Origin of the sequence: Streptomyces sp. NPDC058240 (assembly GCF_042882135.1) — a bacterium.
GTDB lineage: Bacteria > Actinomycetota > Actinomycetes > Streptomycetales > Streptomycetaceae > Streptomyces.
The window spans coordinates 57154-113592 of sequence record NZ_JBHVWT010000014.1 but is presented as its reverse complement, the minus strand read 5'-3'; the positions used below and the strand labels follow the sequence as shown (position 1 = coordinate 113592).

Sequence of the window (56439 nt, the reverse complement as noted above, 5' to 3'; positions counted from 1 at the left end):
CCTCGCCGGCCGCCTTCACCGCGGCGAGGTCGACGACGCCGCTCATGGACATGTTCCTAGGCTGCATACGTACATCCTCCCCCCTTGGTGCGCCGATCCGGAAAGCGATACGGGTACCGCGCCCGTCCGCCGCTCCCGCCGGTGTGCGGGGTGCACGGACAGACACGGCCCGAGGGCCCCTGAAAGACCCGGTTCGACCCCGGGTCCCCACCCGGCGCCTGTGGCTGTCAATCGGTTGCGGCGTCACGACGGCATGACCGTCGTCCTTACGCTACGACGCGTAGCGTAACTGCCAGGCGCCCTTCGCGCACAGGTGCGACCGGTGATCTCTCTCACGGCGATCGGGACCGGTCCGTTCTACTTACTGACCGGTATGGTCACGGCATGCTGAGCCACAGCCACCCCAAACCCCCTCGAACGGGACGCCCGCGCAGTGCCGCGGCCGATGAAGCGATCCTGGAGGCGACCAGGGCCTCCCTGGTCGACCTCGGCTGGTCGAAACTGACGATGGGCGCTGTGGCGACGCGGGCCGGGGTCGCCAAGACGACCCTGTACCGGCGGTGGGCGGGCAAGAACGAGCTGGTCGTGGACGCCGTCGCGGTCCTCTTCGACGAGCTGGAACTGCCGGATCTGGGCAGCCTGTCGGCCGATGTGCAGGCGGTGGTACTGCAGTTCGCCACGCTGCTGGAGCGGCCGGAGACCCAGACGGCGCTGATGGCGGTGGTCGCGGAGTCCACCCGGGACGATTCGCTTCGGCTGCGGATCCGGTCGGCCATCGTGGACCGGCAGAAGCGCCTGGTCGTCCTCGGCCGGGAACGCGCCCAGGCCCGCGGCGAGCTGTCGTACGAGGACGATGCCGAGACGGCGGCCCACAACGCGGACCTGATCTTCGATGTGATCGCTGGTGCCGTGGTGCACCGGACGTTGGTGAGCGCCGAGCCGGTGGACGCCGAGTGGGCGCGCAGCTTCACCTCTCTGCTGCTGCTCGGGCTGGCCGGGGCTCAGACCTGATAGCGCCCCGGCGCGAAGAGGTGGAGGTGCTTCTCCACCCAGGCGGAGGTCCGCTCCAGGCCCTCCTCCAGAGGGACTTCGGGCCGCCAGCCCGCCCACTCGCGGGCCCGGGTGTTGTCGGACAGCAGCCGCTGGACCTCGCTGCCGGAGGGCCGCAGCCGCGCCGGGTCCACCACCACCTCCGCGTCCCGACCGGACGCGGTGATCAGGGCTTTCGCCAGGTCCCCGACCGAAATCTCCCGGCCGGTGCCGAGGTTGACGCTCTCGCCCAGGGCCCGGTCACAGCCGGCCAGTGCCAGAAATCCGGCCGCGGTGTCGGTGACGTACGTGAAGTCCCGGGTGGGGGTCAGCGAGCCGAGGCGGATCTCCCGTGCGCCCGCGTGCAGTTGGGCCAGGATCGTGGGAATCACCGCTCGGGCGGACTGGCGCGGGCCGTAGGTGTTGAACGGGCGGACGACGGTCACCGGAAGCTCGAAGGCGTGCCAGTGCGAGAGCGCCATCATGTCGGCGCCGATCTTCGAGGCGGAGTATGGCGACTGCGGCTGGAGCGGGTGACTCTCGCTGATCGGGGCGGTCAGCGCGCTCCCGTACACCTCGCTGGTGGAGGTGTGCAGCAGGCGGCGCACCGAGTGGCGGCGGCACGCCTCGGCGATGTTCTCGGTGCCGACGACATTCGTGCGGACGTACGCGGCCGGCGCGTCGTAGCTGTACGGGATGCCGATGAGCGCGGCGAGGTGGAAGACCGTGTCGCAGCCCGCGACCGCGTCCATCACACGGCCCGCGTCACCGATGTCCCCGGCGATCATCTCGACGGGGCTGTGCGGGTCGTCGAGGTAGCGGGCGAGGTGCCCCTTCTCGGCGTACGGCTTGTAGTGGACGAACGCGCGGACGCGCGCGCCGCGTTCGACGAGCAGGTCCACGAGGGTGGAGCCGATGAAGCCCTCGGCGCCGGTGACGAGGACCGTGCGGCCCTTCCAGTCGATGCTGCGGCCGTTGCGGTCGGTGCTCATGCGGTGAATTCCTTTGCGGTGGGCAGGGTTACGGGGCGGTGGCGAGGCGGATGACGGTGGCAGCGAGCAGGTCGGCGGCCCGCGCATGGTTGCCGGGGTCGGCGGCGCGGCCCATCGCGGCGAGCCTGCCGGGGTCGGTGAGCAACGGCTCGACGACAGCGGCGAGCCGGTCGGCGGTGGTTTCGGCGTCCGGCACGAGGTGTGCGGCACCCGCCTCGGACAGCACCCGGGCGTTGTGGGTCTGGTGGTCGCCGGGGGCGTGCGGGTACGGCACGAGGACGGCGGGCACCCCGGTGGTCGCGAGTTCGGCGATCGTGGCGGACCCGGCCCGGCAGACCACCAGATCGGCCACGGCGTAGGCGAGGTCCATCCGGTCCAGGTAGGGGACGGCCTGCGCAACCGGGCCCGCGCCCGCGTCGGCGAGCCGCTGTCGGGTCTCCGCGAGCGCCGCCGGACCCGTCTTGATCAGGAGGTGGACGTCCCGGCGGTCGCGCCAGCGGGCGGCGAGGCCGACCGCGGCCGCGGTGAGCCGGGCCGCGCCGAGGCTGCCGCCGTTGAAGAGGACGACGCGGGCTCCGGCGGGTATTCCGAAGGCGCCCCGGGCCTCGTCGCGGAGCGCGGAACGGTCCAGGGCGGCCAGCGAGGCGGCGATCGGCATACCGACGGTCCGGGCCCGCTCTCCGCCCACCAGGTGCGGGCGGCTGCCGTCGAAGGCGACCGTGAGGTGTTCGGTGAGCCGGGCAGCGAACTGGTTGGCGCGGCCGGGGACGGCGTTGGACTCGTGGATGACGCTGGGCAGCCCGGCCATCCGGGCCCCGAGGACGGCGGGGGCGCTCGGGTAGCCGCCCATGCCGACGACGACCTGGGCCCGCTGGGTGCGCAGGATGGACCGGCACTGGGCGCCGGAGCGCAGGAGGGCGGCCGGGAGCAGGAAGCGCTTGGCTCCCAGCGCGGGGTCGAAGGGGATCATGTCGACGGTGTGCAGCCGGTATCCGGCCGCCGGGATCAGGGTCGTCTCCAGGCCCCGCTCGGTCCCGACGAAGGAGATGACCGCGTCCGGGTCGGCGCGGCGCAGGGCCTCGGCGAGCGCGAGCCCGGGGTAGATGTGGCCGCCGGTGCCGCCCGCACCGATCACGACGGAGAGTGGTGTGCGCATGGCCGCCACTCTCGGGAAGCGGCTTAAGAAGGTTCTAAGAGTCCGCTTTGGCATTCTTCGGGGTATGAACAGGATTCTGGTGGCCGACGACGAGCCGGAAGTTCGGGCCGCCGTCGAGGACGGGCTGAGCGTGGAGGGGTACGAGGTACGAGGGGTCGGCGACGGCCTGGCCGCGCTCTCGGCGGTGGCGTCCTGGCAGCCCGACGCGCTCGTCCTGGACGTGATGATGCCGGTCCTGGACGGGCTCGCGGTGTGCCGTCGGCTGCGCGCGGTGGAGGACAGGACCCCGGTCCTGGTCCTCACCGCCCTGGCCTCCGTCAGCGAGCGCGTCGACGGCCTGGACGCGGGCGCCGACGACTATCTGGTGAAGCCGTTCGCGCTGGACGAACTGGTGGCCCGGGTCAGAGCGCTGCTGCGGCGGGCCGCCCCGCCCGCGGCGGACGGGGCGGAACTGTCCTTCGCGGACCTGACACTGGATCCGGTGGCCCGCACGGGGCGACGAGCCGGCCGCCCGCTGGAGTTCAGCCGCACCGAGGCCGCCCTGCTGGAACTGCTCCTGCGCCACCCGGGCCAGGTGCTCCCCCGCGCGATGATCCTGGAGCGCGTCTGGGGGCAGGACTTCGGGCCGGACTCCAACTCGCTGGCGGTGTACGTGGGTTACCTGCGCCGCAAACTGGAGGTGGGCGGCGAACCGCGGCTCGTCCACACAGTGCACGGTCTCGGCTACCGACTTGACGTGGCATGAGCGGGGTGCGTCGGCTGGGCGCCCGGTGGCGGCGTCGGCGCCCGGTGCGTACGCGGCTGGCGCTGGCGGCCTCTGCGGCGGTGGCACTGGTCGCGGTCGGGGTGTGCACGGCCGCCTTCTTCGTGATCCGCTACGAGCTGCTGCACCAGCTGGACCTGAATCTGACGCAGTCCGCGACGCGGGTGATCCAGGAGAACCGGGGCGGCGGCCCGCAGGTACTGGCCGGCGAGTGCAGGTACCTCTCCGCGCCCGCTTGCGCGCAGGTGGTCCCGGCCGCCCCGGCGGCGGACCCGGGCGAGGCGTATCCGCTGCCGGTCTCCGCTCCGGTACGAGAGGTGGCGGCGGGCGACCGGGCCCCGTACTTCAGCAACGTCACCCGCTTCGGGCGGCCCCTGCGGATGCTCACGACTCGCTTCGGTGACGGGCGGGCGCTCCAGGTGGCGCTGCGCTCGGACCCGGTGGAGAAGGGCGTCCGGCAGGCTGCCGTACTGCTGGCGGCGGTCGGCGGGGCGGGCGTCCTGCTGGCGGCGGCACTCGGTTACGGGGTCTCCCGCACCGGCCTGGCACCCGTGGCCCGGCTGACCTCGACCGCCGAGCGGATCGCGGCCACCCGGGACCCGCGCCACCGCATCGAGCTGCCGCCGGGGCCGCCGGGTCGCCAGGACGAAGTGACCCGGCTGGCGGCCAGCTTCAATACGATGCTCGGGGAGCTGGAGCAGTCGGTGACCGCCCAGCGCCGACTGGTCGCGGACGCCTCGCACGAGCTGCGGACCCCGCTGACCGCGCTGCGCACCAACGCGGAGCTGCTGGCCCGGGCCGACCGGCTGACGCCCGCGCAACGCGACCGGGCGGCGAAGGCGCTGGGCCGGCAGATCCGCGAGGTGGCCGGCCTGGTGAACGACCTGATCGAGCTGGCCAGGGACGAGGAGCCGCTGCCGCTGCTGGAGGAGGTACACATCGCGGACCTGGCCAGGCATGCGGTGACCACGGCCCGTGCACACTGGCCGGAGACCCGCTTCCTGCTGGAGATCGCGCCCCCGGCGGCGGAGGTGACCCGGCCCGGCGTGCCCGCCCGCCTGAGTCGGCTGCTGACCAATCTGCTGGACAACGCGGCCAAGTTCAGCCCGCCGGACGCCCCGGTGGAGATCGGTCTGACCGCGTTCGGGGAGGTGACGGTCCGCGACCACGGTCCCGGGATCTCGGCGGCGGACCTCCCGTACGTCTTCGACCGCTTCTACCGCGCTGACGCGGCCCGTGCGCTGCCGGGCTCGGGGCTGGGGCTGGCCATGGCCCGGCAGATCGCCCGGGCTCATGGCGCGGACCTGACGGCACGGGCGGCGCCGGGCGGCGGAGCGCTGTTCACGCTGACGTTCGAGGGCGGGGACCCGCCGGGCGGCGGGGCCCTCCCCCTCGCCCGTCAGAAGCCGGGCGGCTCCGTGTAGGTGCCCCACTCGTCGCGCAGGACCCCGCAGATCTCACCGAGCGTCGCCTCGGCCCGCACCGCGTCGAGCATCGGCGCGATCATGTTGGAGCCGTCGCGGGCGGCGGCCAGCATCGCGCCCAGCGCCGACTTCACCCGGGCGTCGTCGCGGGCGTCCTTGCGGCTGCCGAGCGCCCGGACCTGCTCGCGCTCGACCTCGTGGCTGACCCGCAGGATCTCCAGGTCGCCGGTGACCGAGCCGTGGTGGACGTTGACGCCGACGACCCGCTTGTCGCCCTTCTCCAGCGACTGCTGGTAACGGAAGGCCGACTCGGCGATCTCGCCGGTGAACCAGCCGTCCTCGATGCCCCGCAGGATGCCGGAGGTAATGGGCCCGATGGGGTGCTGCCCGTCCGGGTGGGCCCGGGTTCCGCGCTCCTTGATCTGGTCGAAGATCTTCTCGGCGTCGGCCTCGATCCGGTCGGTGAGCTGCTCGACGTACCAGGAACCGCCCAGCGGGTCGGCCACGTTGGCGACGCCGGTCTCCTCCATCAGCACCTGCTGGGTGCGCAGGGCGATCTCGGCGGCCTGCTCGGAGGGGAGCGCGAGGGTCTCGTCGAGGGCGTTGGTGTGCAGCGAGTTGGTGCCGCCGAGGACCGCGGAGAGCGCCTCGACGGCCGTCCGCACGACGTTGTTGTACGGCTGCTGGGCGGTGAGCGAGACACCGGCGGTCTGGGTGTGGAAGCGGAGCCACTGCGCCTTGTCGGTCTTCGCGCCATAGGTCCCCTTCATCCAGCGGGCCCAGATCCGGCGGGCCGCGCGGAACTTGGCGATCTCCTCGAAGAAGTCGAGGTGCGCGTCGAAGAAGAAGGAGAGACCGGGCGCGAAGGTGTCGACATCGAGGCCGCGGGAGAGGCCGAGCTCCACGTAACCGAAGCCGTCGGCGAGGGTGTACGCGAGCTCCTGCGCGGCCGTCGCCCCGGCTTCGCGGATGTGGTAGCCGGAGACGGAGAGCGGCTTGTAGGCGGGGATGTCGCGGGCGCAGTGCTCCATCAGGTCGCCGATGAGGCGCAGATGGGGCTCGGGCTGGAAGAGCCACTCCTTCTGCGCGATGTACTCCTTGAAGATGTCGGTCTGGAGCGTGCCGTTGAGCACGCCCGGGTCGACGCCCTGGCGCTCGGCCGCGACCAGGTACATGCAGAAGACCGGGACGGCGGGTCCGCTGATCGTCATGGACGTCGTGACGTCGCCGAGCGGGATGTCCTTGAAGAGGACCTCCATGTCGGCGGCGGAGTCGATGGCCACACCGCAGTGCCCGACCTCGCCGAGCGAACGGGGGTCGTCGGAGTCGCGGCCCATCAGCGTCGGCATGTCGAAGGCGACGCTGAGCCCGCCGCCGCCCGCGGCGAGGATCATCTTGTAGCGCTCGTTGGTCTGCTCGGCGTTGCCGAAGCCGGCGAACTGGCGGATGGTCCAGGTCCGGCCGCGGTAGCCGGTGGGGTAGAGCCCCCGGGTGAAGGGGTACTCGCCGGGCCAGCCGATCCGCTCGAAGCCCTCGTACGTGTCCCCGGGACGGGGGCCGTACGCGGGCTCCACGGGATCCCCGGAGAGTGTGGTGAAGTCCGCGTCACGCTTGCGGGCCTTGTCGTAACGGGCCTGCCAGCGGAGGCGGCCTTCCTCGATCGCGTCAGCGTCCATACCATCGAATTTACTAGGACGTCCTAGTAAATGTCGATGGTAAACCGCCCGGTGCTTCGCACGGGGCGGTTCGGGCGGCGCGGACCGGGGTCCGGCCGGTTCAGGCCTTGGCGGTCGCGGGGGAACCGTCGACGATCAACGGCTCGACCTCGCGGACGACCTTGCGCTCGACGAAGAACGCGGCCGTCGGGATGGTGCCGGAGACCAGTACCCAGAGCAGCTTGCCCATCGGCCACTTCGCCTTGGAGCCGAGGTCGAAGGCGAAGATCAGGTAGATGATGTAGAGCACACCGTGGATCTGGGAGACGACGAGCGTCAGGCCCTCGCCCTTCTCGAAGCCGTACTTGAAGACCATGCAGGTGCAGAGCACCAGCAACATGACGGCGGTGACGTAGGCCATCACCCGGTACCGGGTCAGCACACTGCGTTTCATGGCATCGAGCGTAACCGGACGGCCGGGGCGATCTTGCAGCGGGCCGGGCTCTCGAAAAGCCGTTCTACGGCTCCGCCCGCGCCTCTTCTCTACGTCTCTTCGAAGTCCTGGGCGGAGATCCGCAGCGGGCGCAGCATGGCGAAGATCTCCGCGCACTCCTCGGCGTCGTACACGCCGAGCCCGAACTCCATGCCGACCAGGTCCTTGGTCGCCGCCTCGACGACCTCGCGGCCCTTCTCCGTGATGGAGGCGAGGGTGCCGCGGCCGTCGTTGGGGTTGGGGCGCTTGGCGACCAGGCCGGAGCGCACCAGCCGGTCCACGGTGTTGGTGACGGAGGTGGGGTGGACCATGAGCCGCTCGCCGATCTTGGACATCGGCAGCTCACCGGCCTTGGAGAAGGTGAGCAGCACCAGTGCCTCGTACCGCGCGAAGGTCAGTCCGTACGGCTTGACGACCGCGTCGACCTCGGCGAGCAGGATCTGCTGGGCGCGCATGATCGAGGTGATCGCCCCCATCGAGGGCACGGGGCCCCAGCGCTGCTGCCAGAGTTCGTCGGCGCGGGCGATGGGATCGAAGGGGAGACTGAGCGGCTTCGGCACGGCACCGACCTTACCCACTGGTCATATGCTGGTCAGCCCCGTCTCGAACTTCGGTCCGAATCCGACCGTTGGGCGCGGTTCTCCTGACTTCCAGGACGAGCAGCAGCACGCAGAGGGCGCCGACCGCACCGGCTCCGGCGACCACCTGATGCACGGGGAGGAATTCGGCCGCGAGCCCGGCGAGGGCCATGCCGATCCCCTGGAGCGTCATCAGGCCGGCGGTGAGCAGGGTCATGGCCCTGCCGCGCAGCGACTCCGGAACGGCTTCGACGAACCATTGGTCGAGGCCGATGACGTACGCCCCGCCCGCCCCGGCGAGCACCAGGGCGAGCGCGGTCGCGACCGTGCCGGGGCGGAATCCGTACACCACCAGGGGCAGCAGTCCCGCGGTGGCGGCCGGCAGCACGACCAGGGCGCGCAGCCGGGGGCTCAGCGCGGCGCCGACGTACAGCTCGGCGGCGATCTGGCCGACGGGCATCGCGCACATCAGCAACCCGAGCACGACGGGGCCGGCCCCGATCTCGTCGGCGTACGGAGCCGCCAGCGCCTCCGGTGCGACGACGAACAGCGGGGGCACCCAGAAGAGCAGCATCAGCGCGCGGATCCTGCGGTTCCCGAGCAGGCCGCGGGCTCCGGCGAGCGACTCCCGCAGCAGGGCGCCCCGGTCGTCCCCACCGGACCTGGCGGGGCGGTCCCGGGTGCCGAAGCGGAGCAGGGCCGCCGAGCAGAGGAAGGTCACCGCGGTGATCGTGATCGCACCGCGTGGCGACAGCGCGGCGAGCAGCACCCCGCCCACTCCGAAGCCGGCGAGCAGCGCACTCTGCGAGACGATCCGCAGCAGCGAGCGGCCGAGGATGTAGCGCTCGCCCTCGCCCAGGATGTCGGTGAGGGCGGCCATCCGCGTCCCGGTGAAGACCGGCGAGACGGCGGCGATCAGGCAGCGCAGCGCGAGCAGTCCGCCGACCGGGGTGCCCGGCAGCACCATCACGATGACGCAGCCGGCGCAGATCAGATCGCAGGTGACGAGGACCCGGCGGGCGGGGTACCGGTCGGCGACCCCGGCGAAGAGGGTGCCTCCGACGAGGTACGGGAGAAGGCCGAGCGCGAAGGTGAGGGCGCTGAGCAGGGGCGAGCCGGTGAGTCCGTACACCAGGACGGTGAGTGCGAACTCGCTGACGACGACGCCGAGGAGGGAGAGCAGATGCGCGGCGAAGACCGCCCGGAACTCCCGTACGGCGAAGACGGCACGGTAGCCGCCGGATGTACCGGCGTCAGTCGTGTCGGGGGCTGTCGTGTCGGGGGCGGGAGGGACCGCGGGGTTTCCGGTGTCTGACGGCATGGTCGCAGCCTGGGGGCCCGGCGGCGGCCCTCCGTAGACTTTCGGCCCACGCCGAAAGTTACGGGGGAGGTCCGCGCGTGCCGTTCCATCTGCACCTCGACGAGGGCGATCTGTTGCGCTGCCGGTTCGCGCTGTCACCGCTCGGCGAGACCCAGGCGGCCGTGCGCGTCCTGGCCCAGCCCGAGCGGCACGGGTACCACCTGCCGTGGCTCCGGCTGATCCGCGACGCGGCCGACGGCCTCGAACTCGGGCCGCTGTGGCTGCTGATGGCACGGCACGGGCACAACCCCGACTTCTTCAGCCCGCCGCCGCCCGGTCCGGTCACCACCTTCGAGGAGGAGATCGCGGGGGTGCGGTCCGTCGATCCGGAGGTCGCCCGCCAGGACATCGCGCTGTCGCTGGCGAACCGGCCGGAGCTGCTGCACTCCCCCGCCGGGCAGGCGATGCTCGCCGATCCCGTCCAGACCGTCCGGGACCTGGCCGACCTGCTGGAACAGGCCTGGCGGGTGCTGATCGAGCCGCACTGGCCCCGGCTGCGCGCCCTGCTGGAGGCGGACATCGCCTACCACTCCCGACGGCTCGCCGCGGTCGGCTTCGAGCGGCTGCTGGGTGAGCTGAGCCCGCAGCTGAGCTGGTCGGAGTCGACGCTCACCATCGTCGGGACGCACGGCAGGCACACCCGGGTGCTGGGCGGGCAGGGGCTGGTCCTGATCCCCAGTGTCTTCTGCTGGCCGGACACGGTCAGCGGCTTCGAGCCGCCGTGGCAGCCCGCGATCGTCTACCCGGCGCGGGGCATCGGCGGCCTGTGGACGGAGCCCGCCGACCGCACCCCGCAGGCGCTCGCCCGGCTGCTGGGGCGCGGCCGGGCCGACGTCCTGTGCGCGCTCGACGAACCGGCCGGCCCGAGCGCGCTCGCGCACCGCCTGGGCCTCGCGGTGTCCTCCGTGTCGGAGCACCTGTCGGTGCTGCGTGCGGCGGGACTGCTGACTTCTCGGCGCTACGGACATCAGGTGCTGTACGAGCGGACTCCGCTCGGGATCGCCCTGGCGGTACCGGAGCGCGGCGGGCGGGAATGAGACGAGCCCCCGGCCGGGGGCCGGGAGCTCGTCACGGGGGCACTGCGCGGCGGGGCGTCAGTCCGCGAGGTACCGCTCGACCGTCTCGACTTTCGAGGTCAGTCCGTCGGTGACGCCGGGGCGGATGTCGGCCTTCAGTACGAGGGAGACGCGTCCGGCGCGGGCCTCGACGGCGGCGACGGCCCGCTTGACGACGTCCATGACCTCGTCCCACTCGCCCTCGATAGGTATACCTGGAGTACCTGAGATTGCCCGACCTAAGGGGCACGCCTCACGTGTTCCGGGGACACCAGCCACTCAGTACCCCCGCCCACAGGCCACAGGAACGCCATAGGACGCTTACGGCGCAGCGCCGGTAACTCGGCGGGGTCCTCGTAATCCGGGATCACGTCGCGCAGGATGCCGACACGCCCCGCAGTGTCCTCCACCGGAGCGCCAATATCCGCCCGCGCGATCACCCGTGCCCCTCCGGATGCCGCCTCATGTAGACGTTGCAGTCGGACACCGTGGTCATGTCTCCCCCGGTACGCGCACGGTCCCGCACGTTCGCGAGTTCGGTACAGCCCGGACACCCCTCCACCGGGGTCGGCTCCAACTCCATACGTAACGGCAGTTCGACCGGCATGGTCTGGTAACGCGTCGGTTCGGTTGTCATGCCAAGCGACGCTAGAGACCACCTCAACCAGCGGCAATGGCAGTTCTCTTCAAGATCAACAGGAAGTGCCACGGGGTGTCACATGGGCAGTCCCACCGTGTCAGCGAGGGAGCGCATTTCCTCCGTGAGCGTCCGCCGCTTAGCCACGATGTGGCCGAGGATGTCACGGGCGTAACGCTGGTTCGGCAGCCACTGAGGGGCAGCCTCGCGGACGCTGGTCAAGGTGTCGATGGCTTGCCCGTACTGCCGCGTCCTGGCATACGCGTTGGCCACGTCGAGAAGGTGACGGTTGCGGTTGTTCGACGTGGGGCGGAATCCTCCCGTTGGGATCTTCGCGGCAAGCTTGAGAACCGCATCCGGACGGTCCAGGACCATGGCGTTCTCGGTCCGCTTGAGCGTCACTGTGACGGGGCCGAACGCCCGCAGGAAGTCATCACTCGGGGCGAATTCCCGTCCCAGGGCTACAGCGGCGGAGTGGGCAAGTCTCAGCGCGTCCTCAGCCTCTTCCGTGCGGTTGTCCCGTACAGCGGCAGCCGACAGGCGCAGCAACAGCCACCCCCACGCGCTGAGTTCATCCGGGGTGGCTCGTGAGAGCCGAGGTTCCGTGTCGTCGGCCCACTGGGTGGCCAATTCCCGCGCCTCGTTGAGCTTGCCCTGTCGCAGCAGCAGCCAGCACATCGTGCTGACCGTGGACGCGCCCTGTAGACGGTCAGCAGAGCCATTCAGCGCGGTCCCCAGACACCACTCGGCAGCTTCGAACTGCCGGGTCTGTGTGAGAAGCCAACCGGTGAGCTGCAACAGCCGCACACGGACGGCGCGCCCCTGGGGGGTGAGCTGAGCCACCGTGTCGGCATCCCGCAGCAGTGGGGGCAGCACCGTCCGCAACTCCGTGAACCGGTCTCCGGAGAACAGGGGCACGGCGGCACTGAGCGCGTCACGCACCCCTTCCACGGTCGGCAGTTCTTCCAGTTCGACCGTGTCTCTCAACGGGGCCGCAAGCGCCTCTCTGACGGCTGCCCACTGGTCAAGGGTGGTTGCGCTCGCTCCGTCTTCCGCCGACTCCGCCACAAGGCGCATGGTGGGCACTCCGAGCGACGCAGCGAGCCGACGCACGGTCTCCAGACGCGCATCCTGTCGCTCGCCCTGTTCGAGCTTGCGGATGAGCGATACAGACACGCCAGACTCGCGTGCTAGTCCCTGTTGGGTCATCCCTCGACGTTTGCGAACGTCTCTGAGCTGGTCACCCAAGTTGGCAGGCATAAGCCGAGAGTACGCCCCCGCACACGCCGCCATAGAGGCTCGGCCGATGGGTGCCGTCGCGATCACGGTTACCTCCGGGCCGAACAGCGGAAGGACCGTCCACCCCATCGGTGAACGGTCCCCCTGGGGTTGAAATCGGATCACTCCGTGTCGGCAAGCGCCCGGTACAACGTCGCCCGGGACACACCCACCGCCTTGGCGACCGCCGTGACGCTCTCACCCTTCGCACGGCGCGCCTTGGCGGCGGCAAGCTTGTCTGCATCCATCACGACCGGACGGCCACCCGTACGCCCCTGCGCCTTGGCAGCGTCGAGACCCGCACGAGTCCGCTCCTGAATCAACGACCGCTCGAACTCCGCCATGGCGCCCACGACTTGAAGCATGAGGCGCCCGTCCGGGGAGTTCGGATCGATGCTCGCCAACGCCCCCGTGAGCACCTTGAACCCAATGCCCCGCGCGGCAAGTGCGTCCACCATGTTCACCAGGTCGATCAGCGACCGCGCGAACCGGTCCAGCTTCCAGACACACAGAGTGTCCCCGGGGCGGACGTAGTCGAGAACGGCCGTCAACTCCGGGCGCTCCGTGTTCTTCCCGCTCGCCTTATCGGTGAAGACCCGGGCGCAACCCGCTTCCTTGAGCGCGTCGAGCTGCAACTGTGCTTCCTGGTCGTCCCCTGAGACTCTGGCGTATCCGATGAGGTGTCCCGTGTTCGTGTCCATGACGAGACAGTCTCATAACCCGTCTCAGAACGACAGAGGTTTGCGGCATGTTTTGAGACGGGTTTTGAACGCCGATCCGGACCCCTGGGAGCGTTCGACGGACCGTCTCATAAACCATCGTTTGATGGACGCCTCATCGGTCGTCACGCTGTGCCACAACCGCGCACACACCCTCTCAACCGCCAGACCCGTACCGGCCGAGAGGAGCAGACACCTAACGATCACCCGGGTCGCACCGGCGGGGTCACCCACCTCCCCCTCACCCACCCGTGTACAAACTGACAAACTGACCCCCTATTTCACTTTCTTCTAACACGCGTTAGAGAGAGATGGAAATAGGGGGTCAGTTTGTCAGTTTGGACCGCCACGGTGACACACGGTGACGGATGGGGAGGATTCACTACCCGACGTAGCGACTGCCCCTCTCCGCAAAAAAGCCTCCAGTTGCCATGCGAGAGTTTTCCCTCCCTGCCGGTCAGGATTGGCGAGGGGCGGGGGTACCCGCCTGGGGGCACCCCGCCCCGTCGGCCGTCCCATCGTCGGCGCTACCACCCATCCGAGGGTGACAGTGAGACCGTCACGATGACGAGATGACGGAACAGACCCCAGATCTCTTTTTCTCTTATTTTTCTAGGTGCAACCAAAAAAGTAGGGAGAATCGTCATTCCGTCATCGCTCCGCCGCTGAGAGAGCAGTGAGCCGGCAACGCCCCAGGGAGCGCGAACGGCCCGCCACTGGGGGTAATCCCAGCAACGGGCCGCGAACGGCGCTCAGTCAGGCTTACAAGCCCTCCTGCCGCGCGATGTCGCCCAAGAGGTCCTGCCGGATCTCCTCATGCTCTTCCGCCGACACGACGCGCCGACGGGGCGACTCCTCAGCCTCATCCGCCGCAATAGCCGCGCGTTCTACCGCCTCAGGATCGGCCGGACCCCACGTGATTTCAAGGCGCTCTGCCCGTTGCTTCGGGTGCAGCGTCACCGTGAGGTGCATTGCTTCAAGCAACCGGCTCTTACCTGCATCATCCAGCACTGCCCACGCTTCGCCCATGGTGCGACCAGTCGGCGTGGCCACTTCGCGAACTTCGGGGTCATGTGCGGCCAGGAGTGCGGCATAGGCGGCTTCGAGCTTCGCGCTCATCTCTTCGTACGTGCCCATCATCAGCGGTCCGGCCGTCGCCATCTGGGCACCGATGCGCGCCGCTTGCTCCTGGGCTTCGATCATCTCCGCCGAAAGGTCGTTGCCGCCTTCAAGGTGAACGTTGACTTCGTTGAAGCGTCCCCACACCTTGAGGAATTCGGCCTCAACCCGCTGGTCAAGGGTCTCTGCGTAGATGGTGACGTGACCAGCCTTGCACCTGTAGAGCCGCACCCCCTTGTCGCTGGTGCCTCCGTTCAACCGACCGTCACAACGGTGACAGAACGCCATTCCAGCGCATAGGGGCGCCGCCTGACGAGGAGCGCGGTCAGCGCCGGTCGCAAGGTCGAGCATCCGTTGGCGAGCAGCCATGAGTTCAGCGGCAGACAGGATCGGTTCGGCGAACTCGACCGGGGTCACCCCGTCAGAGGCCACGACCAATTCCCCCTTATGGGCGCGCTGCCCCCGGAACGTCGGCGACTTGAGCATCCGTCGCCATTGGGGTTCGCTCAAGCTAGTCGCGCGCGCTGTCCCGGCAACAGTGCCCCCGTCGATCAACTCCCCTACGGCTGCCCGAACTTGAGCAGCTTGGGCGTCGTCGATCTCAAGGTATGCGGCACCGTCTCGGCGGACCGTCTTGTACCCGAACGGTGCACGTCCGGCCCCCCAGCGCCCCAAGCTGCGCCGGGTTTCGTGCCCTTCGCTGATTCGGGCGGAGATCATCCCCCGTTCCCACTCAGCGAGCGAAGCAAGAACGGTGGCGACCATGCGACCGGTCGGCGTCAGCGTATTCACCGTGTTGTCGGTCGTGGCAAGCCGTATGCCCGCCGCCTCAGCCCACGCCACGAGACGAAGGAACTCCGCAACCGATCGGGCGAAGCGATCCAGCTTCCACGTGATCACCACGTCAGGTCGGGCCACCATGAGCGCACGGAGCCCGGGGCGTTCCTCTATGGACTTCGCGCCGCTGACGTTGTTGTCCACGTACTCGACGGCGTCAGCGGGGTCATGGTCGTTGGCGGTCAGCCATCGGCGGCAGGCAGCGCGCTGGGTGTCGAGCGAGGCGCTGTCGTCGGCCTCACGGGACAACCGTAGGTAGATCGCTACTGAGGTCATGTACTCAAAGGTACGCGCGATCACCCTCGATGGAGGTGAACATGGCGTCCGTGCGGTTGGGCAGGCCGGACTCGCGGACGACCCGGACGGCGTCGGCGACGTGCTCGCCGACGTCCTCGCCGACTCCCAGCGGGCTGACCGAGAACGCGACGATCATGCGCTGACCACGCCTTCGCGGCGGGCGCGGGCGGCGATGACGCCGTCGGCCTCGTAGCGCTTGAGCAGCTTGTCGCCGTACAGGCCGCCGAAGGGCAGCAGCGCGAGCAGGAAGAAGAACGCGACGCGCTTCAGCGGCCACTTGGTCTTGGACCAGACGTCGAGCAGCAGGACGGCGTAGATCACGAAGAGCACGCCGTGCAGGATGCCGAGCGGCATCATCAGGAAGTCGATGTCGGAGACCCGGCTGAGGATCGAGCCGAAGATGATCAGCGCCGGGAAGGAGAGCGCCTCGGGAATCGAGATGAGGCGCAGCCGGTGCAGGGCGGTAGCGGTCTTGATGTCCACGGGGGCACCTTCGGTGGGAGGACGGTGACAGCTTGTGAATACAGGCACAAGCTCGACCCATTGTGGCATCGGCGCGGCCGGCGCTCGGCGCCGGGGGCCGTGTCGGCCGGGTGAAGGACGCGTCCGCGCCGGCAAGGCATACGTCCCGGTTGCGTACGGGTCCGGTACCGGATGCGTATCAGGGGCCGTTCTGGGGTCCGGATCCTCCTCCGGGCCCTGTCCCGGCCGGGGGGCCTGCCGCTAACGTCGCCCCGTGGCAATGTTCCGACTCCAAGGCAGCAGAACGCTCGCCGTCGACCTGGCCGGCGACGCCGTCAAGGCGAAGAACGGCTCGATGGTCGCCTACGACGGCCGGATGACGTTCAAGAAGATGACCGGCGGCGGTGACGGGCTGCGCGGCATGGTGACCCGACGCCTGACCGGCGAGCAGATGACCGTGATGGAGGTGACCGGCCAGGGCACCTGTTACTTCGCGGACCGCGCGAGCGAGATCAACCTCGTCTCGCTGCACGGGGACAAGCTCTACGTCGAGGCGAGCAATCTGCTGTGCACCGACGCGGGGCTGCGCACCGGCACCACCTTCACCGGCCTGCGCGGCGGGGCGAGCGGCAACGGCCTGTTCACCACCACCGTCGAGGGCACCGGCCAGGTGGCGATCATGTCGGACGGCTCGGCGGTGGCGCTGCGGGTCTCGGCCCAGTACCCGCTGTTCGTCGACCCGGGCGCCTACATCGCCCACCAGGGCAATCTGCAGCAGCACTTCCAGTCCGGCGTGAACTTCCGGACGCTGATCGGCGAGGGTTCCGGGGAGTCCTTCCAGATCCGGTTCGAGGGCGAGGGCGTCGTCTACGTCCAGCCGAGCGAGCGGAACACCATCGGGGGCGATGTCTGATGCCGTTCCGTGAGATCAACTCGAAGATGGTCGAGGCGACCGTGGTTCCCGGCCAGAGGATGTACAGCCAGCGGGGCGCGATGCTCGCCTACCGCGGCGAGGTGTCGTTCACGCCGAACATCCAGGGCGGCCAGGGCGGCGTGATGTCGATGATCGGCCGGCGGGTGGCCAATGAGGCGACCCCGCTGATGACGGTCGAGGGCAGCGGAACGGTGATGTTCGGCCACGGCGGCCATCACATCCAGGTGATCAACATGACCGGCGACACCCTGTACGTGGAGGCCGACCGGCTGCTCGCCTTCGACGGGACGCTCCAGCAGGGCACGATGTTCATGGGCTCGCAGGGCGGCGTGATGGGCATGGTGCGCGGCCAGGTGACCGGGCAGGGCCTGTTCACCACCACGCTCAAGGGCCATGGCGCGGTCGCGGTGATGGCTCACGGCGGGGTGATCGAGCTGCCGATCACCCCCGGCCGCGATGTGCATGTGGACCCGCAGGCGTATGTCGCGCACCACGGCGACGTACGGAACAAGCTCTCGACCGCGCTCGGCTGGCGCGACATGGTGGGGCGCGGCTCCGGCGAGGCGTTCCAGCTGGAGCTGAGTGGCAGTGGCGCGGTGTACGTCCAGGCCTCGGAGGAGAAGCTGTGAGCACGCCCGTGGTCTTCGACCCGATGACGCTGCCGTCGGACGACAACGTCAACTCGTACACCTTCTGCGTGGAGCTCAAGGGGAGCCAGTGGTTCCTGCAGAAGGGCAAGATGATCGCCTACTACGGGCGGATCGATTTCAACGGCATCGGCCACGGCCGCTTCGAGCGGCTGATCCGTACGAGCTTCCACTCGCCGCTGCACGCGAGCGACTGGGTGGTGGCCGAGGGCAGCGGCAAGATGCTGCTCGCGGACCGGGCCTTCGATGTGAATTCGTACGACCTGGACGAGGGGAATCTGACGATCCGGTCGGGCAATCTCCTCGCGTACCAGCCGTCGCTGGCACTCAAGCAGTCGATCGTGCCGGGCTTTCTGACCCTGATCGGTACGGGGAAGTTCGTGGCCGCCTCCAACGGTCCGGTGGTCTTCATGGAGCCGCCGCTGCGGGTCGACCCGCAGGCCCTGGTGGGCTGGGCGGACTGCCCCTCGCCGTGCCACCACTACGACCACGGCTATATGACGGGCGTACTGGGCGGGCTGCGGTCGCTGACGGGCCTCGGGGGCACCTCGGGAGAGGAACACCAGTTCGAGTTCGTGGGCGCGGGTACGGTGCTGCTCCAGTCGACCGAGATCCTGATGGCCGAGCAGCCGACGGGTGCGGTGCCGGGTCAGGCCGGGGTCCCGGGCGGCGCGGGTCAACCTGGCGCCTCACCCCGTATGCCCGGTCAGCTCGGGGACCTCCAGCGTCGCTTCGGTTTGTGAACGGTACTCTGCGGAGTGTGACGTCGAACGTCCGCACCCCGCACCCGGACCCGTCTCCGGACGGGTGCCGACCGTCACGCCTCCCCACTTCGTCCGGCTTTCAACTTCTTAGGTAGAATCCATATATGGAGACCGAGACGGCCACCCGCTGGCTGAACGACGCGGAGCAGTGCGCCTGGCGCACCCACCTGGACGTCAGCAGGCTGCTGATGCACCAGCTGGAGAAGGATCTCCAGCCGTTCGGCCTGACCAACAACGACTACGAGATCCTGGTCAACCTCTCGGAGTCGGACGACCAGCGCATGCGGATGAGCGACCTCGCCGCCGCGACGCTGCAGTCCAAGAGCAGGCTCTCGCACCAGATCACCCGCATGGAGAACGCCGGCCTGGTCCGCAGGGAGAACTGCGAGTCCGACCGGCGCGGTCTGTACGCGGTCCTCACCGAGGACGGCGCGGAGACGATGCGCAAGGTGGCGCCGCACCACGTGGCGTCGGTCCGCAAGCACTTCATGGACCTGCTGACGCCTGAGGCGCTGGCGAACCTGCACGCGGCGCTGACCCCGGTCGCGGAACACCTGCGGGGACGACGCGGCAAGGTGTGACCCCCGGCGGGGCGGCGTTCAGCGGGCTCCGGGCAGCCAGAGCTCGAACCGGGCGCCGCCCTCCCGCGCACCGTCCACCGTCAGCCGCCCTCCGTGCCGGGCGGCGACGTCCCGGGCAATGGCCAGGCCCAGGCCCGCGCCGCCGTCGTCCCGGGTGCGGGCGTCGTCGAGGCGTACGAAACGTTCGAAGATCCGCTCACGCTCCTCCGGCGGCACTCCCGCCCCGTCGTCGGTGACGGCGACGACCACGCCGCCCCGTTCCGCCGCACGCACCGAGACCGTCACGGTGCTCCGCGCATGACGCTCCGCGTTGTCCAGCAGATTGCCGATCACCCGCGCCAACTGCCCACGCGAACCGGTCACTTCGAACTGCCCGGAGTCCGGCCCGGAGTCCGGCACCGACACCGTCACCGCGATCCGGTCGCCCGTGCCCTGCGAGACCTCCTCGCGGACCAGCGCGCCCAGGTCCAGCGCCGTACGGCCCGGCCGCTCCCCCGCGTCGAGCCTGGCCAGCAGCAGGAGATCGGCGGCCAGCGCCTGGAGCCGTACGGTGTCGGCGACCGCGCCCGGCACGTCCAGCAGCTCCGGATGGGCCGCCCCCACCTCCAGCTGGGTGCGCAGGGAGGCGATCGGGCTGCGCAGTTCGTGCGAGGCGTCCGCGACGAAGCGCCGCTGACGGTCGACGGAGGCCTCCAGAGCGGTGAGCGTCTCATTGGTCGTACGGGCCAGCCGGGCGATCTCGTCGCGCGAGCCGGGCTCCGGCACCCGCCGGCTCAGGTCCTCGGACGCGGTGATCGCGGCCATCTCGCGCCGGATGCCCTCGACCGGGCGCAGCGCCCGCCGGGTCACCAGCCACGTCACCGCGGCGACGACGAGCAGCAGCGCCGGCAGCCCGATCAGCATCGCACCGCGCACGGTGCCCACCGCCTCCTGCTCGGCGGCCAGCGGGGCGCCCGCGTGGACGGTCAGGGTCACCCCGGCGGAAGTCGTCGCCTTCACGGACGCGAAACGGTAGTCGGCCGTCTCGCCGTCGACATCGGCGGTGCCGTTGCCGAAGTCCGGTTCGTCTGAGTCGACTTCACCGCGGCCGGGGGCGGGGGCGGCGTGCCGGTCGTCGTCATCGCTTCCGTCGTCGCCCCCGTTGTCGTCGTCGCTCCCACCGCCGGACCCCCCGGCGGTCGGCGACGGGACCGGCGTGACCCGGTCCGTACCGGTGCCGGAGATCGCCCGGAGATCCTTGGAGACGGCGACCACGCGCCCGTCCTCGTCGGTCACCTGGACCGGATGGTCCTCCTCGTCGCGCATCTCCAGCCGGTCGTACGGCACATCGAGGGCCAGCTGCCCGGCCACTTCCCGGGCCACCACCTCGGCCTGCAAGCCCGCCTGGTCGGTGAGGTTGGCGCGCAGGACGAGGAGTACGGAGAGCCCGGCGCCGATCAGCGCGAGGGCGACCACCACCGTGGCACCCAGGGCGGCCCTGGCCCGTACCGACCTCACAGCGCCTCCAGCCGGTACCCGGCGCCGCGCACCGTGCGGATGGCGGCCGCGCCGAGCTTGCGCCGCAGCGCGCTCACGTACACCTCGACGATGTTCGGGTCGCCGTCGTAGGCGAAGTCCCAGACGTGTTCCAGGATGTCCGCCTTGCTCACCACCTGTCCGGCCCGCAGCGCGAGCTGTTCCAGTACCGCGAACTCCTTTGTGGTGAGGGTGATTTCGGCTTCGCCGAGGTGGACGCGGCGGGCGGCGGTGTCCATGCGCAGGGCGCCGACGGTGACCACCGGGGAACCGGAGCCGCCTCCTCGGCGCCGCAGCAGCGCCCGGATCCTGGCCACCAGCACGACGTACGAGAAGGGCTTGGTCAGGTAGTCGTCGGCCCCGGTGTCGAGGCCCTCCGCCTCGTCGTACTCCCCGTCCTTCGCCGTCAGCATCAGGATCGGTGTCTCGTGTCCGGCGGCGCGCAGGGCGGCGCAGACGCGGTAGCCGTTCATCCCGGGCAGCATGATGTCGAGGACGACGAGGTCGTACGCGCCCTCGGCGGCCCGGTGCAGCCCTTCGAGACCGTCGTGCACCACGTCTACGGCGAAGCCCTCGGCGGTGAGCCCCGCGGCCAGGGCCGTCGCGAGCCGCTTCTCGTCCTCCACGATCAACAGGCGCATACGCACAGGGTCGCAAACCGAACCTGAAGACGGCTTCAGGTGGCTTCAGGCTGCGTTCAGCATCACCCCGGCAATGTGGTCCTCGTCGAAACCGGCCACCCGATCGGGGAGGAACCCACATGAAGCGCAAGATCGTCATCGCCGCAGTCACCGCGGCCGTGCTGGTCGGCGGCGGAGCCGCCACGGCAGTCGCCTTCGCGGACGACGACAGCCACGACCGCGAGACCCGGTCCAGCGCGCCGAGCGGTGGCACCGCCCGCGCCGACGTGGCGGACGCCATCACGGCCGCCGTCAAGGCCGTCCCGGGCACGGTCACGGAGGCCGAGCTGGACGACGAGGACGGCGGGCTCGTCTGGGAGCTCGACGTGTACGGCTCCGACAAGGTGTGGCACGACGTGACGGTGGACGCGGGCAACGGCAAGGTGCTCGGCAAGCACGTCTCCGACGATGACGACGACCGCGACCGGCACGCGCCCCGGTCGGCCCCGGTGTCGCTGGACGCCGCGGTCGACGCCGCGCTGAAGACGAACCCCGGGACCGTGACGTCGATCGACCTGGACGACCACGACGGCCGGAGCGGCGGAGCGCTGCGCTGGGAGGTCGATGTCCGGGGCAAGGACGGCAAGCAGCACGAGCTGGACGTGGACGCGAAGTCGGGCAAGGTCACGGTGGACCGGTCGGACGACGGTCACGGGGACGACGACCGGGACGAGGACTGACGGAGTCGCCGTCGCGGTCCTGCCTCAGGGGATGTATCCGGAGACGACCGTGCCGTCGTCGAAGGTGAGGAATACGACATCACCGGCGGCCAGCAGATGCGGCGGGTCCTTGGGCGGGTAGGGGACGCCGGTGTAGCCGGTGATGTTCGTCGGCTCCCCGTCCGCCCGTCGGTACGTGCTCACCCCCACGTCCAGGGCCGAGAGGATCTGGTCTCCCGCCACCGACGGCTCGCCGCCCTCGTCCGACCGGTCGCCCGACCACTTCGACCGGCCGTCGCCCGCGTCGAAGGCGTAGGGGTGGTCGCCGTCGTTGACCACCACGGTCCCGTCGTCGGTCAGCGCCACCGGGTACCGGACCGTGATGTCCTCGGCGATGATCCGGTGCTCCTGCGGCCGGGTGACGTCGTTCATGACGGCGACCCCCGTCCCGGTCGCCCGGCAGACCAGCAAGCGGCCCTTGAGCGCCGGATCCCGGCAGGGGAAGTCGTTCGCGGGGAGTTGCTCCTTCACGGTGCCCGTCGCCCCGTCGACGATCCGGGTGCTTCCCTCGACCACGACCAGCCGCCCATCGTCGGCGACCAGGGCGGGCCGTGTGCCGGCGTAGGGCTTGTTCCACAGCTCGCCCCGGTCGCCCGTGAGCCGGCGGGCAGCCAGCCTGCCGGTGCCGGAGGTGGCGTCGCGGGTGGCGTAGTAGAGGGTGTCGCCGTCCTGGACGGCACCCGATCCGGTGTCTCCGGCGGGCAGTTGCGCGCGCCACTGCTCCGCGCCGTCCTTGATCCGGTAGCCGACCATCGCATGGCCGACGAACGCGTACACGGTCCCCTTCGTGAAGCCGGCGACGAGAGCCGCCGTGGCACCCTGTGCCCCCTTCGGCGTCTGCCAGCGCTGCTTGCCGTCGGCCGCGTCGAGTGCGGTGACCCCCTTCGTTCCGCCGCACAGCAGGGTCGACTCGGCAAGGCTGCAACCGCCCACGGCCCCCTCGACCGTGGACTGCCAGGCCTTCCATCCCGCGGGCCGGGCGGACAGATCGGTTGCGGCCTTGCCGAAGTCCCCGGTCCGGCCGCTGTCGGCCCGGGGAACCGCCCGCACACCGGCGGCCCCACCGGCGTTCGCTGGTCCGGCTCCGGGCCCCGTGGATCCGGAGCCGGCCCCGGTACCGCCGCCCCGGGGGCCGACATCCGGCCACAACAGGTAGCCCAGCAGCAGGCAGACCGTGACCGCCACGGCCGCCAGGGTCACCTGAAGCTTCCGGCGAGGCAGGCCCACCGACGTGCCCGCCCCGGAAACGGCGGCGGCGGCGAGCGGCGGGCCGGCCGGCAGCGGCGGCACGACGGGCGCGGGGGCCGGCTCGGCCGGGGCGGCGCCGGCACACTCCCGGGCTGCCCGCTCGTACGCGGCCTGCTGCGCCCTTACCCCCGGAGTCCAGGGGAACGGGACCGACGGCTGCTCCCGGAGCAGCAGAGCGGCCAGCTCCCGCGGGGCGGGGCGCTGTTCGGGCCGCGGATCGAGGCATCGGACGATCACCTCGCGCAACCGTGTCGGCACGCCGGAGAGTTCGGCCTCCCCGCGGGCGATCCGGAAGATCACCGCTGCCATGTCGGAGTCGTCGAACGGACCACGTCCCGCTGCCGCGAAGGCCAGCACCGAAGCCAGGCAGAACACGTCGGAGGCGGGCACGAGTGCCCGCGAGCCATTGACGTGCTCGGGTGAGATGTAGCCGGGGCTGCCGACCACGACACCGGTACGGGTCAACTGCGTGGCGTCGAAGGCCTGGGCGATGCCGAAGTCGATCACTTTGGGCCCGTCGGGGCCGAGAAGCACATTGCCCGGCTTGAGGTCGCGGTGCAGCACACGTACGGCGTGCATGTCGGCGAGCCCCCGGGCCAGGCCGGCACCCAGGGTCCGCACCACGGGTTCGGGCAGTGGCCCGTCGCGGGCCACCGCCTCGGCCAGCGAGGGGCCCGGGACGTACTCGGTGGCGAGCCAGGGCGTCCGGCCCGTCGCGTCGCCTCCGACGAGCGTCGCGGTGCGGGGACTGCGCACGGCGGCCGCCGCTTCGATCTCCCGCCGGAACCGGACGCGGAACCCGTCGTCCAGGTCGAGATCGGCTCGGACGGTCTTCAGCGCGACGAGTCCGCCGGCCGGCTCCCCGGCCGGCCGGGCCAGATACACCTCGCCCATGCCGCCCGCGCCGAGCAGTCCGAGGATCCGGTAGGGGCCGATCCGTGTCCGGGTGTTGGGGGCCAGGCGTTCGATCATGACGCGGACGGACCGGGCAGCGGGACGGAGAGCACCCTGCCGCCGTGGTAAATGACGTAGACGGCTCCGCCGACCGGAAGGACCTCCGGCGGCAGCACCTCGCCGGACATGACGACGCCCCACTGGAGCGTGTCGTACTCCTTGCGCAGTTCGGGCCCCGGAGCGCCCTTGAGCGCGGTTCTGCGCAGCGGACCGGGCTTGGATCCGTTGTGCAGGGCGACGCTGTACAGACTGGTGCTGTCCGCCCACACCAGGGTGTCCGCGACGATCATCGGGAGCGAGGCCGCGTTGATGCGGCTGCTGAACGATCTCCGGTCCAGCGGGTAGCTGGCGAGGGTCCTGCCGTCGTCCGGACGGACCAGGACGATCTCCGGGTCGCTGTCGTCCTCCTCCCAGGGAAGCGCGCTACGGACCAGGACGACCACATGGTCGTCGACGGCGACGAGTCTGCCGTTGTCGGTGAGTTCGTCCGGTACCGGAACCTCGCCGGCGGGTTCGAGCGAGGGGGTGCCGAGCCGGTGGACGGCCATGCGCTCGCCGTCGGCGGAGTACGTGTACACGGAGCAGTAGACGTGCGGGGCGCGGATCAGCGCGTCGTGGCACTGGGAGGTCTGCTCGTCCTTCGCCCGGCCGAGCTCCGTGCCGACGTCGGCACGCAGGGCACGCAGCCCGCCCTGGCCGAGCAGGTAGAGCACCCCGTCCCTGGTGGCCAGCGGCCAGAAGTCGTACTCCTCGACCTTGGCGATGTCCTCGCCCACCAGCGGCTTGCGCCACCTCTCCTTGCCGGTCGCCAGGTCGAACGCGGCGATCCGGGCACCGTGCGAGCTGGGGCCGATGTCCGCGAAGACCATTCCGTCGGCGACCAGCGGCGCACTCTCGAAACCGTGGGCGGACCCTGCACGGGACTCCCAACGGGTCTTCCCGGTACGGGAGTCGAGCGAGACGAGCCGGCCTCCGGTGGCGAGCAGGACCTGATCGCCGTAGACCGCGGGCCGGGTCGATCCGGACGGCGTGAAGACCTGTCCCGTGGGGCTGACCCGGGCGCCGGTCTCATCGGCGTCCAGCCGGGCCGAGTAGTCCCACAGTTTCTTCCCGTCGGCCGGTGAGAGCGCCTCGTACGAGCCGGCCGTGGTGCGGCAGACCAGGACGTCCCGGCCCGCCGCGCAGCCGAACGGCTGCCCGGTCATCCTGCTCTGCCAGCTGCGCCACCCGGCCGGACGGACGTCACGGCCGTACGGGACGGTACCGGAGCCCTCCCGGCCGCCCTGGGTGTCGATACCGGCGAGCACCGTGGCCGGCGCCTTCGGATCGCCGTCGCCGCCCTTGTCGCCCCCACGCAGGGCCAGGAGGCCGCCGGTCACGGCTCCGAGCAGGGCGAGCGCGGCCAGGGCCGCGACGAGGTTCCGGCGCCGCCGGGAGCGGCGCCGGGGTTCCGCGAGGCCGGGGCCCTGGGTGGGGGCGATGTGCACGCCCGGCGCAAAGTCCGTTCCCTGTGTGGGCAGTTGATGGGGCGCCGCCCGGCTCCCCGTGGCCGCCTCGGTGGGCGTGTAGCCCGGCAGCAGCGGCCCGTCCAGCGCGCTGACCCGGGCCAGCTCCCGTCCGTACTCCGCGATCTGCCCGGCCACCGGGGCGGACCACTCGGCGGCGGCGCCGGGCGTGAGCCGTTCGGCCAGTCCGGCGGCCGTGGGGCGGGCGGCGGGGTCGGCGGTCAGGCAGTCCTCCAGGACCGCGCGCAGCACCTCGGGCACGTCGTCCAGGTCGGCCTCGACGTACTTGACCCGGTAGAGCACGGCGGCGACCGGTCCGTCACCGAAGGGATCGCGGCCGGTGGCGGCGAAGCAGAGCACCGAGGCGAGGCAGAAGATGTCGGAGGCCGGGACGACGCGTCCGCTGCCCGCCACGTGTTCGGGGGACATGAAGGCGGGGCTGCCGACCATCCGGCTGGTGGTGGTGAGCGGTGTGGCGCCGGCGTCCCGGGCGATACCGAAGTCGATGAGGCGCGGCCCGTCGGCGGCGAGCATCACGTTGCCGGGTTTCACGTCGCGGTGGACGATCCCCGCCGCGTGGACGGCCGCCAGGGCGTGGGCGATTCCGGCGCCCAGCATCCGGACCTCGGCCTCGGCCATCGCACCGGCGCCGCGGACGGCGGCGGAGAGCGTCGGTCCGGCCACGTACGCGGTGGCGAGCCAGGGCACCTCGGCGTCCGCGTCCCCGTCGAGCAGCGGGGCGAGGTGGGGGCCGGTGACGGACCGGGCGACGGTGATCTCGCGGCGGAAGCGGTTGCGGAAGCCGGGGTCCTGCGCCACGTCGCGGCGGACCGTCTTGACGGCCACGGCGTCGCTCCCGTCGCCCCGGTCGCCCAGGAAGACCTCGCCCATGCCACCCGCGCCCAGCCGGGCCCGTATCGCGTACGGGCCGATCCGCCGGGGCGAGTCCTGCCGCAGCGGACCCAGCATGTGTCACTTCCCCCCTCGTGCGCATGACACGTGACCGGCGGCAATCCTGTCACGGACGGGGCGGCAGCAGGGCCCGAAGACGCCAATGGCACACTCCCGCCCGGTGACTGACGTGATATCAGTCATGAGCGGCGGGGCGCGCCACGGCCGGGGCCCGTTCCCGGTGCGGCCCGCAGACCGCACGCGGACCGGTTCCCTCCCCGTTTCCGGACGCGGCCCGCACGCCGCACCGGAAACGGGGGAAGGGCGGGTCAGCCCTCGCCGGTGAGCCCCGCCACCAGCTCGTCCGCCGCCGCATACGGGTCGAGGCTGCCCGCCACGATGCGTTCGGCGAGCGCGCCGAGGTGGCGGTCGCCGTGCAGATCACCGATGCGCTCGCGCAGCCGCGTCACAGCGATGGTCTCGACCTCGCGGGAGGCGCGGGCCGCGCGCCGCTCGGCGAGCACTCCGTGCTCCTCCATCCACGCCCGGTGCTTCTCCAGCGCCTCGACGACCTCGTCGATGCCCTCGCCCCGGGCGGCGACCGTCTTCACGATCGGCGGCCGCCAGTCGCCGGGGCCCCGTGATTCGCCGAGGCCCAGCATGTGGTTGAGCTCGCGCGCGGTGGCGTCCGCGCCGTCCCGGTCGGCCTTGTTGACGACGTACACATCGCCGATCTCCAGGATTCCGGCCTTTGCCGCCTGGATGCCGTCCCCCATGCCGGGTGCCAGCAGGACGACGGAGGTGTCGGCCTGGGAGGCGATCTCCACCTCCGACTGGCCGACGCCGACCGTCTCCACCAGGATCACCTCGCAGCCCGCCGCGTCCAGCACCCGGATCGCCTGCGGTGCCGACCAGGCGAGGCCGCCCAGGTGGCCGCGGGTGGCCATGGAGCGGATGTAGACGCCCGGGTCGGAGGCATGCTCCGACATCCGGACCCGGTCGCCGAGGAGCGCCCCGCCGGAGAACGGCGAGGACGGGTCGACGGCCAGGACGCCGACCCGCTTGCCGGCCCGCCGGTACGCCGAGACGAGCGCCGACGTCGATGTCGACTTGCCGACACCGGGCGAGCCGGTCAGGCCGACGACGTACGCGTTGCCCGTCAGCGGCGCCAGGGCCGCCATCACCTCGCGCAGCTGCGGCGACGCCCCCTCCACCAGGGAGATGAGCCGGGCCACGGCCCGCGGCCGGCCCGCACGTGCCTGCTCGACCAGGGTGGGGACGTCCACCATCACCGCTCCGTTCACTCGCTGCGTGCTCTACGTGTACCGCGTACCACTGGCCCGGAACGTACTACTTGCCCGGGACGCGGACGATCAGCGCGTCGCCCTGACCGCCGCCACCGCACAGCGCCGCCGCGCCGGTGCCGCCGCCGCGCCGCTTCAGCTCCAGCGCCAGGTGCAGCACCACACGGGCGCCGGACATGCCGATCGGGTGGCCCAGCGCGATGGCGCCGCCGTTGACGTTCACCTTCTCCGAAGTGACGCCGAGGTCCTTCATCGACTGGACGGCGACCGCGGCGAAGGCCTCGTTGATCTCGATGAGGTCGAGGTCCGCCACCTCCAGGCCCTCCTTCTTGAGGGCGTGCAGGATCGCGTTGGAGGGCTGCGACTGGAGCGAGTTGTCCGGACCCGCCACATTGCCGTGGGCGCCGATCTCGGCGATCCAGTCCAGGCCCAGCTCCTCGGCCTTGGCCTTGCTCATGACGACGACCGCGGCAGCGCCGTCGGAGATCTGCGAGGAGGTGCCCGCGGTGATCGTGCCGTCCTTGGCGAACGCCGGACGCAGCTTGGCGAGGGACTCCGCGGTCGTCTCCGGGCGGATGCCCTCGTCCTTGGCGAAGAGGACCGGGTCGCCCTTGCGCTGCGGGATCTCGACCGGGGTGATCTCGGCCTCGAAGATGCCGTTCTTCTGGGCCGCGGCGGCGCGCTGGTGCGAGAGGGCGCCGATCTCGTCCTGGTCGGCGCGGCTCAGCCCGAGGCGGGAGTTGTGCTTCTCGGTGGACTCGCCCATCGGGATGTTCTCGTAGGCGTCGGTCAGACCGTCGTACGCCATGGAGTCGAGCATCTCGATGGCGCCGTACTTGTGACCCTCGCGGGACTTCGGGAGCAGGTGCGGGGCGTTCGTCATGGACTCCTGACCGCCGGCGACGACGACGTCGAACTCACCGGCGCGGATCAGCTGGTCGGCGAGCGCGATCGCGTCGAGCCCGGACAGACACACCTTGTTCACGGTGAGCGCGGGAACGCTCATCGGGATGCCGGCCTTGACCGCGGCCTGGCGGGCCGGGATCTGGCCCGCACCGGCCTGCAGCACCTGGCCCATGATCACGTACTCGACCTGGTCGCCGCCGATGCCGGCCCGGTCCAGCGCGGCCTTGATGGCGAAGCCGCCGAGGTCGGCCCCGGAGAAGCTCTTCAGCGAGCCGAGGAGGCGGCCCATGGGCGTACGCGCGCCCGCGACGATCACTGAGGTGGTACCGGTCGTTCCAGACATGAGGGGCGCCCCTTGGGATGAGGAGTGAACGAGGGTTTACTTGAATGTACTGAGCGGTACCTCGCCCGTCATCCGGCAGCGGGTGTGACGGCGCGCACGTTGCGTAACCATCCGTGTGGCGCTGCACTGGTTCCATGCTGACGCGAATCGATCACATCGGGATCGCCTGTTTCGACCTCGACAAGACCGTCGAGTTCTACCGTTCGACCTACGGGTTCGAGGTGTTCCATTCCGAGATCAACGAGGAGCAGGGCGTACGGGAGGCCATGCTCAAGATCAACGATACGTCCGACGGCGGCGCTTCCTACCTCCAGCTCCTGGAGCCGACCCGGGAGGACTCGGCCGTGGGCAAGTGGCTGGCGAAGAACGGGGAGGGTGTCCACCACATCGCCTTCGGCACCGCGGATGTCGACGCCGATTCCGCGGACATCCGGGAGAAGGGGGTCAGGGTGTTGTACGAGGAGCCCAGGACCGGTTCGATGGGGTCCCGGATCACCTTCCTGCACCCCAAGGACTGCCATGGAGTCCTCACCGAACTGGTCACGTCCGCAGCGGAGCACTGACCTCCGGATACCTGGCCCGGTAGAGTGGGCTGTTCCGGGCCGGGGCCGGGTCGGGGCCGCGCCGCGTCCCCAGCCGTTGATCTGTCACCATTCCCCGGGGGACCGTTCACCGGCGAACGGTACTCGTTGGAGAGTTGCGACCAGGGGACGGATGGGACCGCGCAGTGCGGGGCTACGAACGCCAGGAGAGCCACCGAGCTGACGACGACCATCTCTCGCGGTTCGAAGCCGAGATGGACCGGCTGAAGACCGACCGGGAGAAGGCCGTCCAGCACGCCGAGGACCTCGGTTACCAGGTCGAGGTCTTGCGCGCCAAGCTGCACGAGGCTCGGCGCAATCTCGCGACCCGTCCCGCGTACGACAGCGCGGACATCGGCTACCAGGCCGAGCAGTTGCTCCGTAACGCCCAGGTCCAGGCGGAACAGCTGCGGACCGACGCCGAGCGGGAGCTCCGTGACGCCCGCGCGCAGACGCAGCGGATCCTCCAGGAGCACGCCGAGCACCAGGCGCGGCTCCAGGCCGAGCTGCACAACGAGGCGGTGCAGCGGCGCCAGCGGCTCGACCAGGAGCTGGCGGAGCGCCGCCAGACCGTCGAGTCCCATGTCAACGAGAACGTCGCCTGGGCAGAGCAGCTCAGGGCCAGGACGGAGTCCCAGGCCCGCCGGCTGCTGGAGGAGTCGCGGGCCGAGGCCGAGCAGTCCCTGACGGCCGCGCGCGCCGAGGCGAACCGGGTTGCGGAGGAGACCCGGCAGCGGCTCGGTTCCGAGGCGGAGTCGGCACGGGCCGAGGCCGAGGCGATCCTGCTGCGCGCCCGCAAGGACGCCGAGCGGCTGCTGGACGCCGCCTCCAGCCAGGCGCAGGAGGCCACCAGCCACGCCGAGCAGCTGCGTACGTCGACGTCGGCCGAGACCGAGCAGACCCGCCAGCAGACCGCCGAGCTGAACCGGGCCGCCGAGCAGCGCATGCAGGAGGCCGAGACCCGGCTGCGCGAGGCCCGGCTGGAGGCCGAGAAGGTCACCGGCGAGGCGAAGGAGGCCGCGGTCAAGCGGCTGGCCGCCGCCGAGTCGCAGAACGAGCAGCGCACCCGTACGGCCAAGTCGGAGATCGCCCGGCTGGTCGGCGAGGCGACCAAGGACGCCGAGACGCTCAAGGCGGAGGCCGAGCAGGCGCTCGCCGACGCGCGGGCCGAGGCGGACCGGCTGAAGTCCGAGGCCTCCGAGAAGGCCCGCACGGCCGCCGCCGAGGACACCGCGGCCCAGCTCGCCAAGGCCGCCAGGAGCGCCGAGGAGGTGCTGACCAAGGCGTCCGAGGACGCGAAGTCCACCACCAGGGCAGCGGGCGAGGAGGCCGACCGGATCCGCCGCGAGGCGGAGGCCGAGGCGGACCGGCTGCGCGGCGAGGCCGCCGAGCAGGCCGATCAGCTCAAGGGCGCGGCCAAGGACGACACCAAGGAGTACCGGGCCAAGACGGTCGAGCTCCAGGAGGAGGCGCGCCGGCTGCGCGGCGAGGCCGAGCAGCTGCGCTCCGAGGCGGTCGCCGAGGGCGAGCGGATCCGTGGCGAGGCCCGCCGCGAGGCCGTCCAGCAGATCGAGGAGGGCGCGAAGACCGCCGAGGAGCTGCTGGCCAAGGCGAGGGCGGACGCGGAGGAGCTGCGCTCCACCGCGAGCACCGAGAGCGAGCGGGTCCGCACCGAGGCGACCGAGCGCGCCGGCACGCTGCGCAAGCAGGCCGAGGAGGCCCTGGAGCGCGCCCGTGCCGAGGCCGAGCAGCTGCGTACCGACTCCGAGGAGCAGGCGGGCTCGACCACCACCGCGGCCGAGCGGGCGGCGGCGGAGCTGCGTGAGGAGACCGAGCGCGCGGTCGCGGCCCGGCAGGCGGAGGCGGCCGAGGAGCTGACCCGGCTGCACACCGAGGCGGAGACCCGGGTCGCCACCGCCGAGCAGGCGCTCACGGACGCGCGCGCCGAGGCGGAGCGCATCCGGCGCGAGACGAACGAGGAGTCCGAGCGGCTGCGGACGGAGGCCGCCGAGCGGATCCGGACGCTGCGGGAGCAGGCGGAGACCGAGGCGGAGCGGCTGCGCGACGAGGCCGCGGCGGATGCGTCGCAGTCGCGTGCGGAGGGCGAGTCCGTCGCCGTACGGCTGCGGTCCGAGGCCGCCGCCGAGGCCGAGCGGCTCAAGTCCGAGGCGCAGGAGAGCGCCGACCGGGTGCGGTCCGAGGCCGCCGCCGCGGCGGAGCGGGTCGGCACGGAGGCCGCCGAGGCGCTGGCCGCCGCCCAGGAGGAGGCGAACCGGCGCCGCCGGGAGTCCGAGGAGACCCTCGACGCCGCACGCACCGAGGCGAACCAGGAGCGCGAGCGGGCCCGCGAGCAGAGCGAGGAGCTGCTCGCCTCCGCCCGCAAGCGGGTCGAGCAGGCACAGGCCGAGGCGCAGCGGCTGGTCGAGGAGGCCGACAGCCGGGCGGCCGAACTGGTCTCCGCGGCCGAGCAGACCGCCCAGCAGGTACGGGATTCGGTCAGCGGGCTGCAGGAGCAGGCCGAGGCGGAGATCGCCGGGCTGCGCTCGACCGCCGAGCATGTCGCGGAGCGGACGAAGTCCGAGGCGCAGGAGGAGGCGGACCGGGTCCGCACCGACGCGCACGCCGAGCGGGAGCGGGCCGGCGAGGACGCGGCCCGGATCCGCCGGGAGGCGAGGGAGGAGTCCGAGGCCGCGAAGGCGATGGCCGAGCGGACCGTCGCCGACGCGATCAGCGAGTCGGAGCGGCTGCGGGCGGATACCGCCGAGTACAGCCAGCGGATGCGTACCGATGCCTCCGACGCGCTGGCCTCGGCCGAGCAGGACGCCTCGCGCAGCCGCGCCGAGGCTCGCGAGGACGCCAACCGGATGCGTTCCGACGCCGCGACCCAGGCCGACCGGCTGGTGGGCGAGGCGACGAGCGAGGCCGAGCGGATCGGTACGGAGTCGACGCAGCAGGCCACCCGGCTCGTCGACGAGGCGACGCAGCAGGCCACCGCGCTGGTCGACGAGGCGAAGCAGCAGGCGGCCCGGCTGTCGGGCGAGGCCGTGGACGAGGCCGAGCGGCTGCGTGCGGAGGCGGCGGCCACCGTCGGTTCGGCGCAGGAGTACGCGGCCCGCACCCGCGAGGAGTCGGAGCGGGTGCGCGCCGACGCGGAGTCGGCGGCCGAGCAGATGCGCGCGGAGGCCCGCCAGGAGGCGGACCGGCTGCTCGACGAGGCGCGGGAGGCCGCGGCGAAGCGCCGGGCCGATGCCGCCGAGCAGGCCGATCAGCTGGTCAACAAGGCCCAGGAGGAGGCGCTGCGCGCCGCCACCGAGGCCGAGGAGCAGGCCGACACGATGGTCGGCGCGGCCCGCAAGGAAGCCGTGCGGATCACCTCGGAGGCGACGGTCGAGGGCAACTCCCTGGTGGAGCGGGCCCGTACGGACGCGGACGAGCTGCTGGTCGGCGCGCGCCGGGACGCCACGGCGATCCGGGAGCGGGCCGAGGAGCTGAGGACGCGGATCGAGGGCGAGATCGAGGAGCTGCACGACCGGGCCCGGCGGGAGACCTCCGAGCAGATGAAGACGGCGGGCGAGCGCGTCGACAACCTGATGAAGGCCGCGACGGAGCAGCGCGACGAGGCGGCGGCCAAGGCCAAGGAGCTGCTGGCGGACGCCAATTCGGAGGCGAGCAAGGTCCGGATCGCCGCGGTGAAGCGGGCCGAGTCGCTGCTGAAGGAGGCCGAGCAGAAGAAGGCCACGCTGGTCCGCGAGGCCGAGAAGCTGCGGTCCGACGCCGAGGCCGAGGCGAAGCGCACGGTCGAGGAGGGCAAGCGCGAGCTCGATCTGCTGGTGCGCCGGCGCGCGGACATCAACACCGAGATCTCCCGAGTCCAGGACGTGCTGGAGGCGTTGGAGTCCTTCGAGACGCCCACGGGCGGCGGCAAGGGCGCGGGCGGCTCCTCCGGTGGCGTCAAGACCGGGGCCTCGGCGGGCACTCGATCGAGTGGCAAGTCGTCCGAGGGGTAGTCGCGTTGTCAGGTCCCGTGCTCCGACAGGAACGTTCAACCCTCCGAGTGGCAAGAGTTGCGGGGGTCAGCCACTCAAAAGAGGTGTCATTCTCCAGATCAAAAGGGCATCCGCTCGGTGACACGCCGTCCGGGCCCCTAGGATTCCCTCTATCACCTCACCGGTCTCATTCGACAGGAACCCCATGAGCGACCCTTCCTCCCCCTTCGGCTTCGAGCTCGTGCGACGTGGATACGACCGCGGTCAGGTGGATGACCGCATTACCAAGCTCGTCGCCGACCGTGATAGTGCCCTGACCCGCATCACGTCTCTGGAAAAGCGCATCGAGGAGCTCCACCTCGAAACGCAGAACGCTCAGGCCCAGGTGAGCGACGCGGAGCCGTCGTACGCCGGCCTCGGCGCGCGGGTGGAGAAGATCCTCCGCCTGGCCGAGGAGGAGGCGAAGGACCTGCGTGAGGAGGCCCGTCGCGCCGCCGAGCAGCACCGTGAGCTCGCCGAGTCGGCCGCCCAGCAGGTGCGCAACGACGCCGAGACGTTCGCCGCCGAGCGCAAGGCGAAGGCCGAGGACGAGGGCGTCCGGATCGTCGAGAAGGCCAAGGGTGAGGCCGGCTCGCTGCGTACGGAGGCCCAGAAGGACGCCGCGCAGAAGCGCGAGGAGGCGGATGCCCTCTTCGAGGAGACCCGCGCCAAGGCCGCCCAGGCCGCCGCGGACTTCGAGACCAACCTGGCCAAGCGCCGCGACCAGTCGGAGCGCGACCTCGCGTCCCGTCAGGCCAAGGCCGAGAAGCGCCTCGCCGAGATCGAGCACCGCGCCGAGCAGCTCCGCCTGGAGGCCGAGAAGCTCCGCACGGACGCCGAGCGCCGGGCCCGCCAGACGGTGGAGACCGCGCAGCGCCAGTCCGAGGACATCGTGGCCGACGCGAACGCCAAGGCCGACCGGATCCGCAGCGAGTCGGAGCGCGAGCTGGCGGCTCTCACCAACCGCCGCGACTCGATCAACGCCCAGCTGACCAACGTCCGCGAGATGCTGGCCACGCTGACCGGTGCCGCGGTCGCCGCGGCGGGCACCCCCGCCGACGACGAGCCGGTCACCCGTGGCGTCCCGGCCCAGCAGGGCCGCTGACCCCGAGTACCGCAGCTGCACCCCAGGAGGACACTGACGATCTTCAGCACCCTCCTTGCGCGCCCGGTTCCGCCCCTGTGGTGGCGCCGGGCGCGCGGCCGTTCTAGCGTGAACGCATGATCGAGCTCGATGGCCTCACCAAGCGCTTTGGCAACAAGGTTGCCGTCGACCGGCTTTCCTGCCAGGTCAGACCCGGAATGGTGACGGGTTTTCTGGGGCCCAACGGGGCGGGCAAGTCCACGACGATGCGGATGATGCTCGATCTCGACAACCCGACCAGCGGTTCGGTGCGCATCGACGGCAAGCACTACCGCGACCTGGAAGAACCCCTCAAGTACATCGGGGCGCTGCTGGACGCCAAGTCGATGCACGGCGGACGCAGCGCGTACAACAATCTGCTCTGTCTCGCGCAGAGCAATCGCATCCCGGAGAGCCGGGTCGCGGAGGTTCTGGACACCGTCGGCCTGACCGCGGTGGCGAAGAAGAAGTCGAAGGGCTTCTCCCTCGGCATGGGCCAGCGGCTCGGGATCGCGGCGGCGCTGCTCGGCGACCCGAAGGTGCTGCTCTTCGACGAACCCGTCAACGGTCTGGACCCCGAGGGCATCCACTGGATCCGCAATCTGATGAAGGCGCTCGCCACGGAAGGCCGGACGATCTTCGTCTCCAGCCATCTGATGAGCGAAATGGCCCTCACCGCGGACCACTTGATCGTGATCGGCCAGGGCAGGCTGCTCGCCGACACCTCGATGGCCGATTTCATCCACCAGAACTCCCGCAGTTACGTACGGCTGCGCTCGCCGCAGCAGGAGAGGCTGCGCGATGTGCTGCACGAGGCGGGCCTGATCGTGGTCGAGACGGGCGGCGGCACGCTGGAGATCGACGGCGCCACGACCGAGGCGCTGGGCGAGCTCGCCGCGCAGCACCAGATCGTGCTGCATGAGCTGAGTGCCCAGCGGGCCTCGCTGGAGGACGCGTTCATGCAGATGACGGCGGACTCCGTGGAGTACCACGCACACTCGGACCACGCCGCGGCGCCACCGCCCGCGGGCCCGCAGTGGGGCGATCAATGGAACCAGCGGACCGGTGGCGGCACCGGCATGGAGGTGTGACGACGATGGCATCGGTACCCGCGGTCCTGACCTCCGAGTGGACCAAGATCCGTACGGTCTCCTCGACCGTCTGGACGCTGATCTCCGCGTTCGTCGTCACCGTCGCGATGAGCGCGGCGCTCTGCGCCCTGATGAACGCCCAGTTCGACGACCTCCCGGTGGCGCAACGGGCCACCTTCGACCCGACCCTCATCAGCTTCTCCGGCATGGTCCTCGGCCAGCTGGCCATGGTCGTCTTCGGGGTGCTGGTGGTCGGTACGGAGTACAGCTCCGGCATGATCCGCACCTCACTGGCGGCCGTGCCCCAGCGCGGTTCGTTCCTGTTCAGCAAGGTCACGGTGGCCGGTGTGCTGGCCCTGGTGGTCGGCATCGCGACCAGCTTCGTCTCGTTCTTCCTCGGACAGGCCCTGCTCGGCGACCACCACACGGACATCGGTGCGGACAACGTCCTGCGCGCGGTCGTCGGCGGTGGCATCTACATGGGCCTGATCGGGATCTTCTCGATGGGTGTGGCCACGATGCTGCGCAGCTCGATGCTGTCGCTCGGCATCCTGATGCCGTTCTTCTTCCTGGTCTCCCAGATCCTGTCGGCGGTCCCGGGTGCGAAGAAGGTCGCCCGCTACTTCCCCGACCAGGCCGGGTCCAAGATCATGCAGGTGGTTCCCGACGCCATGAACAGCAACCCGGCTCCGTACGGGCCGTGGGGCGGGCTCGGAATCCTGCTCGCCTGGGTGGCGGCCGCGCTGATCGGCGGCTATCTCGTACTCAAGAAGCGGGACGCGTGACCGTTCGCCCGGTCGGGGGAGCGACGCGCGCCCGCAACGGCTTGGCCGGAACCGTCGGAGCCTGGATATCCTCCTAAGTCTTACGGGGGTGTGCGGCCGCTCGGCCTGGGCCCCGACGACAGCTGTGAGTCGATGGGGCTGAAGCATGATCGAGGCAGTCGGCCTGACAAAGCGCTACGGCGCGAAGACGGCCGTGTACAACCTTTCCTTCCAGGTGCGGCCGGGCACCGTCACCGGATTCCTGGGTCCCAACGGGTCGGGCAAGTCCACCACCATGCGCATGATCCTGGGCCTGGATCAGCCGACTTCCGGCCATGTGACGATCGGCGGCCACCCCTTCCGCAGTCTGCCGAACGCCCCGCGCCAGGTGGGCGCGCTGCTGGACGCGAAGGCGGTGCACGGCGGGCGCAGCGCCCGTAACCACCTCCTCTCGCTCGCCCAGCTCGCCGGTATCCCGGCCGCCCGGGTCGACGAGGTGCTCGGCGTCGTCGGCCTCCAGGACGTCGCGCGGCGGCGGTCCAAGGGTTTCTCGCTCGGCATGGGCCAGCGGCTCGGGATCGCCGCGGCACTGCTCGGCGACCCTCAGGTGCTGCTCTTCGACGAACCCGTCAACGGTCTGGACCCCGAGGGCATCCTCTGGGTCCGCAATCTGATGAAGATGCTGGCGTCCGAGGGCCGTACGGTCTTCGTCTCCAGCCATCTGATGAGCGAGATGGCGCTCACCGCCGACCATCTGATCGTGATCGGCCGGGGTCAGCTGCTCGCCGACATGAACGTCAAGGACTTCATCTCGGCCAACTCGGCCGACTTCGCCCGGGTACGGGTCGCCGACGGCCTCGCGGAGCGGCGCGAGAAGCTGACCGCCTCGCTCACCGAGGCGGGCGGACAGGTCATGTCCGAGCCGGACGGGGCCCTGCGGATCACCGGGCTGCCGCTGCCGCGGATCAGCGATGTGGCACACGAGTCGGACGTCCGGCTGTGGGAGCTCTCACCGCACCAGGCCTCGCTGGAGGAGGCGTACATGCGGATGACCCAGGGCGTCGTGGACTACCGCTCGACGGCGGACCAGAAGGCAGGTCTCCAGCAGCCGGCGGACCACGGGTACGCGCAGCCGGGGTACGGGCAGCCACCGGTCCCGGAGGCGCCCCAGCAGAACTGGTACGTCCCACCGCCGCCCGGACAGAACCCGTACGCGGCGGCCCCGGCCGAGCCCGCCGCGGCCCCCGCAGACCTGACCAAGCGCGACACCAGCGAGGACGCCCGATGACAACGCCGCCGACCCCGCAGGCGCCGTCCCAACGGCAGGCCCCGGCCCCGCAGCACAGCCCCCAGGCCGCACCGGCCGGCCCGTACACCTCGCCGATCCCGGTGCGCCGGGCCACCCTCGGCGACGCGATCGCCTCCGAGTGGACCAAGATCCGCTCGGTGCGCTCCACGATGTGGACGCTCGGCGTCATGATCGTGCTGCTGCTCGGGATCGGGCTGCTGGCCGCGGTCGCGGTCGACACCTCCGATACCGACCTCGGCTCGACGCCGGTGCTCAGCCTCGGCTTCTTCGGGGTGCTGCTGGGCTCGATCTGTGTGATCACGCTCGGTGTGATGACCATCGCGTCGGAGTACGGCACGGGCATGATCCGTACGACGCTGACCGCCTGCCCCAGCCGCGCCCGGGTGCTGTGCGCGAAGGCGATCGTCTTCTTCCTGCTCACCTTCGTGATCACGACCGTGACGACCGCGGTGGTCGCGGTGATGCAGACGGCGTTCATCGACAGCACGGCGCCCAGCGGCGGCGAATGGCTGCGCGCGACGGTCGGTGTCGGCCTCTACATCGCGACGCTGGGACTGCTCTCCCTCGCGGTCGGCGCTCTCATCCGGCACTCCGCCGGTGCGATCACGATCATGATCGGAGTGGTGCTGCTGCCGCTCGTGCTGGCCATGTTCATGTTCGCGGAGTCGCTCTCCGACCTGCGGTTGGCGTTCTTCCAGTACTCGATCCCCAACCAGCTCAGCGCGTTCTACTCCACCTCGGTCGCCGATTCGGGACCGTCCGGCTGGGACCCCCTGTGGATCATGCTCGGCGTCACGGCCGTGGCCCTGCTCGCTGCGTTCGGCGCTCTGAACCGCCGGGACGTCTGACCCGTCCCCGCCCGGAGGGGCTCAGTAGCGAGGCGCGTTCCTGGACCGCTGCACCTGTGTGGTGCGGCGGTCCTTCGCGTTCCAGCACGCCTTGTGCCAGTGCCTGCGGTCGTCGATCCCGCCGTACTCGGACCAGGCCACCAGGTGCGGGACGCCGGAGGGGATCTCCTGGTCGCAGCCGGGGCAGCGGTACCGCTTGCCCGCGGCGCTCGCGCCGCTGACCGGGCGGACCGACCACTGCTCGCCCTGCCATTCCTCGGCTCGCCCGCCCCCGCCGTACCGGTCCCCCGGTTCCGTGGTGCTGTCGTGGGGACTCTCGCCGCCTCGTGGGCGGTTGCGGCGCGGGGACACGTGACACCTCACGGGGCAGTCTGGGCAGTTCCCGTCCAGCGTAGGGCCATTTGGCCGACCCGGGCGTCCGGCGCCTCGCGGGGCGACGTCCCGGACGGGGTGAGTTACCGGAAAATCGCAACAACCTGCCTGCGGACCGTGCCTTTGGCACGTGTCAGACGTTGTTGCTCTACAGGGGAGAGCCGCGTCGGCCGCAAGGAGGCAATTGGCGATGCGCGTGGGAACGTTCGTACTGGCAGCCCAGTTTCCGGGGCAGGGACCGGGGGAAGCGCTGCACCGCGCGATCCGGTCCACCGAGGTCGCGGAGGAGTCCGGGCTCGACTCGGTCTGGCTGGCAGAGCATCATTTCGTGCCGTACGGGGTCTGCCCGTCCGCCGTCACCCTGGCCGCGCTGCTGCTCGGCCGCACCCGCAGAATCCGGGTGGGCACGGCGGTGAGCGTGCTGCCGACCCAGCATCCGGTGACGCTCGGCGAACAGGCCGCGCTGCTCCACCTCACCAGCGGCGGCCGATTCACCCTCGGCGTCGGCCGGGGCGGTCCCTGGGTGGATCTGGAGGTGTTCGGCGGCGGCCTGGAAGCCTACGAGAAGGGCTTCCCGGAGTCCCTGGAGCTGCTGCTCGACTGGCTGGGCAAGCCGCGGGTGGCCGGGCGCGGGGAGCGGTACGGCTTCCGCGAGGTCGCCGTGGTGCCCCGGGCCGACGAGCCGCTCGCCGGGGACGGCGAGGGCTCCGGACCCGAGGTGGTCGTCGCGTGCACCTCTCCCGGGACGGTGAAGCTCGCCGCGGAGAACGGCCTGCCGATGCTGCTCGGGATGCACTGCGGGGACCGTGAGAAGGCCGACATGGTCGCCCTGTGGCGGTCCACCGCGCTCGCCGCGGGCCGCTCGCCCGAGAGCGTCCGGGAGGCCGGGCACGTGTCCGCGGGGGTGGCCCAGATCGCCGACCGCCCCGAGGACGCGGTGGAGACGCTCGTGAAGGCGATGCCGGGCTGGCTGCGACAAGGGCTGGACGCCCATGTGACGGTCGACGGCCGGCACCGGGTGATGCGCGATCCGGTCGCGTACACGGAGCTGCTGTGCGGCCTTCATCCGGTGGGCCCGCCCCGGCTCGCCGCCGACCGGCTCGCCGCCACCGCCGAGCGGACGGGCATCACCCGCTTCGCGCTCCTGGCGGAGGGGTCGGGGGATCTGACGGCCACGGAGGAGAACGTAGCGCGGCTGGGCACCGAAGTGCTCCCGCTGCTCACCTGACGCGTCGTAAGAGGTACGGGGCTGCCGCCCCGGAGCGAGTTGCACGATCTCGGCCCGGAACGGCAGCAGAAGCGTTAGCAGTCCCGAAGTTCGGGCGACTGATTGAGCAACTGGCCCCTCACCGAGGTGAAGCGGGCCAGACGCTCGTCGACCGAGGCATCCAGCGGGAACACCGCGACGCGGTGGCAGTTCTGGAATGCCAGGCGCACCCCGAAGTGCCGCTGCAGCGCGCCGCGTATCGCATCACTCGCGAGCGCGCGCAGCAGCTGACCACGTGCCTGTTCGTTGGGCGGGGGCGTCTGGTTGTCGGCGAACTCCCCGCCGTCGACCTTCAGCTGAGCCACCAACGAGCTGATCATCTCCCATGCGTAGGGCAGGGAGGTCCGGACGCAGTCGACGAAGTCGGCTTCGTCGACCTCGCCTCGCTCGGCCTGTTCCAACAGCGCCGGTGAGACGTCGAGCGACATGGGTTCTCCTCTCGCGACCCCGACGCCGGGCCGGGGCCTTACGGGCAGGGAAGGAGGACGGCGACGCAGCGTACACAGACGGCGACCTCCTGCTTCCACGGTAAGGGTGCAGTCCTGGCCGCACCAGGAGATTGGGAACACAACCGGCCATTGACGAAGGGGCCCAAAGAGGGGCAAGCCCGAACGGCACCCCTCGTGGGCAACCCCGGTGACGGGTGTGACAGGGGGAGAATCGCGTGGAGCACCTCTCGTCGAGTAGCGTTGCCGACCATGCGTCTCGTCATCGCCCGCTGCTCCGTGGACTACGCCGGCCGGCTCACGGCCCACCTGCCCTCCGCTCCCCGTCTGATCCTGGTGAAGGCGGACGGGAGCGTGTCGATCCACGCCGACGACAGGGCGTACAAACCCCTCAACTGGATGTCACCGCCCTGCACCCTCAAGGAGGGCAGCGACGACACCGCGGGCATCTGGACCGTGGTGAACAAAGCGGGCGAGAAACTGATCATCACGATGGAGGAAATCCTCCACGACTCGTCCCATGAGCTGGGTGTCGACCCGGGCCTCATCAAGGACGGCGTCGAAGCGCATCTTCAGGAACTGCTCGCCGACCGGATCGAGACACTCGGCGAGGGCTACACCCTGATCCGCCGCGAGTACTTCACCGCCATCGGGCCGGTCGACATCCTGTGCCGGGACGCCGACGGCCAGACCGTCGCCGTGGAGCTGAAGCGGCGCGGCGACATCGACGGCGTGGAGCAGCTGACCCGCTATCTGGAGCTGCTCAACCGCGATCCCCATCTCGCCCCGGTCAAGGGCATCTTCGCGGCCCAGGAGATCAAGCCGCAGGCGCGGGTGCTGGCGACGGACCGCGGGATCGGCTGTGTCGTTCTCGACTACGACGCGCTGCGCGGCATCGAGGACGACAAGCTACGGCTGTTCTGACCCTCACCGCTCCCTCCGCTCCCGAACGCCGGACGTGTGTGTCACGTCCGGCGTTCGTCGGTTCCGGGGCCGCTCAGGTCACCGTCGGACTGCTGTCCGCGCTCGCCGCGGCCGAGGACGACGACGAGGAGGGCCCGCTCGCCGAGTCGGAGGTGTCGGGCGAGGACGGTTCGGGCTCGGTGGCGGTGTCCGTCGGCGTCGGGGAGCCGGTGTCCGTCGGACTCCCGGTCGGCCTGGGCGACTTCGTCGGCGTGGGCGACTTCGTCGGGCGAGGCGACTTGGTCGGCTTGTGCGACGGCGGCTTGCTGCTGGACGGGGTGTCCGACGACGGGCTGTCGCTCGGTCCCGTGGGGTCCGTGGACGGCGTAGCGGTGCCGCTCGGCGTGTTCTCGCTGCCCGACGGGCCGGGCGTCGCCGCGCTGCCGCTGGATGCCGTGCCGCCGGGCGTCGAGCCGTCCGCCGGGCTGTCGGCCGGGACTTCGTCCTCGCCGTCGTCCTGGCTCTGCGACTGCTCGGTCGTGACGTCCTGGTTCCCCTGGACGTCGTCGTCGCCGGAGGTCAGCCCCAGCGCCACCACCGTGCCGAGCACACCGGTCAGGAGTACGCCCGCGGCCGTCGCGACCAGATTGCGCCGGGCCCCGGCGAGCACCGCGAAGCGGCCTCCCCGGGCGCCCCCGGCGGCCTTGGCGGTGCTCTGCCGCGATATCACCGTGGGGGCGCCGTACGGCCCCGACAGCGTCTGCGTCACGGAGGGCGTCGCACGGGTGGACTGCGCCGGCGGCTCCTCGGTCCGCGGGACCGGCAGTTCCTCTCCCGGCGGGGTGAGGACGACGGGCAGCGGGCCGCCGGAACGGTCCGCGACCAGGGCGAGCGCGCGCCGTCCGGCCACCGCGCCGGACTTGTCGGCGAGCGCCCCGCGCATGCTGATCGAGGTCTCCAGCTCGGCCCTGGCCCGGTCCGGATTGCCGGCGAGGAGCGCGAGGACCCCCAACTCGTGGTGGAAGTACGCCTCTTCGGCGACCTCTCCGGCGATCCTGGCCGCCTCCTGGCCGATCCGCAGCGCCCGCTCCCAGGCTCCCCAGTGCAGGCCCGCCGCGAAGGCCGGCGAGGCGCTGCGGGCCAGCAGCACGGCCACGCTGGTCTGCCCCGCCCCGTCGCCGGGCACCAGCTGCGCCATCGCCGCGACGACCGCGTCGCCCTCGGCCGTCACCCGCTCGGGAGTGACCGAGGGGTGACCGGCCCACCAGGCGTAGTGCTGGGCCGCGGTCCGCGCCCGGTCGGTGGCGTCCTCGCCGTATCCGGCGGCCTCCAGTTGGGTCACGACACCGGCGGCCAGCCGGTAGCGGGGGCCGGCCGGGGAGAGCAGCCCGCAGCCGGCCAGCTCGCCGAGGGCGGCGTCCGCGTGGGTGTCCCCGATGAGCGCCGGCAGATGCGCCTGGTGCGGCACCTCGCCGCCGAGGGCCACCGCGAAGCGCAGGGTGTCGCGGGCGGACCCGCTCAGCCGCGAGGCGAGCAGTGCGGCCGGGGCAGCGCCCTCCCCGAGGCTGGGCAGCGGTATGTGGACACCGTCGACGTCCTGGTCGTGCCCGAAGGGGACGTCCGCGGGCCGGCCGTCGCCGCCGCCGAACACTCCGTACGCCTCGGGGTCGGTACGCAGCAGGTCGCGCTGGCGCAGCAGGGCGCCCGCCTGGACGAAGCGCAGCGGCAGCCCCTCGGACTCGAACCAGAGGTCCCCCGCCCAGTTCGCCTCCTCGTCGGTGAGCGGACGCTCGACGGCCCGCTCCAGCAGGTCGACCGCGGCACCGCGGCCGAGGCCCGCGAGGAAGACCTCTTCGAGGTGCGAGTCCGTGGTGGGCGCGGCGACATCGGGAACCGTCGCGAACAGGAAGGCGCACTCCGGCGTCGCGTCGAGCAACTCCTCCAGCGCGGCCCCGCCGAACTCCAGGTCGTCGAGCAGCACGACGGCGCCGATGCTCCGGACCTTGTCGAGCAGCCCGGCGCGGTCGGGGCGGTGCTGCGGCGAGTCGTGGACGGCCTCGAAGAGCCCGTGCAGCAGGTCGGTGGCGGTGCGCTTGCAGCCGCTGAGCCGTACGACTCCGTCCGGTGCGAGGTCCGCGCAGTCGGCCGCGACGGCGTCCAGCAGTGCCGTACGGCCGGATCCGGCCGGTCCGGTGAGCCGCACCGAGCGGCCCTGGGCCAGCAGGCGCACCAGCCGTTCGCGCTCCTGTGCGCGCTCCAGGAGGGGCAGCTGGGGGGCGGGCGGGCCCGGCGGTACGGGCGGCGCGGTGGCGCGTTCGCGAGCGGCGCGCCCGGCCGCGGTGCGCCGGGCCGGAGGACCGGGCTGCTCCCCCGGCGGGCACAGCTCGACCTCGCTGCCGTCGACCGGGTTGACGGTGAGGAGGTAGTCGCCCGATATGAGCCGCACGACGCGTGCCTGCGGCGGCGTCGGCTGACCGGGATCCGGGGTCAGCTGGTCGCGGGCCGGCCGTCTGCGGCCGGGCCCCTCACCGAGGCTGTCGTTGTCCCGGCCGTACTGTTCCGGTCCCCGGTGTGTCGGGTCCATCGCCAAAGCCCCCAGACGCGTCGCGCACGATTGCCCCTCCGGCCTCGCACGCCCCGCTGTCGCTTCTGGTCCGGTGTCCGCCCGGTGGGTTCGTCAATCGGCGGACGGCCGAACCCTAGACCGTCGCACGGGGTCCCCGCACAGTCGGGGGGTCACGCCGCCCGAAGCGCACATTTTCGTGCGGATTGTGCGTTTTCGGCCGCGGCGCACGGCCGGTGGCCGTTCGCCGGATCGGACGCTCCCGCCGGCCGGTCACTCACCGGTCGGACGCCCCTACACGCGCGGCAGCGAGTCCGCGGCGATTCCGCCCTCGATGGCCAGGATGCGGTGCAGCCGGGTCGCCACCAGCAGGCGCTGCATCTGTGGCGGCACGCCACGGAGCACCAGCCGCCGCCCGGCCCGTCCGGCCCGGCGGTGTGCGCCCATGATGACGCCGAGTCCGGTGGCGTCCCAGGAATCCAGCTCGGTCAGGTCGAGCACCAGGTCGCCGACGCCGTCGTCGAGGGCCGAGTGCAGGGCCGTACGGGCGTCCGCCGCGCTTCGGACGTCGAGGCGGCCCCCGACGACCAGCTCGGCGTGGTCGCCCCTGATGTGCATATGCGCTCCCCTGGAATGCTCCGTAGCAAGGTTCGTCTGTCTGTTCTGTCTCTGCCACAACTGACTCCGGCGGAGACAGGGAAGTTTCCGTCTGTAAGCGAACCGATACCGAATTCACCCCGTGGAGTGACTGAGGCGCGGCGAGGGCCTACTCGGATCCACTGCTTTCCGGGAGAATCCCTCCGGACCTCCGGGCCTGATCGACGGCGGATCAGGCAACCGGAGGACCGAAAACGATCAGTACGTGTAGAAGCCCTGCCCGCTCTTGCGGCCGATGTCACCTGCGTCCACCATCCGGCGCATCAGCTCCGGCGCGGCGAACTTCTCGTCCTGCGACTCGGTGTAGATGTTGCTCGTGGCGTGCAGCAGGATGTCGACGCCGGTCAGGTCCGCCGTGGCGAGCGGGCCCATGGCGTGGCCGAAGCCCAGCTTGCAGGCGATGTCGATGTCCTCGGCCGAGGCGACGCCCGACTCGTACAGCTTGGCGGCCTCGACGACGAGCGCCGAGATCAGCCGGGTGGTGACGAAGCCGGCCACGTCACGGTTGACGACGATGCAGGTCTTGCCCACGGACTCGGCGAACTCCCGCGCGGTGGCGAGGGTTTCGTCGCTGGTCTTGTAGCCGCGTACGAGTTCGCAGAGCTGCATCATCGGGACCGGCGAGAAGAAGTGCACCCCGACGACGCGCTCGGGGCGCTCCGTCACGGCCGCGATCTTGGTGATCGGGATGGCGGAGGTGTTGGAGGCGAGGACGGCGTCGTACCGGACGATCTTGTCGAGGGCCCGGAAGATCTCGTGCTTGACCTCCAGCTTCTCGAAGACGGCCTCGACGACGACATCCGCGTCGGCGACCGCGTCGAGGTCGGTGGTGGTCGTGATGCGGGCGAGCGCGGCCTCGGCATCGGCCGCGTCCAGCTTGCCCTTGGAGACGAATTTGTCGTACGAGGCCTTGATGCCGTCACGTCCACGGGTCAGGGCTTCGTCGGTGACGTCGCGCAGCACCACGTCCCAGCCCGCCTGGGCGGAGACCTGCGCGATGCCGGACCCCATGAGTCCGGCTCCGATGACGGCGAGCTTCCTGGCCACGTGTGCACCCCTTGGTTTCTGTTCGCCTCTGCAGCTGGTCCCTGCACGGCCGGTCCTAACGGTTGTTCACATGCTCTCCGGCGGAGATTAGTACCCGTGAGGGGCGCTGGGGCCGTGAAGAGATGCGCGTCACGTCTCACATGACGGACATCACACCGGCACACGTCATTCAGCGGCGCGTCGGGCGTAGTTGAGGACCTTTTCGCCGAGGAGGTCCTCGATCTCGTCGAGCAGGACGAGCGCGTCGCGCGAGACCTCGGCCGCCTTGCGCCCGGCCAGCATCTCCTGGCTGATGTGGCCGACGAGGGCTCCCTCGATCCAGGCGAGCTGACCGCCGACCAGGTCCGGCAGCGGATCGTCCGCCGGCGCGCCCGTCTCCTCGCGCAGGGTCGTGACGACGGCGTCCAGGACCTCCCGCTGGAGGCGGCCGAGACGGGCCTGGAGCGTGGGCGCCTCCTCGATGACCCGCATGAAGTCGGCGAAGCCGTCCATCAGTCCGAGCTCCGGCGACACCGCGACGACCAGGGACCGCAGCTCCCGCAGGACCGCCTCGGCCGCCGACTCGCCCTTGTCGCGGGCTCGGACGAAGCGGGCCACCCGCCGGGTGACGCCGCTCATCCGGTCGAGGAAGAGGTCCTCCTTGGCCGGGAAGTAGTTGTAGACGGTGTTCACGGAGACGTCCGCCAGCTCGGCGATCTCGGCAACGGTCACCGTGACGAAACCGCGCTCCAGGAACAGCCCGGTCGCGAGGTCCGAGATGTGCTGCCTGGCTTGGCGCTTCTTGCGTTCCCTGAGTCCCTCGGCCATCCGTCCATGGTAGGCCCGCGAGAGCCGGTGAAACATTAGAGTCATTGCATTTTTTCAGCGACTCTGTTTTTGTGGTCGCTATGCCAATCATCAGTACGGCCGGGCTCGCCCGGACCTTCGACAGCAGGAACGGACCGGTGCACGCCGTGCGGTCCGTCGACCTGACGGTCGCCCAGGGCGAGATCGTCGGCCTCCTCGGCCCCAACGGGGCGGGCAAGACCACCACTCTGCGGATGCTGACCACACTGCTCACCCCCACCGGCGGCGCCGCCACCGTCGCCGGGCACGATCTCGCCGACGATCCGGCCGGAGTGCGCGCGAAGTGCGGATACGTCGCCCAGTCCGGCGGCGTCGACCCGCACCTGACCGTGCGGGAGGAACTGGTCACCCAGGGACGGCTGTACCGGCTGAGCAGGGCGGACGCGACCGCACGGGCCGCCGAACTGGCCCGCGGGCTCGGCCTCGGCGATCTGTTCGACCGGAAGGCGGTCACCCTCTCGGGCGGTCAGCGCCGGCGCCTGGACATCGCGATGGGCATCGTCCACCGGCCGCCCGTCCTCTTCCTCGACGAACCCACCACCGGCCTCGACCCGGGCAGCCGCACCGACCTCTGGGACCTGGTGCGCGGGCTGCGCGACGACCACGGCACGACGGTCGTCCTCACCACCCACTACCTCGACGAGGCGGACGCGCTCGCCGACCGGCTGATCGTGATCGACCGGGGCGTGGTCGTGGCCGAGGGCACCCCGGCCGCGCTGCGGGCCGAGTACGCAGGATCCCCCGCCGCCTCCCTCCAGGACACCTTCCTCGCGATCACCGGCCGCGCCGCCGCGCCCGCCGATGCCGCACCCCTCTCCGTCCAGGGGCTCTGATGCTGCTTCACGACATCGCGCTCGTCTTCGGGCGGTACGCCCGCCAGACCCTGCGCTCCCGCTTCCAGATGCTCTTCGGCGCACTGATGCCGCTGCTGTATCTGCTCTTCTTCGGCCCGCTCCTCGACGATCTGCCGCTCGGCTCGCCCGGGGACTCCTGGCAGGTCCTGATCCCCGGACTGCTGCTTCAACTCGCCCTGTTCGGCGCCTCGTTCGCCGGATTCTCGATCATCGTCGAGAAGTCCACCGGGGTGGTGGAGCGGATGCGGGTGACACCGGTCAGCAGACTGGCGCTGCTGCTGGGCCGGGTCCTGCGGGACGCCCTGCTCTTCATGGTCCAGGCGGTGCTGCTGGTGCTGGCCGCCCTGGTCATGGGCCTGCGCGCGCCCCTGCCCGGGGTGCTGATCGGCTTCGCGTTCGTCGGTCTGCTCACGGTCGCGCTGGCCTCGCTGTCGTACGCACTGGCCATGAAGGTCGCGACGCCGCAGGAGTTCGGACCCGTCATCAACGCGGTGACCATGCCGGTGATGCTGCTCTCCGGCCTGATGCTGCCGATGACACTGGGGCCGGCGTGGCTGGACGTCACGTCGCGCTTCACCCCCTTGCGCTATCTCGTGGACGCGGTACGGGACGCGTACGTGGGCTCGTACGCCACCTCGCACATGCTGTACGGGGCGGTGGTGGCGGCCGCCTTCGCGGTCGCGGCCGTGGCGGTGGGCGCCCGGGTCTTCCGCCGGGAGGGGCACTAGCCTGGCGGCATGGTCAATCTGACACGTATCTACACGCGCACCGGCGACCGGGGCACCACCGCCCTCGGCGACATGAGCCGTACCGCCAAGACCGATCTGCGGATCTCCGCGTACGCCGACACCAATGAGGCCAATGCCGTCATCGGTACCGCGATCGCGCTCGGGCAGCTCTCCGAGGACGTCGTGAAGGTCCTCGTCCGTGTGCAGAACGACCTGTTCGACGTGGGCGCGGATCTGTCGACCCCGGTCGTCGAGGACCCGAAGTACCCGCCGTTGCGGGTGGAGCAGGGTTACGTCGACAAGCTGGAGGCGGACTGCGACCACTTCCTGGAGCAGTTGGAGAAGCTGCGCAGCTTCATCCTGCCGGGCGGTACGCCCGGGGCGGCGCTGCTGCACCAGGCGTGCACGGTGGTCCGGCGCGCGGAGCGGTCCACCTGGGCGGCGCTGGAGGTGCACGGCGACGTGATGAACGCGCTGACCGCGACGTATCTCAACCGGCTCTCCGACCTGCTGTTCATCCTCGCGAGGACGGCGAACAAGGAGGTCGGCGACGTGCTGTGGGTGCCGGGCGGCGAGCGCTGACCACATGGCCCCGGCGGCCGGACGGGTGCGAGGCCGCGCCCGGCCGGCCGCTCAGCGCCCGGCCGGCTCGCGTTTCGGGAACAACGTGTAGCTCCCCGCGATGACCACGTTGATCCCGATGACCAACAGCATCTTCTGCTGCCACGCCCGCAGCGACGACGCGTCGCCGTCCCCGCCCACGTACCAGACGGCCGCCTGGAGCAGCGCCAGCGCGGTCACCGCCGCGACCGTCCAGCGCGCCGCGACCTTCCACTCGTGCGCCGCGCGCGCCATGCCGTACTTCGGCGGCCGCACCGGCGGCGGCCCGCCCGCGAAGCGGTGGGCGACCCTGGCGTCGACCCAGCGGATCGTGGAGTGGCCGAGCCCCACCGTGAAGCCGATGTAGACCGCGGCGAGCCCGTGCTTCCAGTCGGGCTGCGCCCCGTTCTTCAGGTCGATGGCGGTCACCACCAGCAGCACGACCTCCAGCAGCGGCTCGCACAGCAGCACGGCTGCGCCCAGCGTGGGCTTCTTCGCCAGGTACCGCAGCGCGAGCCCCGCGGCCAGCAGCACCCAGAAGGCGACTTCGCAGAGCACGATCAGCGTGACGATCACGGCACTTCTCCTTCCCGTTCCCTCCAGCCTTCCGGCCACGTCGCCCGGAATCGTCGTCGGCAGTGACGAACCGTGACTGCATCCTTCGATGTACTCGCTCCTCACCCCCGGTAGGGAGGTCCGGGCGGGGGCCGCCGTGTTGGATGGGAGGGTGTTCTCCCTCACCCGGCCGCACCGCCACGACGTGCTCATGGCCGCCATCGGACTCCTCGGCGGTCTCGCCCTGTGGGCGCTCGGCCTGCACCTGCAGGGCAACCGGGCCTTCGTCGCCCCGTGGGTCTCCCTGCTGCCGCTCGCCGTCGTCTCGGGGCTCGAACTGGCACGCAGGACCGCCCCGCAGCCGGCCCTGGTCATCGGCACGATCGCGCTGGTCGCGGACCAGTTCACGGTCGGGAACCTCGCGACGGTCCTGATGTTCACGGATCTCATGTACGCGGCCGTGCTGTACGGGACACCGTCCGCCGCCCGCCGTATCCCGGTGACCACGTTCCTGATCACGGTCGGCATCACCATCGGATTCCTGGCCTGGTTCCGCAACCCCCAGGCACTGCTCATCGGCGTGGTCACCGGCATGGTCTCGTTCCTGCCCGCCATCACGGGGGTCAGCGTCCGCAACCACCGGGACGCCGCCGAGGCCGCCCGGCTGCGCGCCGACCAGACCGCGCTGCTCGCCGAGATGGACCGGACCCAGGCGGTGACCGCGGAACGCACCCGGATGGCCCGCGAACTGCACGACATGGTGGCCAACCACCTCTCGGCGATCGCCATCCACTCCACCGCCGCGCTCTCCATCGACGACCCGGACACCTCGCGCGATGCGCTCGGAGTGATCCGGGAGAACAGCGTCGACGGTCTCGCCGAGATGCGCCGGCTGATCGGGCTGCTGCGTACCGGCGGCGGCTCCCGGGAACCGGCCGCGTCCCCCACCCTCGCCTCGCTGGACGCACTGGTCGAGCAGACCCGTACGAGCGCCGCGTCGAGCGGCCTGAGCTGCGCGTTCGAGGACACCCGGGACGAACGGGGGCCGCTTGCCGCGCCGGTCGAGCTGGCCGCGTACCGGATCGTCCAGGAGTCCCTGACCAACGCGCTCAAGCATGCCGCGCCCGGCCCGGTCGCGGTGCGGCTCGGGCGGTCCGGGCGGCTGCTCACGGTGGAGGTCAGCAGCGTGCTCGGGGACCGCCCCGGGCCGCGCGCACCGGGTTCGGGGGCCGGTCTGGTGGGGATGCGGGAGCGGGTGGCGCTGCTGGGCGGCGCGATCGAGGCCGGTCCGTCGATCGCCGACGGTGGTACGAGGATCTGGCGGGTGCGGGCCGAACTGCCCGTGGAGGAAGGGGTATCGAGGACATGACGATCCGGGTTGTGGTCGCCGAGGACCAGTCGGCCGTCCGGGCGGGGCTGGTGCTCATTCTGCGCAGCGCGCCCGACATCGAGGTCGTGGGCGAGGCCGGGGACGGCGAGGAGGCGGTGCGCCTCGCCCGCGAACTCCGGCCGGATCTGGTGCTGATGGATGTACAGATGCCGCGGCTGGACGGGGTGTCGGCGACCGGACAGGTGGTGGCCGAACAGCTCGCGGACGTACTGGTGCTGACGACGTTCGATCTGGACGAGTACGTCTTCGGGGCGCTGCGGGCGGGGGCCGCGGGCTTCCTGCTGAAGAACGCCGAAGCGCGCGATCTGCTCGAAGCCGTACGTACGGTGGCACGCGGCGAGGGAATGATCGCCCCGGCGGTGACGCGCCGCCTGATCGCCGAGTTCGCCGGGACCGCTCCCGTACGGCCGGTGAAAGCGCCCGACCTCTCGGTACTCGACGTTCTCACCCGGCGGGAGCGGGAGGTTCTGGGCTGTCTCGGCGAGGGGTTGTCGAACGCCGAGATCGCGGTCCGGCTCTCCATGGCGGAGGCGACGGTGAAGACGCATGTGAGCAGGCTGCTGGGGAAACTGGGACTGCGCAGCAGGGTCCAGGCGGCTGTCCTGGCACAGGAGTTGGGCGTCTGAGGCTCAGGGTCTTTCGCTTGGATCACGCCGGGCTCGCGTGCCCCGGCGCCGGACCCCGCTCCCTGATCCGGCCTGATCCGGCCTGATCCAATGAAAGACCCCCAGCCACGAACTTTGGTCCAGACCTCTTGACGGTTGGTCCAGACCTTCCTAATCTCACCGAGCACACTGCGGTGAGCACGCCATGACAATGGCGGGCTCAGGGCGGCGCAGGGTTTGCAGTCCACGGACCACCCCCGTTTGTCCGGACCTCACCCGAGGAGCACCGTTGAGCACTCAAACCCCCCTACGCCGGACCCGATTCAGACTCGGGACCGGAAGAGCCACCAGATCCAGAGCGGTCGCCGGCCTCACCGCGCTGCTGCTTCCACTCGCCGCGCTGGTCGGCCTGGCCTCCCCCGCCGAGGCCGCCACCTCGGCGACCGCGTCCTTCGTCAAGAAGTCCGACTGGGGCAGCGGCTTCGAGGGCCAGTGGACGGTGAAGAACACCGGCACCACCGCCCTGTCCTCCTGGACCATCGAGTGGGACTTCCCCTCCGGCACCGCGGTCGGCTCCGCCTGGGACGCCACCGTCACCAGCTCCGGAACCCACTGGACCGCCAAGAACCTCGGCTGGAACGGTTCGGTCGCCCCCGGCGCCTCCGTCAGCTTCGGCTTCAACGGCACCGGCCCCGGCGCCCCCACCGGCTGCAAGCTGAACGGCGCCTCCTGCGACGGCGGCAGCGTCCCCGGCGACAACACCCCGTCGGCACCGGGCACCCCCACCGCGAGCGCCGTCACCGACACCTCGGCCAAGCTGAGCTGGACCGCCGCGACCGACGACAACGGCATCAAGAACTACGACGTGCTGCGGGACGGCGCGGTCGTCTCGACGGTCACCGGGACGACGTACACCGACTCCGGCCTCAAGGCCGGCACCGACTACTCGTACACCGTGCAGGCCCGTGACACCGCCGGCCAGACCGGTCCGGTCAGCGGCGCGGTCAAGGTCCGCACCAGCGGCGGTGGCGGCAACCCCGACCCCGGCACCGGCGGCAAGGTCAACCTCGGCTACTTCACCGACTGGGGCGTCTACGGCCGGAATTACCACGTCAAGAACCTGGACACCTCGGGTTCCGCCGCGAAGATCACGCACATCAACTACGCCTTCGGCAACGTCCAGGGCGGCAAGTGCACGATCGGTGACTCCTACGCCGACTACGACATGGCGTACACGGCCGACAAGTCCGTCGACGGCGTCGCCGACACCTGGGACCAGCCGCTGCGCGGCAGCTTCAACCAGCTGCGCAAGCTCAAGGCGAAGTACCCGCACATCAAGGTCCTGTGGTCCTTCGGCGGCTGGACCTGGTCCGGTGGCTTCGGTGAGGCCGCGAAGAACCCGGCCGCGTTCGCCGACTCCTGCTACCGGCTGGTGGAGGACCCGCGTTGGGCCGATGTCTTCGACGGCATCGACATCGACTGGGAGTACCCCAACGCCTGCGGTCTGACCTGTGACACCAGCGGCCCGGCCGCGCTGAAGGGCATCACCTCGGCGCTGCGCTCGAAGTTCGGCAGCAACAACCTGGTGACGGCCGCCATCACCGCCGACGGCTCCGCTGGCGGCAAGATCGACGCCGCCGACTACGCCGGCGCCGCCCAGTCCCTGGACTGGTACAACGTGATGACGTACGACTTCTTCGGCGCCTGGGACGCCAAGGGCCCGACCGCCCCGCACTCCCCGCTCACCTCGTACAACGGCATCCCGAAGGACGGCTTCAACTCCGCCGACGCCATCGCCAAGCTGAAGGCCCAGGGCGTCCCCGCCGCCAAGCTGCTGCTCGGCATCGGCTTCTACGGCCGCGGCTGGACCGGCGTCACCCAGGACGCACCCGGCGGCACCGCCACCGGCGCCGCCCCCGGCACCTACGAGGCCGGCATCGAGGACTACAAGGTCCTCAAGAACAGCTGCCCGGCCACCGGCACCGTCGCCGGCACCGCGTACGCCCACTGCGGCACCAACTGGTGGAGCTACGACACCCCCGCCACCATCGGCACCAAGATGACCTGGGCGAAGAGCCAGGGTCTGGGAGGCGCGTTCTTCTGGGAGTTCAGCGGCGACACCACCAACGGCGAACTCGTCGGCGCCATCAACAGCGGCCTGAAGTAACCCCGCCGCCCGAAACGGCCCCCACGGTCTGAAGCAACCCCCCACCAGCACCGCGCATCACCCGAAAAGCAGCCGGGGAGACAGGTCCGCCCCCTGTCTCCCCGGCTTTCTCCAGCTCTTCGTCGATCAGGCCACGTTGACCCGCTGGCCGGGCGGCGCCGCCTCCAGCCAGGCGAGGAATCCGGTCAGCGCGTCCTCGCTCATGGCCAGCTCCAGGCGGGTCTCCCGGTGGAGACAGCCGAGCACCACGGCGTCGGACAGCAGCGCCAGCTCCTCCTCGCCCTCGGGCAGCCGCCGGGCGACCACCTCGATCGCGGAACGCTCCAGGACCCGGCGCGGGCGAGGGGCGTAGGAGAAGACCCGGAACCAGTCGATCCGGTCCTCGCTGTAGCGGGCGACCCCGTACACCCAGCCCTTGCCCGAGAGATCGGGCTCCTCCGGAACGTTCCATCGCACGCTGCAGTCGAAGGTCCCGCCGGAGCGCTGAATCAGCCGCCGGCGCAGACCGAAGACGAAGAGTCCCATCAGAACCAGTGCGACGACCAGCCCGCCCACCCACAGCGCGAGGAACATCTCCACCGACCTCCTCGCGTCGTCGAGTAACGAATACCGCCAGAACTACAACCGCACCTGCATCGCCTCAGCCGCGGCACGGTCTGGAGTGGTCTCCAGCTCGGGCCGCGGCTGAGGGTAAAGCTACGTTGTCGCGGGGCGCTAGCGCACCGCCACCGCACGCAGTCGCACTTCGGCGCGCCGCTCGGAGACGGCGTCCGTGTCCGACTTCGCGCGCTCCAGCGCACGCTCGGCGCGCTGGACATCGATCTCGTCCGCCAGCTCCGCGATCTCCGCGAGCAGCGAGAGCTTGTCGTCCGCGAACGAGATGAAACCGCCGTGCACAGCGGCGACCACGGTGCCGCCATCGCTCGTACGGATCGTCACCGGGCCCGATTCCAGCACACCCAGAAGCGGCTGGTGACCGGGCATGACGCCGATGTCGCCGGACGTGGTGCGCGCGACGACCAGGGTGGCCTCGCCGGACCAGACACTGCGGTCCGCGGCGACCAGCTCGACGTGCAGCTCAGCAGCCAAGGGTGGCTCCTCGGGTCACCACCCGGCCGTTCGAGCCGGGTGTTGGGTCAATTCTACGGGGCGTGGTGAGGGGGACGGGACACGCCCGCCCCCCTCGGTGAGCCATGGGCTCAGGAGACGCCGAGCTCCTTGGCGTTGGCCTTGAGGTCCTCGATGCCACCGCACATGAAGAACGCCTGCTCGGGGAAGTGGTCGTACTCACCGTCGCAGATCGAGTTGAACGCGGCGATCGACTCGTCGAGCGGAACGTCCGAACCGTCCACGCCGGTGAACTGCTTGGCGACGTGGGTGTTCTGCGACAGGAAGCGCTCGACACGACGGGCACGGTGGACAACGAGCTTGTCCTCCTCGCCCAGCTCGTCGATACCGAGGATCGCGATGATGTCCTGGAGGTCCTTGTACTTCTGGAGGATCCCCTTGACACGCATGGCGGCCTCGTAGTGGTCCGCCGCGATGTAACGCGGGTCCAGGATGCGGGACGTGGAGTCCAGCGGGTCCACGGCCGGGTAGATGCCCTTCTCGGAGATCGGACGGGAGAGAACCGTCGTCGCGTCGAGGTGGGCGAAGGTGGTGGCCGGGGCCGGGTCGGTCAGGTCGTCCGCGGGGACGTAGATCGCCTGCATCGAGGTGATCGAGTGACCACGGGTCGACGTGATGCGCTCCTGCAGCAGACCCATCTCGTCGGCCAGGTTCGGCTGGTAACCCACCGCGGACGGCATACGGCCGAGCAGGGTGGACACCTCGGAGCCGGCCTGGGTGTACCGGAAGATGTTGTCGATGAAGAAGAGCACGTCCTGCTTCTGCACATCGCGGAAGTACTCCGCCATGGTCAGACCGGCCAGCGCGACACGAAGACGCGTGCCCGGCGGCTCGTCCATCTGACCGAAGACGAGCGCCGTCTTGTCGATGACGCCCGAGTCGGCCATTTCCTCGATGAGGTCGTTGCCCTCACGGGTGCGCTCGCCGACACCGGCGAACACCGACACACCGTCGTGGTTGTTGGCCACGCGGTAGATCATTTCCTGGATCAGAACGGTCTTGCCGACACCGGCACCACCGAACAGACCGATCTTTCCACCCTTGACGTACGGGGTGAGAAGGTCGATGACCTTGACGCCGGTCTCGAACATCTCGGTCTTCGACTCGAGCTGGTCGAAGTTGGGCGCCTTGCGGTGGATCGGCCAGCGCTCGGTGACCTCGGCCTCGGCCTCGGGCTTGTTCAGGATCTCGCCGAGGGTGTTGAACACCTTGCCCTTGGTGATGTCACCGACGGGGACCGTGATACCGGCGCCCGTGTCGGTCACCGGAGCCTGGCGGACCAGACCGTCGGTGGGCTGCATCGAGATCGCGCGGACCAGGCCGTCGCCGAGGTGCTGGGCGACCTCAAGGGTCAGCTTCTTGAGCTTGCCGTCCTCGGCCGGGTCGGCCACCTGGACGGTCAGCGCGTTGTAGATCTCCGGCATCGCGTCGACGGGGAACTCCACGTCGACGACCGGGCCGATGACCCGGGCGACGCGGCCCGTGGCAACGGCCGTCTCAACTGTGGTCGTCATTACTTGTCACTCCCCGCGGTCGCGTCGGCCAGCGCACTGGCACCACCGACGATCTCGCTGATTTCCTGGGTGATTTCGGCCTGGCGGGCCGCGTTGGCAAGCCGGGAGAGCGTCTTGATGAGCTCACCGGCGTTGTCGGTGGCCGACTTCATCGCGCGGCGGCGGGCAGCGTGCTCGGAAGCAGCGGCCTGCAGCAGCGCGTTGTAGATCC

The 56439-nt window shown here is 70.8% G+C and carries 53 protein-coding genes and 2 pseudogenes (2 of these 55 cut by a window edge); 24 read left to right on the top strand and 31 right to left on the bottom strand.

Annotation, left to right across the window (positions count from 1 at the left end):
* Positions 1-67: the start of a tetratricopeptide repeat protein gene (locus ACFVX4_RS22715; protein ID WP_389980214.1), read on the bottom strand. It extends 911 nt beyond the left edge of the window; only the first 67 of its 978 coding nucleotides appear in the window; the start codon lies at positions 65-67; its stop codon lies beyond the left edge, outside the window.
* A 317-nt stretch (positions 68-384) separates the two neighbouring features.
* On the opposite strand from ACFVX4_RS22715, the gene ACFVX4_RS22710 reads away from it, so the two are divergent.
* Positions 385-1011: a TetR/AcrR family transcriptional regulator gene (locus ACFVX4_RS22710; protein ID WP_389980212.1), complete on the top strand. Its 627-nt coding sequence runs from the start codon at positions 385-387 to the stop codon at positions 1009-1011.
* On the opposite strand, the gene ACFVX4_RS22705 is transcribed toward ACFVX4_RS22710, so the two are convergent.
* A complete protein-coding gene (locus ACFVX4_RS22705) occupies positions 1002-2021 on the bottom strand; it encodes a GDP-mannose 4,6-dehydratase (protein WP_389980210.1) in 1020 nt (339 codons plus the stop codon). The genes ACFVX4_RS22710 and ACFVX4_RS22705 overlap by 10 nt on opposite strands.
* A gap of 28 nt (positions 2022-2049) precedes the next feature.
* Complete coding sequence (locus ACFVX4_RS22700) at positions 2050-3177, bottom strand: glycosyltransferase (RefSeq protein WP_389980208.1); 1128 nt, start codon at positions 3175-3177, stop codon at positions 2050-2052.
* Positions 3178-3241: 64 nt separating this feature from the next.
* Here ACFVX4_RS22700 and ACFVX4_RS22695 point away from each other — a divergent pair, with 64 nt between their 5' ends.
* Both ACFVX4_RS22695 and ACFVX4_RS22690 read left to right on the top strand, forming a co-directional pair.
* Complete coding sequence (locus tag ACFVX4_RS22695; RefSeq protein WP_389980206.1) at positions 3242-3922, top strand: response regulator transcription factor; 681 nt, start codon at positions 3242-3244, stop codon at positions 3920-3922.
* Positions 3919-5364, top strand: coding sequence for a sensor histidine kinase (locus tag ACFVX4_RS22690; RefSeq protein ID WP_389980204.1), 1446 nt, complete (start codon positions 3919-3921; stop codon positions 5362-5364). The genes ACFVX4_RS22695 and ACFVX4_RS22690 overlap by 4 nt, the downstream gene beginning before the upstream one ends.
* Here the strand turns inward: ACFVX4_RS22690 and ACFVX4_RS22685 are convergent.
* The 4 genes from ACFVX4_RS22685 to ACFVX4_RS22670 all read right to left on the bottom strand — a co-directional run bounded on the left by ACFVX4_RS22685 (position 5340) and on the right by ACFVX4_RS22670 (position 9411).
* Positions 5340-7040 (bottom strand): methylmalonyl-CoA mutase, encoded by a 1701-nt coding sequence (locus ACFVX4_RS22685; protein WP_389980202.1) that lies wholly within the window; start codon positions 7038-7040, stop codon positions 5340-5342. The genes ACFVX4_RS22690 and ACFVX4_RS22685 overlap by 25 nt on opposite strands.
* Before the next feature lie 100 nt (positions 7041-7140).
* Positions 7141-7473, bottom strand: a complete 333-nt coding sequence (locus ACFVX4_RS22680) for a DUF3817 domain-containing protein (protein WP_389980200.1) — start codon at positions 7471-7473, stop codon at positions 7141-7143.
* 89 nt (positions 7474-7562) lie between these two features.
* A complete protein-coding gene (locus tag ACFVX4_RS22675) occupies positions 7563-8072 on the bottom strand; it encodes a MarR family winged helix-turn-helix transcriptional regulator (protein WP_385329698.1) in 510 nt (169 codons plus the stop codon).
* 10 nt (positions 8073-8082) lie between these two features.
* Positions 8083-9411, bottom strand: coding sequence for an MFS transporter (locus ACFVX4_RS22670; RefSeq protein ID WP_389980198.1), 1329 nt, complete (start codon positions 9409-9411; stop codon positions 8083-8085).
* Between the two features lie 77 nt (positions 9412-9488).
* On the opposite strand from ACFVX4_RS22670, the gene ACFVX4_RS22665 reads away from it, so the two are divergent.
* The gene (locus tag ACFVX4_RS22665) at positions 9489-10487 is read left to right on the top strand and encodes a DUF5937 family protein (protein ID WP_389980196.1); all 999 of its coding nucleotides are present in this window, start codon (positions 9489-9491) and stop codon (positions 10485-10487) included.
* A 57-nt stretch (positions 10488-10544) separates the two neighbouring features.
* Here the strand turns inward: ACFVX4_RS22665 and ACFVX4_RS22660 are convergent.
* The 7 genes and pseudogenes from ACFVX4_RS22660 to ACFVX4_RS22630 form a co-directional block, all read right to left on the bottom strand.
* Positions 10545-10712, bottom strand: a pseudogene (locus ACFVX4_RS22660) (thiamine-binding protein); the annotation flags it as partial.
* A gap of 229 nt (positions 10713-10941) precedes the next feature.
* Positions 10942-11142, bottom strand: a complete 201-nt coding sequence (locus ACFVX4_RS22655; protein WP_389794522.1) for a hypothetical protein — start codon at positions 11140-11142, stop codon at positions 10942-10944.
* A 78-nt stretch (positions 11143-11220) separates the two neighbouring features.
* On the bottom strand, positions 11221-12402 hold the full coding sequence (locus tag ACFVX4_RS22650; protein WP_389980194.1) for a helix-turn-helix domain-containing protein: 1182 nt from the start codon (positions 12400-12402) through the stop codon (positions 11221-11223).
* 140 nt (positions 12403-12542) lie between these two features.
* Entirely contained in the window at positions 12543-13121 is a 579-nt protein-coding gene (locus tag ACFVX4_RS22645) for a recombinase family protein (protein WP_389980192.1), read from the bottom strand.
* Positions 13122-13901: 780 nt separating this feature from the next.
* The gene (locus ACFVX4_RS22640; RefSeq protein ID WP_389980190.1) at positions 13902-15371 is read right to left on the bottom strand and encodes a recombinase family protein; all 1470 of its coding nucleotides are present in this window, start codon (positions 15369-15371) and stop codon (positions 13902-13904) included.
* 19 nt (positions 15372-15390) lie between these two features.
* Positions 15391-15528, bottom strand: a pseudogene (locus tag ACFVX4_RS22635) (MTH1187 family thiamine-binding protein); the annotation flags it as partial.
* A complete protein-coding gene (locus ACFVX4_RS22630; protein WP_266426613.1) occupies positions 15525-15875 on the bottom strand; it encodes a DUF3817 domain-containing protein in 351 nt (116 codons plus the stop codon). The gene ACFVX4_RS22630 and the pseudogene ACFVX4_RS22635, both read right to left, overlap by 4 nt.
* 259 nt (positions 15876-16134) lie before the next feature.
* Here ACFVX4_RS22630 and ACFVX4_RS22625 point away from each other — a divergent pair, with 259 nt between their 5' ends.
* From ACFVX4_RS22625 to ACFVX4_RS22610, 4 genes are all read left to right on the top strand, one after another.
* Entirely contained in the window at positions 16135-16767 is a 633-nt protein-coding gene (locus ACFVX4_RS22625; RefSeq protein ID WP_389980320.1) for an AIM24 family protein, read from the top strand.
* Positions 16767-17417 carry an AIM24 family protein gene (locus tag ACFVX4_RS22620; RefSeq protein WP_389980188.1) on the top strand — a complete coding sequence of 217 codons (651 nt, stop codon included), beginning with the start codon at positions 16767-16769 and terminating at the stop codon, positions 17415-17417. Before ACFVX4_RS22625 ends, ACFVX4_RS22620 begins: the two co-directional genes overlap by 1 nt.
* Positions 17414-18178 (top strand): AIM24 family protein, encoded by a 765-nt coding sequence (locus ACFVX4_RS22615; protein ID WP_389980186.1) that lies wholly within the window; start codon positions 17414-17416, stop codon positions 18176-18178. Before ACFVX4_RS22620 ends, ACFVX4_RS22615 begins: the two co-directional genes overlap by 4 nt.
* Before the next feature lie 125 nt (positions 18179-18303).
* On the top strand, positions 18304-18780 hold the full coding sequence (locus ACFVX4_RS22610) for a MarR family winged helix-turn-helix transcriptional regulator (protein WP_266426606.1): 477 nt from the start codon (positions 18304-18306) through the stop codon (positions 18778-18780).
* An 18-nt stretch (positions 18781-18798) separates the two neighbouring features.
* Here the strand turns inward: ACFVX4_RS22610 and ACFVX4_RS22605 are convergent, their stop codons facing one another.
* The gene (locus ACFVX4_RS22605; protein WP_389980183.1) at positions 18799-20277 is read right to left on the bottom strand and encodes an ATP-binding protein; all 1479 of its coding nucleotides are present in this window, start codon (positions 20275-20277) and stop codon (positions 18799-18801) included.
* Positions 20274-20936 carry a response regulator transcription factor gene (locus ACFVX4_RS22600; protein WP_385329679.1) on the bottom strand — a complete coding sequence of 221 codons (663 nt, stop codon included), beginning with the start codon at positions 20934-20936 and terminating at the stop codon, positions 20274-20276. The genes ACFVX4_RS22605 and ACFVX4_RS22600 overlap by 4 nt, the downstream gene beginning before the upstream one ends.
* A 119-nt stretch (positions 20937-21055) precedes the next feature.
* Between ACFVX4_RS22600 and ACFVX4_RS22595 the strand changes: the two genes are divergently transcribed.
* The gene (locus tag ACFVX4_RS22595; protein WP_389980181.1) at positions 21056-21655 is read left to right on the top strand and encodes a PepSY domain-containing protein; all 600 of its coding nucleotides are present in this window, start codon (positions 21056-21058) and stop codon (positions 21653-21655) included.
* A gap of 24 nt (positions 21656-21679) precedes the next feature.
* On the opposite strand, the gene ACFVX4_RS22590 is transcribed toward ACFVX4_RS22595, so the two are convergent.
* The 4 genes from ACFVX4_RS22590 to ACFVX4_RS22575 form a co-directional block, all read right to left on the bottom strand.
* Positions 21680-23914 carry a protein kinase gene (locus ACFVX4_RS22590; protein WP_389980179.1) on the bottom strand — a complete coding sequence of 745 codons (2235 nt, stop codon included), beginning with the start codon at positions 23912-23914 and terminating at the stop codon, positions 21680-21682.
* Entirely contained in the window at positions 23911-26370 is a 2460-nt protein-coding gene (locus ACFVX4_RS22585) for a PQQ-binding-like beta-propeller repeat protein (protein ID WP_389980177.1), read from the bottom strand. Before ACFVX4_RS22585 ends, ACFVX4_RS22590 begins: the two co-directional genes overlap by 4 nt.
* A gap of 251 nt (positions 26371-26621) precedes the next feature.
* Complete coding sequence (gene meaB / locus ACFVX4_RS22580; RefSeq protein WP_389980175.1) at positions 26622-27581, bottom strand: methylmalonyl Co-A mutase-associated GTPase MeaB; 960 nt, start codon at positions 27579-27581, stop codon at positions 26622-26624.
* 61 nt (positions 27582-27642) lie between these two features.
* On the bottom strand, positions 27643-28845 hold the full coding sequence (locus ACFVX4_RS22575; RefSeq protein WP_389980173.1) for an acetyl-CoA C-acetyltransferase: 1203 nt from the start codon (positions 28843-28845) through the stop codon (positions 27643-27645).
* Between the two features lie 134 nt (positions 28846-28979).
* Here ACFVX4_RS22575 and mce point away from each other — a divergent pair, with 134 nt between their 5' ends.
* The 7 genes from mce to ACFVX4_RS22540 all read left to right on the top strand — a co-directional run bounded on the left by mce (position 28980) and on the right by ACFVX4_RS22540 (position 38586).
* A complete protein-coding gene (gene mce, locus ACFVX4_RS22570; protein ID WP_072486742.1) occupies positions 28980-29408 on the top strand; it encodes a methylmalonyl-CoA epimerase in 429 nt (142 codons plus the stop codon).
* Positions 29409-29572: 164 nt separating this feature from the next.
* The gene (gene scy, locus ACFVX4_RS22565) at positions 29573-33433 is read left to right on the top strand and encodes a polarized growth protein Scy (RefSeq protein WP_389980170.1); all 3861 of its coding nucleotides are present in this window, start codon (positions 29573-29575) and stop codon (positions 33431-33433) included.
* 184 nt (positions 33434-33617) lie between these two features.
* Positions 33618-34556, top strand: a complete 939-nt coding sequence (locus ACFVX4_RS22560; protein WP_266426585.1) for a cellulose-binding protein — start codon at positions 33618-33620, stop codon at positions 34554-34556.
* 116 nt (positions 34557-34672) lie between these two features.
* Entirely contained in the window at positions 34673-35665 is a 993-nt protein-coding gene (locus ACFVX4_RS22555) for an ABC transporter ATP-binding protein (protein ID WP_389980168.1), read from the top strand.
* Between the two features lie 5 nt (positions 35666-35670).
* The gene (locus tag ACFVX4_RS22550; RefSeq protein WP_389980166.1) at positions 35671-36450 is read left to right on the top strand and encodes an ABC transporter permease subunit; all 780 of its coding nucleotides are present in this window, start codon (positions 35671-35673) and stop codon (positions 36448-36450) included.
* A gap of 145 nt (positions 36451-36595) precedes the next feature.
* Positions 36596-37717, top strand: coding sequence for an ABC transporter ATP-binding protein (locus tag ACFVX4_RS22545; RefSeq protein ID WP_389980164.1), 1122 nt, complete (start codon positions 36596-36598; stop codon positions 37715-37717).
* The gene (locus ACFVX4_RS22540) at positions 37714-38586 is read left to right on the top strand and encodes an ABC transporter permease subunit (RefSeq protein WP_389980162.1); all 873 of its coding nucleotides are present in this window, start codon (positions 37714-37716) and stop codon (positions 38584-38586) included. Before ACFVX4_RS22545 ends, ACFVX4_RS22540 begins: the two co-directional genes overlap by 4 nt.
* Before the next feature lie 21 nt (positions 38587-38607).
* Here the strand turns inward: ACFVX4_RS22540 and ACFVX4_RS22535 are convergent, their stop codons facing one another.
* On the bottom strand, positions 38608-38937 hold the full coding sequence (locus ACFVX4_RS22535) for an ATP/GTP-binding protein (RefSeq protein ID WP_389980160.1): 330 nt from the start codon (positions 38935-38937) through the stop codon (positions 38608-38610).
* Positions 38938-39148: 211 nt separating this feature from the next.
* On the opposite strand from ACFVX4_RS22535, the gene ACFVX4_RS22530 reads away from it, so the two are divergent.
* Complete coding sequence (locus ACFVX4_RS22530; RefSeq protein ID WP_389980158.1) at positions 39149-40186, top strand: LLM class flavin-dependent oxidoreductase; 1038 nt, start codon at positions 39149-39151, stop codon at positions 40184-40186.
* 74 nt (positions 40187-40260) lie between these two features.
* Here ACFVX4_RS22530 and ACFVX4_RS22525 read toward each other — a convergent pair whose 3' ends face one another.
* A complete protein-coding gene (locus tag ACFVX4_RS22525) occupies positions 40261-40653 on the bottom strand; it encodes an SCO5389 family protein (protein WP_072486734.1) in 393 nt (130 codons plus the stop codon).
* 270 nt (positions 40654-40923) lie between these two features.
* Here ACFVX4_RS22525 and nucS point away from each other — a divergent pair, with 270 nt between their 5' ends.
* A complete protein-coding gene (gene nucS / locus ACFVX4_RS22520) occupies positions 40924-41595 on the top strand; it encodes an endonuclease NucS (protein ID WP_385329649.1) in 672 nt (223 codons plus the stop codon).
* Positions 41596-41668: 73 nt separating this feature from the next.
* Here nucS and ACFVX4_RS22515 read toward each other — a convergent pair whose 3' ends face one another.
* The 4 genes from ACFVX4_RS22515 to ACFVX4_RS22500 form a co-directional block, all read right to left on the bottom strand.
* On the bottom strand, positions 41669-44158 hold the full coding sequence (locus ACFVX4_RS22515; protein ID WP_389980156.1) for an ATP-binding protein: 2490 nt from the start codon (positions 44156-44158) through the stop codon (positions 41669-41671).
* A gap of 273 nt (positions 44159-44431) precedes the next feature.
* Complete coding sequence (locus tag ACFVX4_RS22510) at positions 44432-44755, bottom strand: STAS domain-containing protein (RefSeq protein ID WP_072486732.1); 324 nt, start codon at positions 44753-44755, stop codon at positions 44432-44434.
* Positions 44756-44992: 237 nt separating this feature from the next.
* Positions 44993-45841, bottom strand: coding sequence for a 3-hydroxyacyl-CoA dehydrogenase family protein (locus ACFVX4_RS22505; protein ID WP_389980154.1), 849 nt, complete (start codon positions 45839-45841; stop codon positions 44993-44995).
* Between the two features lie 165 nt (positions 45842-46006).
* Complete coding sequence (locus ACFVX4_RS22500; protein ID WP_389980152.1) at positions 46007-46648, bottom strand: TetR/AcrR family transcriptional regulator; 642 nt, start codon at positions 46646-46648, stop codon at positions 46007-46009.
* 80 nt (positions 46649-46728) lie between these two features.
* Between ACFVX4_RS22500 and ACFVX4_RS22495 the strand changes: the two genes are divergently transcribed.
* From ACFVX4_RS22495 to ACFVX4_RS22485, 3 genes are read left to right on the top strand one after another with little or no spacing between them, the layout of a single operon-like run.
* Complete coding sequence (locus ACFVX4_RS22495; protein WP_389980150.1) at positions 46729-47520, top strand: ABC transporter ATP-binding protein; 792 nt, start codon at positions 46729-46731, stop codon at positions 47518-47520.
* A complete protein-coding gene (locus ACFVX4_RS22490; protein WP_389980148.1) occupies positions 47520-48269 on the top strand; it encodes an ABC transporter permease in 750 nt (249 codons plus the stop codon). Before ACFVX4_RS22495 ends, ACFVX4_RS22490 begins: the two co-directional genes overlap by 1 nt.
* A 9-nt stretch (positions 48270-48278) precedes the next feature.
* The gene (locus ACFVX4_RS22485) at positions 48279-48851 is read left to right on the top strand and encodes a cob(I)yrinic acid a,c-diamide adenosyltransferase (RefSeq protein WP_389980146.1); all 573 of its coding nucleotides are present in this window, start codon (positions 48279-48281) and stop codon (positions 48849-48851) included.
* A 51-nt stretch (positions 48852-48902) separates the two neighbouring features.
* Here the strand turns inward: ACFVX4_RS22485 and ACFVX4_RS22480 are convergent, their stop codons facing one another.
* Positions 48903-49445: a hypothetical protein gene (locus ACFVX4_RS22480; RefSeq protein WP_389980144.1), complete on the bottom strand. Its 543-nt coding sequence runs from the start codon at positions 49443-49445 to the stop codon at positions 48903-48905.
* A gap of 151 nt (positions 49446-49596) precedes the next feature.
* Between ACFVX4_RS22480 and ACFVX4_RS22475 the strand changes: the two genes are divergently transcribed.
* From ACFVX4_RS22475 to ACFVX4_RS22465, 3 genes are all read left to right on the top strand, one after another.
* On the top strand, positions 49597-50793 hold the full coding sequence (locus ACFVX4_RS22475) for a sensor histidine kinase (protein WP_389980142.1): 1197 nt from the start codon (positions 49597-49599) through the stop codon (positions 50791-50793).
* Positions 50790-51440 carry a response regulator gene (locus ACFVX4_RS22470; protein ID WP_389980140.1) on the top strand — a complete coding sequence of 217 codons (651 nt, stop codon included), beginning with the start codon at positions 50790-50792 and terminating at the stop codon, positions 51438-51440. The genes ACFVX4_RS22475 and ACFVX4_RS22470 overlap by 4 nt, the downstream gene beginning before the upstream one ends.
* A gap of 268 nt (positions 51441-51708) precedes the next feature.
* Positions 51709-53586 carry a glycosyl hydrolase family 18 protein gene (locus tag ACFVX4_RS22465; RefSeq protein ID WP_389980138.1) on the top strand — a complete coding sequence of 626 codons (1878 nt, stop codon included), beginning with the start codon at positions 51709-51711 and terminating at the stop codon, positions 53584-53586.
* A 126-nt stretch (positions 53587-53712) separates the two neighbouring features.
* On the opposite strand, the gene ACFVX4_RS22460 is transcribed toward ACFVX4_RS22465, so the two are convergent.
* From ACFVX4_RS22460 to ACFVX4_RS22445, 4 genes are all read right to left on the bottom strand, one after another.
* Positions 53713-54159 (bottom strand): DUF2550 domain-containing protein, encoded by a 447-nt coding sequence (locus ACFVX4_RS22460; RefSeq protein WP_266431277.1) that lies wholly within the window; start codon positions 54157-54159, stop codon positions 53713-53715.
* Between the two features lie 141 nt (positions 54160-54300).
* Positions 54301-54675 (bottom strand): F0F1 ATP synthase subunit epsilon, encoded by a 375-nt coding sequence (locus ACFVX4_RS22455; protein ID WP_389980136.1) that lies wholly within the window; start codon positions 54673-54675, stop codon positions 54301-54303.
* A gap of 110 nt (positions 54676-54785) precedes the next feature.
* Positions 54786-56228 (bottom strand): F0F1 ATP synthase subunit beta, encoded by a 1443-nt coding sequence (gene atpD / locus ACFVX4_RS22450; RefSeq protein ID WP_389980134.1) that lies wholly within the window; start codon positions 56226-56228, stop codon positions 54786-54788.
* Positions 56228-56439: the end of a F0F1 ATP synthase subunit gamma gene (locus ACFVX4_RS22445; protein WP_317862146.1), read on the bottom strand. Its footprint extends 703 nt past the window's final position; the window shows 212 of its 915 coding nt (coding positions 704-915); its start codon lies beyond the right edge, outside the window; its stop codon occupies positions 56228-56230. The genes atpD and ACFVX4_RS22445 overlap by 1 nt, the downstream gene beginning before the upstream one ends.

Coding starts and splice junctions, on each gene's coding strand:
- ACFVX4_RS22700 (WP_389980208.1), bottom strand. CDS start 3,177: ATGCGCACACCACTCTCCGTCGTGATCGGTGCGGGCGGCACCGGCGGC.
- ACFVX4_RS22705 (WP_389980210.1), bottom strand. CDS start 2,021: ATGAGCACCGACCGCAACGGCCGCAGCATCGACTGGAAGGGCCGCACG.
- ACFVX4_RS22555 (WP_389980168.1), top strand. CDS start 34,673: ATGATCGAGCTCGATGGCCTCACCAAGCGCTTTGGCAACAAGGTTGCC.
- ACFVX4_RS22710 (WP_389980212.1), top strand. CDS start 385: ATGCTGAGCCACAGCCACCCCAAACCCCCTCGAACGGGACGCCCGCGC.
- ACFVX4_RS22470 (WP_389980140.1), top strand. CDS start 50,790: ATGACGATCCGGGTTGTGGTCGCCGAGGACCAGTCGGCCGTCCGGGCG.
- ACFVX4_RS22530 (WP_389980158.1), top strand. CDS start 39,149: ATGCGCGTGGGAACGTTCGTACTGGCAGCCCAGTTTCCGGGGCAGGGA.
- atpD (WP_389980134.1), bottom strand. CDS start 56,228: ATGACGACCACAGTTGAGACGGCCGTTGCCACGGGCCGCGTCGCCCGG.
- ACFVX4_RS22685 (WP_389980202.1), bottom strand. CDS start 7,040: ATGGACGCTGACGCGATCGAGGAAGGCCGCCTCCGCTGGCAGGCCCGT.
- ACFVX4_RS22655 (WP_389794522.1), bottom strand. CDS start 11,142: ATGACAACCGAACCGACGCGTTACCAGACCATGCCGGTCGAACTGCCG.
- ACFVX4_RS22610 (WP_266426606.1), top strand. CDS start 18,304: ATGGAGACCGAGACGGCCACCCGCTGGCTGAACGACGCGGAGCAGTGC.
- nucS (WP_385329649.1), top strand. CDS start 40,924: ATGCGTCTCGTCATCGCCCGCTGCTCCGTGGACTACGCCGGCCGGCTC.
- mce (WP_072486742.1), top strand. CDS start 28,980: ATGCTGACGCGAATCGATCACATCGGGATCGCCTGTTTCGACCTCGAC.
- ACFVX4_RS22575 (WP_389980173.1), bottom strand. CDS start 28,845: ATGTCTGGAACGACCGGTACCACCTCAGTGATCGTCGCGGGCGCGCGT.
- ACFVX4_RS22590 (WP_389980179.1), bottom strand. CDS start 23,914: ATGATCGAACGCCTGGCCCCCAACACCCGGACACGGATCGGCCCCTAC.
- ACFVX4_RS22540 (WP_389980162.1), top strand. CDS start 37,714: ATGACAACGCCGCCGACCCCGCAGGCGCCGTCCCAACGGCAGGCCCCG.
- ACFVX4_RS22600 (WP_385329679.1), bottom strand. CDS start 20,936: ATGCGCCTGTTGATCGTGGAGGACGAGAAGCGGCTCGCGACGGCCCTG.
- ACFVX4_RS22650 (WP_389980194.1), bottom strand. CDS start 12,402: ATGCCTGCCAACTTGGGTGACCAGCTCAGAGACGTTCGCAAACGTCGA.
- ACFVX4_RS22695 (WP_389980206.1), top strand. CDS start 3,242: ATGAACAGGATTCTGGTGGCCGACGACGAGCCGGAAGTTCGGGCCGCC.
- ACFVX4_RS22485 (WP_389980146.1), top strand. CDS start 48,279: ATGGTCAATCTGACACGTATCTACACGCGCACCGGCGACCGGGGCACC.
- meaB (WP_389980175.1), bottom strand. CDS start 27,581: ATGGTGGACGTCCCCACCCTGGTCGAGCAGGCACGTGCGGGCCGGCCG.
- ACFVX4_RS22550 (WP_389980166.1), top strand. CDS start 35,671: ATGGCATCGGTACCCGCGGTCCTGACCTCCGAGTGGACCAAGATCCGT.
- ACFVX4_RS22560 (WP_266426585.1), top strand. CDS start 33,618: ATGAGCGACCCTTCCTCCCCCTTCGGCTTCGAGCTCGTGCGACGTGGA.
- ACFVX4_RS22595 (WP_389980181.1), top strand. CDS start 21,056: ATGAAGCGCAAGATCGTCATCGCCGCAGTCACCGCGGCCGTGCTGGTC.
- ACFVX4_RS22625 (WP_389980320.1), top strand. CDS start 16,135: ATGTTCCGACTCCAAGGCAGCAGAACGCTCGCCGTCGACCTGGCCGGC.
- ACFVX4_RS22525 (WP_072486734.1), bottom strand. CDS start 40,653: ATGTCGCTCGACGTCTCACCGGCGCTGTTGGAACAGGCCGAGCGAGGC.
- ACFVX4_RS22640 (WP_389980190.1), bottom strand. CDS start 15,371: ATGACCTCAGTAGCGATCTACCTACGGTTGTCCCGTGAGGCCGACGAC.
- ACFVX4_RS22515 (WP_389980156.1), bottom strand. CDS start 44,158: ATGGACCCGACACACCGGGGACCGGAACAGTACGGCCGGGACAACGAC.
- ACFVX4_RS22670 (WP_389980198.1), bottom strand. CDS start 9,411: ATGCCGTCAGACACCGGAAACCCCGCGGTCCCTCCCGCCCCCGACACG.
- ACFVX4_RS22510 (WP_072486732.1), bottom strand. CDS start 44,755: ATGCACATCAGGGGCGACCACGCCGAGCTGGTCGTCGGGGGCCGCCTC.
- ACFVX4_RS22500 (WP_389980152.1), bottom strand. CDS start 46,648: ATGGCCGAGGGACTCAGGGAACGCAAGAAGCGCCAAGCCAGGCAGCAC.
- ACFVX4_RS22680 (WP_389980200.1), bottom strand. CDS start 7,473: ATGAAACGCAGTGTGCTGACCCGGTACCGGGTGATGGCCTACGTCACC.
- ACFVX4_RS22495 (WP_389980150.1), top strand. CDS start 46,729: ATGCCAATCATCAGTACGGCCGGGCTCGCCCGGACCTTCGACAGCAGG.
- ACFVX4_RS22585 (WP_389980177.1), bottom strand. CDS start 26,370: ATGCTGGGTCCGCTGCGGCAGGACTCGCCCCGGCGGATCGGCCCGTAC.
- ACFVX4_RS22690 (WP_389980204.1), top strand. CDS start 3,919: ATGAGCGGGGTGCGTCGGCTGGGCGCCCGGTGGCGGCGTCGGCGCCCG.
- ACFVX4_RS22645 (WP_389980192.1), bottom strand. CDS start 13,121: ATGGACACGAACACGGGACACCTCATCGGATACGCCAGAGTCTCAGGG.
- ACFVX4_RS22460 (WP_266431277.1), bottom strand. CDS start 54,159: ATGTTCCTCGCGCTGTGGGTGGGCGGGCTGGTCGTCGCACTGGTTCTG.
- ACFVX4_RS22620 (WP_389980188.1), top strand. CDS start 16,767: ATGCCGTTCCGTGAGATCAACTCGAAGATGGTCGAGGCGACCGTGGTT.
- ACFVX4_RS22545 (WP_389980164.1), top strand. CDS start 36,596: ATGATCGAGGCAGTCGGCCTGACAAAGCGCTACGGCGCGAAGACGGCC.
- ACFVX4_RS22490 (WP_389980148.1), top strand. CDS start 47,520: ATGCTGCTTCACGACATCGCGCTCGTCTTCGGGCGGTACGCCCGCCAG.